The sequence below is a fragment of the Treponema vincentii genome, assembly GCF_010365865.1.
In the GTDB taxonomy this organism is placed as follows: Bacteria; Spirochaetota; Spirochaetia; order Treponematales; family Treponemataceae; genus Treponema.
Window position 1 is genome coordinate 461372 of record NZ_CP048020.1, and the last position, 57671, is coordinate 519042.

54 protein-coding genes, 5 tRNA genes and 1 pseudogene (2 of these 60 running past the window's edge) are annotated in these 57671 nt (G+C 44.6%); 41 read left to right on the top strand and 19 right to left on the bottom strand.

Features of this window, described 5'->3' with window-relative positions:
- From GWP43_RS02110 to secF, 13 genes and pseudogenes are all read left to right on the top strand, one after another.
- Positions 1 to 895: the end of a SpoIIE family protein phosphatase gene (locus GWP43_RS02110; RefSeq protein ID WP_162662331.1), read on the top strand. It extends 1331 nt beyond the left edge of the window; only the last 895 of its 2226 coding nucleotides appear in the window; its start codon lies off the left edge, out of view; the stop codon is at positions 893 to 895.
- A 95-nt stretch (positions 896 to 990) separates the two neighbouring features.
- Positions 991 to 1063: transfer RNA gene (locus GWP43_RS02115), tRNA-Met, on the top strand.
- Positions 1064 to 1125: 62 nt separating this feature from the next.
- The gene (locus GWP43_RS02120; RefSeq protein WP_230977924.1) at positions 1126 to 1560 is read left to right on the top strand and encodes a Dps family protein; all 435 of its coding nucleotides are present in this window, start codon (positions 1126 to 1128) and stop codon (positions 1558 to 1560) included.
- A 488-nt stretch (positions 1561 to 2048) separates the two neighbouring features.
- Positions 2049 to 2204 carry a 50S ribosomal protein L34 gene (gene rpmH / locus GWP43_RS02125; protein ID WP_006188846.1) on the top strand — a complete coding sequence of 52 codons (156 nt, stop codon included), beginning with the start codon at positions 2049 to 2051 and terminating at the stop codon, positions 2202 to 2204.
- A gap of 11 nt (positions 2205 to 2215) precedes the next feature.
- Entirely contained in the window at positions 2216 to 2602 is a 387-nt protein-coding gene (rnpA, locus tag GWP43_RS02130) for a ribonuclease P protein component (RefSeq protein WP_162662333.1), read from the top strand.
- Complete coding sequence (yidD, locus tag GWP43_RS02135) at positions 2574 to 2819, top strand: membrane protein insertion efficiency factor YidD (protein WP_162662335.1); 246 nt, start codon at positions 2574 to 2576, stop codon at positions 2817 to 2819. The genes rnpA and yidD overlap by 29 nt, the downstream gene beginning before the upstream one ends.
- An 11-nt stretch (positions 2820 to 2830) precedes the next feature.
- Complete coding sequence (gene yidC, locus GWP43_RS02140) at positions 2831 to 4591, top strand: membrane protein insertase YidC (RefSeq protein ID WP_162662337.1); 1761 nt, start codon at positions 2831 to 2833, stop codon at positions 4589 to 4591.
- Positions 4588 to 5268 carry an RNA-binding cell elongation regulator Jag/EloR gene (jag, locus tag GWP43_RS02145; protein ID WP_162662338.1) on the top strand — a complete coding sequence of 227 codons (681 nt, stop codon included), beginning with the start codon at positions 4588 to 4590 and terminating at the stop codon, positions 5266 to 5268. Before yidC ends, jag begins: the two co-directional genes overlap by 4 nt.
- 3 nt (positions 5269 to 5271) lie before the next feature.
- Positions 5272 to 6075: a DUF6675 family protein gene (locus GWP43_RS02150; protein WP_162662340.1), complete on the top strand. Its 804-nt coding sequence runs from the start codon at positions 5272 to 5274 to the stop codon at positions 6073 to 6075.
- Between the two features lie 10 nt (positions 6076 to 6085).
- Positions 6086 to 7158: pseudogene (locus tag GWP43_RS15345) on the top strand (peptidylprolyl isomerase).
- Positions 7159 to 7243: 85 nt separating this feature from the next.
- On the top strand, positions 7244 to 7681 hold the full coding sequence (gene yajC / locus GWP43_RS02160; RefSeq protein ID WP_162662342.1) for a preprotein translocase subunit YajC: 438 nt from the start codon (positions 7244 to 7246) through the stop codon (positions 7679 to 7681).
- Between the two features lie 99 nt (positions 7682 to 7780).
- Positions 7781 to 9526, top strand: coding sequence for a protein translocase subunit SecD (gene secD / locus GWP43_RS02165; protein WP_162662344.1), 1746 nt, complete (start codon positions 7781 to 7783; stop codon positions 9524 to 9526).
- Positions 9523 to 10761 (top strand): protein translocase subunit SecF, encoded by a 1239-nt coding sequence (secF, locus tag GWP43_RS02170; RefSeq protein WP_162662345.1) that lies wholly within the window; start codon positions 9523 to 9525, stop codon positions 10759 to 10761. Before secD ends, secF begins: the two co-directional genes overlap by 4 nt.
- A 70-nt stretch (positions 10762 to 10831) precedes the next feature.
- On the opposite strand, the gene GWP43_RS02175 is transcribed toward secF, so the two are convergent.
- The 6 genes from GWP43_RS02175 to glgX all read right to left on the bottom strand — a co-directional run bounded on the left by GWP43_RS02175 (position 10832) and on the right by glgX (position 19114).
- A complete protein-coding gene (locus GWP43_RS02175) occupies positions 10832 to 11611 on the bottom strand; it encodes a ComFC family protein (RefSeq protein ID WP_162662347.1) in 780 nt (259 codons plus the stop codon).
- A gap of 78 nt (positions 11612 to 11689) precedes the next feature.
- A complete protein-coding gene (locus GWP43_RS02180) occupies positions 11690 to 12451 on the bottom strand; it encodes a hypothetical protein (protein WP_162662349.1) in 762 nt (253 codons plus the stop codon).
- Positions 12452 to 12563: 112 nt separating this feature from the next.
- Positions 12564 to 13889: a signal recognition particle protein gene (ffh, locus tag GWP43_RS02185; protein ID WP_162662351.1), complete on the bottom strand. Its 1326-nt coding sequence runs from the start codon at positions 13887 to 13889 to the stop codon at positions 12564 to 12566.
- 111 nt (positions 13890 to 14000) lie between these two features.
- On the bottom strand, positions 14001 to 14447 hold the full coding sequence (gene ndk, locus GWP43_RS02190) for a nucleoside-diphosphate kinase (RefSeq protein ID WP_162662353.1): 447 nt from the start codon (positions 14445 to 14447) through the stop codon (positions 14001 to 14003).
- A gap of 60 nt (positions 14448 to 14507) precedes the next feature.
- The gene (locus GWP43_RS02195; RefSeq protein ID WP_162662355.1) at positions 14508 to 16958 is read right to left on the bottom strand and encodes a glycogen/starch/alpha-glucan phosphorylase; all 2451 of its coding nucleotides are present in this window, start codon (positions 16956 to 16958) and stop codon (positions 14508 to 14510) included.
- A gap of 11 nt (positions 16959 to 16969) precedes the next feature.
- Positions 16970 to 19114 carry a glycogen debranching protein GlgX gene (gene glgX, locus GWP43_RS02200; protein ID WP_162662357.1) on the bottom strand — a complete coding sequence of 715 codons (2145 nt, stop codon included), beginning with the start codon at positions 19112 to 19114 and terminating at the stop codon, positions 16970 to 16972.
- Between the two features lie 261 nt (positions 19115 to 19375).
- Here glgX and GWP43_RS02205 point away from each other — a divergent pair, with 261 nt between their 5' ends.
- The 12 genes from GWP43_RS02205 to GWP43_RS02260 all read left to right on the top strand — a co-directional run bounded on the left by GWP43_RS02205 (position 19376) and on the right by GWP43_RS02260 (position 30782).
- Entirely contained in the window at positions 19376 to 20674 is a 1299-nt protein-coding gene (locus GWP43_RS02205; protein WP_162662359.1) for a cyclic nucleotide-binding domain-containing protein, read from the top strand.
- Positions 20675 to 20726: 52 nt separating this feature from the next.
- Positions 20727 to 21716: an HPr(Ser) kinase/phosphatase gene (gene hprK, locus GWP43_RS02210; protein ID WP_162662361.1), complete on the top strand. Its 990-nt coding sequence runs from the start codon at positions 20727 to 20729 to the stop codon at positions 21714 to 21716.
- Positions 21717 to 21725: 9 nt separating this feature from the next.
- Positions 21726 to 21992, top strand: coding sequence for an HPr family phosphocarrier protein (locus GWP43_RS02215; protein ID WP_162662363.1), 267 nt, complete (start codon positions 21726 to 21728; stop codon positions 21990 to 21992).
- Between the two features lie 9 nt (positions 21993 to 22001).
- Entirely contained in the window at positions 22002 to 23012 is a 1011-nt protein-coding gene (gene holA / locus GWP43_RS02220) for a DNA polymerase III subunit delta (RefSeq protein ID WP_162662365.1), read from the top strand.
- A 138-nt stretch (positions 23013 to 23150) separates the two neighbouring features.
- Positions 23151 to 24752, top strand: coding sequence for a lysine--tRNA ligase (lysS, locus tag GWP43_RS02225; protein ID WP_162662367.1), 1602 nt, complete (start codon positions 23151 to 23153; stop codon positions 24750 to 24752).
- 363 nt (positions 24753 to 25115) lie between these two features.
- On the top strand, positions 25116 to 26198 hold the full coding sequence (locus tag GWP43_RS02230) for a uracil phosphoribosyltransferase (protein WP_414162723.1): 1083 nt from the start codon (positions 25116 to 25118) through the stop codon (positions 26196 to 26198).
- Positions 26199 to 26214: 16 nt separating this feature from the next.
- A complete protein-coding gene (locus GWP43_RS02235; protein ID WP_230977932.1) occupies positions 26215 to 27036 on the top strand; it encodes a tetratricopeptide repeat protein in 822 nt (273 codons plus the stop codon).
- Entirely contained in the window at positions 27037 to 28389 is a 1353-nt protein-coding gene (locus GWP43_RS02240; protein WP_230977934.1) for a sodium-dependent transporter, read from the top strand.
- 140 nt (positions 28390 to 28529) lie between these two features.
- Positions 28530 to 29213: a hypothetical protein gene (locus GWP43_RS02245; RefSeq protein WP_162662372.1), complete on the top strand. Its 684-nt coding sequence runs from the start codon at positions 28530 to 28532 to the stop codon at positions 29211 to 29213.
- 110 nt (positions 29214 to 29323) lie between these two features.
- The gene (locus GWP43_RS02250; protein ID WP_230977935.1) at positions 29324 to 29686 is read left to right on the top strand and encodes a hypothetical protein; all 363 of its coding nucleotides are present in this window, start codon (positions 29324 to 29326) and stop codon (positions 29684 to 29686) included.
- Positions 29687 to 29767: 81 nt separating this feature from the next.
- The gene (locus GWP43_RS02255) at positions 29768 to 30127 is read left to right on the top strand and encodes a hypothetical protein (RefSeq protein ID WP_162662374.1); all 360 of its coding nucleotides are present in this window, start codon (positions 29768 to 29770) and stop codon (positions 30125 to 30127) included.
- A complete protein-coding gene (locus GWP43_RS02260) occupies positions 30102 to 30782 on the top strand; it encodes a hypothetical protein (protein WP_162662376.1) in 681 nt (226 codons plus the stop codon). The genes GWP43_RS02255 and GWP43_RS02260 overlap by 26 nt, the downstream gene beginning before the upstream one ends.
- Positions 30783 to 30806: 24 nt before the next feature.
- Here GWP43_RS02260 and GWP43_RS02265 read toward each other — a convergent pair whose 3' ends face one another.
- The 4 genes from GWP43_RS02265 to murC form a co-directional block, all read right to left on the bottom strand.
- Positions 30807 to 31640, bottom strand: coding sequence for an HhH-GPD family protein (locus GWP43_RS02265; RefSeq protein ID WP_162662378.1), 834 nt, complete (start codon positions 31638 to 31640; stop codon positions 30807 to 30809).
- A gap of 98 nt (positions 31641 to 31738) precedes the next feature.
- Positions 31739 to 32314, bottom strand: a complete 576-nt coding sequence (gene cmk / locus GWP43_RS02270; RefSeq protein ID WP_162664716.1) for a (d)CMP kinase — start codon at positions 32312 to 32314, stop codon at positions 31739 to 31741.
- A gap of 11 nt (positions 32315 to 32325) precedes the next feature.
- Positions 32326 to 33192, bottom strand: a complete 867-nt coding sequence (locus tag GWP43_RS02275) for a YicC/YloC family endoribonuclease (protein WP_162662380.1) — start codon at positions 33190 to 33192, stop codon at positions 32326 to 32328.
- Positions 33189 to 34640 carry a UDP-N-acetylmuramate--L-alanine ligase gene (murC, locus tag GWP43_RS02280; protein WP_162662382.1) on the bottom strand — a complete coding sequence of 484 codons (1452 nt, stop codon included), beginning with the start codon at positions 34638 to 34640 and terminating at the stop codon, positions 33189 to 33191. Before murC ends, GWP43_RS02275 begins: the two co-directional genes overlap by 4 nt.
- A 111-nt stretch (positions 34641 to 34751) precedes the next feature.
- On the opposite strand from murC, the gene GWP43_RS02285 reads away from it, so the two are divergent.
- The 3 genes from GWP43_RS02285 (at position 34752) to GWP43_RS02295 (ending at position 37856) form a co-directional block, all read left to right on the top strand.
- Positions 34752 to 34825, top strand: a tRNA-Arg gene (locus GWP43_RS02285).
- A gap of 107 nt (positions 34826 to 34932) precedes the next feature.
- Positions 34933 to 36276 carry an MATE family efflux transporter gene (locus tag GWP43_RS02290; RefSeq protein WP_162662384.1) on the top strand — a complete coding sequence of 448 codons (1344 nt, stop codon included), beginning with the start codon at positions 34933 to 34935 and terminating at the stop codon, positions 36274 to 36276.
- The gene (locus GWP43_RS02295; RefSeq protein WP_162662386.1) at positions 36273 to 37856 is read left to right on the top strand and encodes an NAD-dependent epimerase/dehydratase family protein; all 1584 of its coding nucleotides are present in this window, start codon (positions 36273 to 36275) and stop codon (positions 37854 to 37856) included. The genes GWP43_RS02290 and GWP43_RS02295 overlap by 4 nt, the downstream gene beginning before the upstream one ends.
- Here GWP43_RS02295 and GWP43_RS02300 read toward each other — a convergent pair.
- Positions 37837 to 38604 (bottom strand): DUF1295 domain-containing protein, encoded by a 768-nt coding sequence (locus tag GWP43_RS02300; RefSeq protein WP_162662387.1) that lies wholly within the window; start codon positions 38602 to 38604, stop codon positions 37837 to 37839. The two genes, GWP43_RS02295 and GWP43_RS02300, sit on opposite strands and share 20 nt — an antisense overlap.
- Positions 38605 to 38757: 153 nt before the next feature.
- On the opposite strand from GWP43_RS02300, the gene nth reads away from it, so the two are divergent.
- Complete coding sequence (nth, locus tag GWP43_RS02305; RefSeq protein ID WP_162662389.1) at positions 38758 to 39411, top strand: endonuclease III; 654 nt, start codon at positions 38758 to 38760, stop codon at positions 39409 to 39411.
- A 57-nt stretch (positions 39412 to 39468) separates the two neighbouring features.
- On the opposite strand, the gene GWP43_RS15350 is transcribed toward nth, so the two are convergent.
- Positions 39469 to 39870, bottom strand: a complete 402-nt coding sequence (locus GWP43_RS15350) for a hypothetical protein (RefSeq protein ID WP_330997090.1) — start codon at positions 39868 to 39870, stop codon at positions 39469 to 39471.
- 39 nt (positions 39871 to 39909) lie between these two features.
- On the bottom strand, positions 39910 to 40239 hold the full coding sequence (locus GWP43_RS15355; protein WP_330997091.1) for a metallophosphoesterase family protein: 330 nt from the start codon (positions 40237 to 40239) through the stop codon (positions 39910 to 39912).
- Positions 40240 to 40263: 24 nt separating this feature from the next.
- On the opposite strand from GWP43_RS15355, the gene GWP43_RS02315 reads away from it, so the two are divergent.
- The 9 genes from GWP43_RS02315 (at position 40264) to clpX (ending at position 47248) form a co-directional block, all read left to right on the top strand.
- Positions 40264 to 40842 carry a hypothetical protein gene (locus tag GWP43_RS02315; RefSeq protein ID WP_162662391.1) on the top strand — a complete coding sequence of 193 codons (579 nt, stop codon included), beginning with the start codon at positions 40264 to 40266 and terminating at the stop codon, positions 40840 to 40842.
- 97 nt (positions 40843 to 40939) lie between these two features.
- The gene (locus tag GWP43_RS02320; RefSeq protein WP_162662393.1) at positions 40940 to 41347 is read left to right on the top strand and encodes a hemerythrin domain-containing protein; all 408 of its coding nucleotides are present in this window, start codon (positions 40940 to 40942) and stop codon (positions 41345 to 41347) included.
- Between the two features lie 661 nt (positions 41348 to 42008).
- Positions 42009 to 42998, top strand: a complete 990-nt coding sequence (locus GWP43_RS02325; RefSeq protein WP_162662395.1) for a formylglycine-generating enzyme family protein — start codon at positions 42009 to 42011, stop codon at positions 42996 to 42998.
- Positions 42999 to 43578: 580 nt separating this feature from the next.
- Positions 43579 to 43651: transfer RNA gene (locus tag GWP43_RS02330), tRNA-Lys, on the top strand.
- An 84-nt stretch (positions 43652 to 43735) separates the two neighbouring features.
- Positions 43736 to 43815, top strand: a tRNA-Leu gene (locus tag GWP43_RS02335).
- Between the two features lie 35 nt (positions 43816 to 43850).
- Positions 43851 to 43922: transfer RNA gene (locus GWP43_RS02340), tRNA-Gly, on the top strand.
- A gap of 111 nt (positions 43923 to 44033) precedes the next feature.
- Positions 44034 to 45425 carry a trigger factor gene (gene tig, locus GWP43_RS02345; RefSeq protein WP_162662397.1) on the top strand — a complete coding sequence of 464 codons (1392 nt, stop codon included), beginning with the start codon at positions 44034 to 44036 and terminating at the stop codon, positions 45423 to 45425.
- A complete protein-coding gene (gene clpP / locus GWP43_RS02350) occupies positions 45406 to 46011 on the top strand; it encodes an ATP-dependent Clp endopeptidase proteolytic subunit ClpP (protein WP_016523077.1) in 606 nt (201 codons plus the stop codon). The genes tig and clpP overlap by 20 nt, the downstream gene beginning before the upstream one ends.
- Positions 46004 to 47248 (top strand): ATP-dependent Clp protease ATP-binding subunit ClpX, encoded by a 1245-nt coding sequence (gene clpX / locus GWP43_RS02355; RefSeq protein ID WP_162662399.1) that lies wholly within the window; start codon positions 46004 to 46006, stop codon positions 47246 to 47248. The genes clpP and clpX overlap by 8 nt, the downstream gene beginning before the upstream one ends.
- A gap of 155 nt (positions 47249 to 47403) precedes the next feature.
- On the opposite strand, the gene GWP43_RS02360 is transcribed toward clpX, so the two are convergent.
- A complete protein-coding gene (locus GWP43_RS02360) occupies positions 47404 to 47823 on the bottom strand; it encodes a hypothetical protein (RefSeq protein WP_162662401.1) in 420 nt (139 codons plus the stop codon).
- A 255-nt stretch (positions 47824 to 48078) separates the two neighbouring features.
- Here GWP43_RS02360 and GWP43_RS02365 point away from each other — a divergent pair, with 255 nt between their 5' ends.
- On the top strand, positions 48079 to 49677 hold the full coding sequence (locus GWP43_RS02365) for a UDP-N-acetylmuramoyl-L-alanyl-D-glutamate--2,6-diaminopimelate ligase (RefSeq protein WP_162662403.1): 1599 nt from the start codon (positions 48079 to 48081) through the stop codon (positions 49675 to 49677).
- Here GWP43_RS02365 and GWP43_RS02370 read toward each other — a convergent pair.
- Complete coding sequence (locus GWP43_RS02370; protein WP_162662404.1) at positions 49674 to 51029, bottom strand: helix-turn-helix domain-containing protein; 1356 nt, start codon at positions 51027 to 51029, stop codon at positions 49674 to 49676. The two genes, GWP43_RS02365 and GWP43_RS02370, sit on opposite strands and share 4 nt — an antisense overlap.
- Positions 51030 to 51503: 474 nt before the next feature.
- On the bottom strand, positions 51504 to 52172 hold the full coding sequence (locus GWP43_RS02375; RefSeq protein WP_162662406.1) for a class I SAM-dependent methyltransferase: 669 nt from the start codon (positions 52170 to 52172) through the stop codon (positions 51504 to 51506).
- Between the two features lie 327 nt (positions 52173 to 52499).
- On the opposite strand from GWP43_RS02375, the gene GWP43_RS15180 reads away from it, so the two are divergent.
- Entirely contained in the window at positions 52500 to 52622 is a 123-nt protein-coding gene (locus GWP43_RS15180; RefSeq protein WP_269138867.1) for a hypothetical protein, read from the top strand.
- Between the two features lie 59 nt (positions 52623 to 52681).
- Here GWP43_RS15180 and GWP43_RS02380 read toward each other — a convergent pair whose 3' ends face one another.
- The 3 genes from GWP43_RS02380 to GWP43_RS02390 all read right to left on the bottom strand — a co-directional run bounded on the left by GWP43_RS02380 (position 52682) and on the right by GWP43_RS02390 (position 56273).
- A complete protein-coding gene (locus GWP43_RS02380; protein WP_162662408.1) occupies positions 52682 to 54364 on the bottom strand; it encodes an ABC transporter substrate-binding protein in 1683 nt (560 codons plus the stop codon).
- Between the two features lie 71 nt (positions 54365 to 54435).
- Positions 54436 to 55365: a carbohydrate ABC transporter permease gene (locus tag GWP43_RS02385; RefSeq protein ID WP_162662410.1), complete on the bottom strand. Its 930-nt coding sequence runs from the start codon at positions 55363 to 55365 to the stop codon at positions 54436 to 54438.
- Positions 55359 to 56273: an ABC transporter permease gene (locus GWP43_RS02390; protein WP_162662412.1), complete on the bottom strand. Its 915-nt coding sequence runs from the start codon at positions 56271 to 56273 to the stop codon at positions 55359 to 55361. The genes GWP43_RS02385 and GWP43_RS02390 overlap by 7 nt, the downstream gene beginning before the upstream one ends.
- A gap of 220 nt (positions 56274 to 56493) precedes the next feature.
- Between GWP43_RS02390 and GWP43_RS02395 the strand changes: the two genes are divergently transcribed.
- Positions 56494 to 57671: the 5' portion of an alpha-L-fucosidase gene (locus GWP43_RS02395; protein WP_162662414.1), read on the top strand. The gene runs 244 nt beyond the window's last position; 1178 of the gene's 1422 nt are visible here — the first part of the coding sequence; it begins with the start codon at positions 56494 to 56496; the stop codon falls past the right edge of the window.

Sequence of the window (57671 nt, forward strand, 5' to 3'; positions counted from 1 at the left end):
TGCCCTTATTATGGTAGAAGTAGCGACTTTATTCCAAAATTATTTTCAAAATTGGAGCTATAAACGAGACGGCTATAATCTCAGCGATATTGTTATGCGGATTAATGACGTTATCGAATCGCATGGGTTTGTGGGGCGTTTCGCTGCATTTAGTCTTTGTATTATCAATATGCGTGTTGGCGATGCTTATTTCTGTAATGCAGGTGATAATATCGTTCATATCTACGACAAACAGGCACGGCGCTTGAAAAGCTATACGTTGCGTTCAGGGTCGGCTGCCGGAGCATTCTCTTCGGAAATGATAAATCTTAACGGTGGGTATCCCGTAGAGAAAATACACCTGAATTGTGGGGATATACTGTTTCTTTATACTGACGGTATTGAAGAGTCCAAACGCAAGCTTCGTATCCCGCTTTCGAAGCCGAAAGACGGTGCCGATGCTATATTATCGGAGGATAATGGTGACAACAATCATCTGATAGGTACCGACAGTGAAACATTAGGAAAAGATAGGGTCGAAGCGATTATTGAAGCGGTTTTTGCTCGAAAAAAGTTTACGCTCAAAAAACGGCAGAGCGATCATATTTATGAGCAGATGGACTTTGATTTCTCTTCGTGTAACGGGACGATTGAGGATGCTGTTCTGGCGCTTATTTCAGTTGAGAAAGTCTTTAGAATGTATAAAGACAGTTCCGCGCAATCTTTTGATTGCGTCCAAGTAGATAAAAAAATCGATGCGTTCTTGAGTAAGTGCTTTCTGCAGTATGATATTTACTGTTACGATAAGGAGCCTCATCCTATTTACGATGAATATTTTTACTACAAACAAATAAAAGAAGATATTCAATACGATGATTTGACCATTCTTGGTATTGCACGCAGGGTACCCGTTTAAACGCCTGTTACAGGGCTGTGTATAAGTTTTATATGAATATTGTCAGCTCTTACTTGACATTTTTCCAATTGTGTTTTATTTTATACCAAGTACATCGCAGGGTAGAGCAGTTGGCAGCTCGTCGGGCTCATAACCCGGAAGTCGTAGGTTCAAGTCCTACCCCTGCTAAGTTTAAAAAAAAGGCATCCTTCTTTTGGGGATGTCTTTTTTTTTAATCAGGAGGTAAGATTATGGCTATTGTTGAACGTTTGGCAAAGCATGTTGCTGATTTTGGTGTTTTGTATACGAAAATACACAATTATCACTGGCATGTCGGTGGACTTAACTTTTTGGTTATTCATCAAATGACTGATGGTTATTATGAAGATGTTGCAGATAGCTACGACTCTCTTGCTGAACGTATCTTGCAGTTGGGCGGCACCGCTCCTGCTTCGTTGAAGGAATATTTGGCTCTGACCAGTATAAAAGAGGAGACAAAAAAATCTTTTACAGCAAAAGAAGTTATTACCGGCATCAAAACCGATTTTGAATACTTAGTGGCTGAATTGCACGAAACCCGTAAGGCAGCTGCCGATTCGAATGATGCTGCTACCGATTCTCTTTTAACTGACATAATTGCCGGTCTCGAAAAGAAAATCTGGATGCTAAACGCCGCCCTTAAATAACGTTTTTGATATTTTTTTCAATGCGCGAGATTTTGTGTAAAATTTCGCGCATTTTTTTTATCTCAGAGGAAGGACAAAATGCATCAGGCTAAGTAGATAAAATGGCGGAAAAATTGATGCTATCCTTGACAGTTCTGGCCAAATAGCATCAATTTTTCCGCGGGGTTCTTAAAAACCGGCCTGATGCGTTTTGCCCCAAAGCGATAGATTGACTTTTTTATAGTGCTATAGTATAGTCCTCTGTCTAGTATATTGAGGAAGGTTTATTTTCAGCCGCTAAAGATAGCGTGGCTGAAAAACACGGCGAGTTCGCTTTCGCGAACGTCGCTTATTGACGTATGCGCGTTCCGCGCATCAATGCAACAATCTCCAAAATTGATATTTTGTTCGGTCGTTGCATTTTAAGGAAATTTTGCTTTCCTCGCTATCCCAAGATCTTTTAGGCGGGTAATGCGCCTGATAATTATATATAGAAGGAGTCTAGTTTTATGAAACGGACATTTCAACCGAGCAGAACAAAACGCTTGCGCCGTCATGGATTTCGTGCGCGTATGGCAACACGCGGAGGACGTGCAGTTTTAAAGAGTCGCCGTGCAAAGGGGCGTTATAAGCTTTCCGTATCCGACGAAAAAAAGAGTTACTAAGAGTTTAACACATGGAACGCTCTTGTTTGCCTAAAGAAGAGCGTCTTTGCGGCGCCGCGCGGATACGGACTTTGTTTAAAATAGGTCTCCGCTATAGCTGCGACGGCGCAAAGTTGTTCGTTTTACCGAATAAATTACCATACAATCGTTTTGTTTGTACATTTAAACGACATTACGGTTCCGCCGTACAAAGAAATAAGGCTCGTCGTTTATCTAGGGAAGTATACCGTCAAATGAAATCCCAGCTTGTAATAGGAAAGGATATTATTTTGCTTATATTCCCCGGTGGCGATACTTTTTCTATACGGACAACGCAACTACAGTGTTTGTTTAAAAAAGCGGATATGTTTTCTATTCGATCTCAACAATATGAAACACAATTATCTGAAAAAGATTGAGCGTTTTTTTACGTTTTTGTTATGCGCGGGGGTAAAGGTGTACCAAAAGTGTATTTCTCCCTTATTCCCGCCTTGTTGCAGGTATTATCCCACCTGTTCTCATTACGCCCTTGAAAGCCTGACAAAATATGGGCCGGTTAAGGGAGGGTATTTAGCGGTAAGACGAATTCTGAGATGTCATCCTTTTCACAAGGGAGGGTATGACCCCGTTCCCTAGGAGATTCGTTTATGAATAAAAATACAGTTATTGCAATGGTGCTTTCCGGTCTTGTCATTGCAGCTGCGATGTTTGTGCAATACAAATTTTTTCCCCCTGCCCCCGTACAGCAACAGCCGTCTACCACCGCCTCTGTAACGGAGCAACAGGCAGCAGTCCCGCAAAATACTTTCGTAGCGGAAAATATGCCTGCCGATTCAGCTGTGCTGGAAGTCCCTGATGAAACTGTTATCGGTGAACAAATCGTTACGATTAAAACCAATGTTGCAGAAATTACGTTTACAAATCGGGGCGGCGATATCATTTCGTATAAGTTGTTGGAACACAATAATTCCAAGGGTGATTCCCATGTAGAAATGGTAAAAAACCTAACCGATCGGAATAGAGCGTTTTCGATTGCGCTTGGCGGTGCTCAAGCTCCCGCTTTAAATCAATTCTTTAATGTCAAAGAAGAAACGGTAAACGGAAAGCAGACTGTCGGCTTTTTTAAGACAATTTCGATAAAAAACCAAGACGGTTCCATATCTTCGTTTACACTTGCAAAAAGATATACCTTTCTGCCTGATGATTATATGTTCGAACTTGCCGTTACGGTCAGCGGCGATGCCGATATGAAGGGGTTGAATTTTGATAATGCGGGGTATACATTGCGGACAATGCCGCAAATCGGTCCTGATTGGGATGTAAAGGCGGATCGCTACGAGTATCGTAACTTTTTTGCGTATATAGACGGGAAGAAAAAAGATGCTACATTAAAAGCCAATCAGACTAAGTTGATTACGGATTCCGTTCCATGGGCAGGCATTTCGGGAAAATACTTTAGCCTTATCGTTATTCCCTCAACCCCTGCGCAGCAGATCCTGTATTCTGCCGCGCAGCCTAACGCAGATAGGGTACAAGACGGGCAATTGTTTTTTTTGCGCCCTGTTATTACCGGTAATAAGGTAACCGATGTGTACCGTATCTACCTCGGCCCGTGTTCTGAAAATATTTTAAGCACTTATAATATTCCGTCAAAAAACAATTACAATTATGACAATCTGCGTATTGATACGGTTGCTGTTTCAAGCGGTATTTGGCGTCCGCTTGAAGTGTTGCTTAAATGGTTATTACAATTCTTCTATAAACTTATCCCGAACTGGGGTGTTTCGATTATTCTTGTAACGATTTTGATCAAGGTTATCTTTTTCCCGCTTACTAAGAAGAGCTCGGAATCAACGCAGCAGATGCAGAAAATGCAGCCAAAGATTAAAGAGTTGCAGGAAAAATATAAAGGCAAGCCTCAAAAGCTGAATGAGGAAATGGCAAAGCTTTATAAAGAAGCCGGTTACAATCCGCTCTCGGGTTGTCTACCGCTATTGATCCAATTGCCGATATTATTTGCGATGTACCGTCTGTTTAATAACTATTTTGAATTCCGCGGCGCTATGTTTATTCCCCATTGGATACCGGACTTATCTATCGGTGACAGTGTCTTGCAGTTCCCCAGTCCTATTCCCTTCCTCGGATGGACGGATCTGCGTATCTTGCCGATTGTCTATGTGATTTCGCAGATGGTCTTCGGAAAAATAACGCAGACACCGACAAACGATCAGCAACAAAACAGCACAATGAAAATTATGATGTATGGTATGCCGTTGTTCTTCTTCTTTATGTTCTATAATGCGCCGTCAGGGTTGCTACTCTACTGGACATGCACGAACTTCTTAATGCTTGTTCAGCAGATGATCATTAAGGCAATGATGAAGCAGAAAAAGGAGGTTCGGAAATGATTTATGAATTTGAAGGAAAAACCGAACGTGATGCTATAGATAAGGCAATTGCCGAGCTCGGTGTAGAGTCTGATCAATTTGATGTGGAAATTGTTGAAATTCAGAAAAATTCACTTTTCAAGAAGGGGTATGCTAAAATCCGTGTACATATTGACGATAAAGCGACCGTAGAGAGACCAACTAGCGACACTCCCCTTCAATCTGGACCCGGTCGAGAGGCTGCTACGGATAAAGAGGCTGATTTGGTGAAATTTATCGGTGAACTCATTCATGCGATGGGGTATACCGCAAATATCGAAATCCTTTCACATGAAGAACACAAATTGCTTGTGCGGCTTTCTTCTGAGGATTCTGCGATTTTAATCGGTAAGAAAGGGAAGAATTTGGATGCGCTCCAGCTGATCGCTAATGTGTATGCCGGTAAAATCGGAATTTCGGAACGGATTATGCTCGATTGCGAAAACTATCGGCTCCGTCGTGAAGAATCGCTGGTTCGACTTGCTTATACCACTGCCGATCAGGTTGTAACAACGAAGACTTCGGTCTTGCTTGAGCCAATGAACCCCTATGAACGTAGACTTATCCACAGCACACTTGCCGACATTCGGGATGTCGATACGAAGAGCGAAGGTGAGGGCTTATACAAACAAGTGCGTGTGCTGTATAAAGGGCTATAGCGGATGAGGCGTTGTCTTATTCTTCTTACCCTTTTAACAGCCGGTTCTCTTTTTGCACAGGATATCGGCAATGTACCCGATTCGGTGATTTCTGTGCTGGATTCGTTTTTATCCGCTGAGCAGCGGATAGAATTACTTAAGCAAGGACATCTTTTCCGGTCGGTGTATAATAAAGAGAACGCTGTACCGCGGCTTGCGCCGCTTTTCGCCGTGCCGCAAACATTTTCGGAAAACTGGAACAAGGGTAATCCTACTTTTTTGATAGAAGCGTTGTATGTGCATAAAAAGACGCAAGGCAATACAAAAGACATAGAGAAAATCTCCCGCATTCTCCGCTCTGTTTCAAAGCTGGAAGGATTGCAATATTATTCGAGCAGCCGCAAGGAAATGCGGACACTCTACGAGGCGTCGTATGTTATTGACGACCCTAAAACACAAGGACGGATTGCTGATCCTGTTGACAATCCTGCAGCGGATTTTTCGGTCTATGTACTGCAAAAGGATTTAACCTTCGATAAAAATATTTATCGTTACCGTTTCTGTTCTGATGCCGATTCTGCCGGTTTTATGTCTACAAATATCGATGTCTTAAAGTATTCGATATTTAAAGCAATGAAACCTGAAAATTTAGAAGTATCGATTGCAGTAACCGACCTTGGCGAATATCTACTGGTACATATGCTGACGCGTGCCGATTTTACTGCGCCTTCCATTTTTAGGGAGCGGGTACAGAATTCGTTTAGAACACGGGGAGAAGCGATTTATAATTGGTTTATTGCGCAATATGAAGACGGGGTAGCACTTTGATGGAGGAACTATGCGGTTGAATAAGATTCTAGTGCTGGTTTTACCGGTTACTTTTTTGATTATCGCGACAGCAGCAGCTGCTGCGATTATTTTAACGGGAGATTCTGAAAAAGGAAAAAAAATGAATGCGATAAGCGCTGAATTACAAAGGGACGGTATCTATGCCGTTATTGATACGAACAAAGGAGATATTGTTTTGGAGCTGTTTTATAAAGAGACGCCTCTGACGGTATGTAACTTTGTCGGATTGGCCGAAGGAACATTGGATGCGGCAAAGGGAAAACCTTTTTTATGACGGTTTAACCTTCCACCGTGTTATTTCGAATTTCATGATTCAAGGTGGCGACCCTGACGGCAAGGGCACCGGCGGGCCGGGATACCGATTCCCTGATGAGTTTGTCGACAACCTCAAACACAATACTGCCGGCATTCTTTCGATGGCAAATGCGGGGCCGGGAACAAACGGGTCTCAGTTTTTTATTACCCATGTGCCGACGCCTTGGCTTGATGGAAAACATACGGTATTCGGCCGTGTCGTAAAAAGGGCAGGATGTCGTCAATAAAATTGTGCAGGGTGATCGGATGAATTCCGTGTCGATTATCCGTAAGGGAGCTGAAGCACAGAAGTTTACTGCAACGCAAAAAGATTTTGATACTTATCTTGCAGGCGCTACAGAGCGGGCAAAACAACGTGCTACCCAAAAGCGGGAAAAATATGAAGCTTTGATAAAGCAAAAATTCCCCAATGTCGTTAAGACCGAAAACGGTATTTTCTATACAATTACGAAGGAAGGGAAGGGGGCAAAGGCTCAAACAGGCAAGACCCTGACGATGAAATATAAAGGTTCGTTGCTGGACGGCACCGTATTTGATGATTCCGATATGCATGAACCGCTCAAGTTTGTTGCCGGTGCAGGACAGCTCATTGCAGGGTTTGACCAACAAGCGGTACAGATGGCAACCGGCGAGAAACGGATAATTGTTATTCCGCCGGAACTGGGTTACGGTTCACGCGGAGCTGGTGGGGTTATCCCTCCCGATAGCTATCTGATATTTGAGCTTGAACTACTGTCGGTAAAGTAATCTCCGGCAAAACCCTGTGAATTGACTACGCATTTTTTTTGTGCTAGTATTTTAAGGATATTTATCATAAATAAGGATGTAAATAATGAATGCAATTCCATTGTTGCAGCAAGCCGCCTCAGGGGGTAGTTTTATTCCGTTGCTTGCTCTCGGTCTTATCTTTGTAATTTTCTACGTTTTTATTATCGGCCCTCAAAAGAAAGAGCAAAAGAAAACGCAGGAAATGATTGCCTCCGTTCAGAAGGGTGATAAAATCATCACAATCGGCGGTATCCACGGTGTTGTTTCTTCCGTAAAAGAAACAACGATTATTCTTAAAGTTGACGATAATTGTAAGCTCGAAATGAATCGTTCCGCAATCGGCAGCGTTATATTGGACGAAAAAACGAAAGCGAGCCGCCTGGCAAATGTGCCGGAAAAGGCATCTCTGCTTTCTGCTCTCTTTAAAAAGAAAGAAAAGAAAGCTGAAGATTCCAGCTCCGAAAAACCGCAGCCACCCGATTTTTCCGGCGGAGCGGAATAAACGTTTCCATTATCATAGGAGCGTATCAGCTTATAAATCGTTCGTGCTGTGCCTAACCCCCAGTATGAACGTTTGTTTCCGTTAGATGAGGAGATAGACATGAAAAAGCGAACTCGATTCGTGATTGTTCTGGCTGTGTTAGGCCTCTGTTTTGTGTTTTTGTATCCCACCCTTAAATGGTATTTTTGGACAGATAAAGACGATAAGGCACTGGCGCTCGGTTCCAGAGAAAAAATTAAAGATTATGTCATAAATATGACAAAAACGGATATTGATGCATTAATCGCATCTGCAAAAAAAGGTGATTCCGAGCCGGTTTCAGCAAAATATGATCCGCTTATTAAGGCTGCAAAGAAGAATTTAAAGGATCTCGGTAAGGAACGTCCATCGGTCTGGACAGCGAGTGCATTGCTCGCAGCCTTCCCTGGGAGTTCTGAAGAGAGGGCTCGTTCGGCAATGAGTTCTATCCTAGAGGATTCATACCGTAGCAAAATACTCGGTATTAAAAACGCGCAAGCAAATGCCGTAAAACTCGGGCTCGACCTCTCTGGTGGTATGAGTATTATCATTAAAGCAGATTTAAGTGCAGTAACCGGCGATAGTGGGGATAGCAGTACTTCGGCAAAAAAAGAAGCGATGAATTTAGCTATTGATACCATTTCGAGCCGTATCGATAAGTTCGGTTTGACGGAACCTGTTATCAGGCAGCAGGGTGAAGATCGTATTTACGTTGAGATTCCGGGTGCTGCCGATGCCGACAAGATCAATTCTATTATCATGGGGCGCGGCTTGCTTGCATTCCATATTGTAGACGATGATGCGACTCAAGCTTTTTATTCCTACTATAATGCCAATCCAACGCGTACTTTTGATGCGGACTATAACCTTATTGATCCTTCGATTATTCCTGCAGACACCAAGGTACTCGGTGTATATAGCAAGGATGTGTACGGTTTGGATGAACGGCAAGGTTTTCTTGTTATAAAGAAAGAAGCAGCGCTTGAAGGTAAACACTTGCAGCGTGTAAGCACAACCACGAGTCAAACCAATGAACCGCTGGTTGTATTTGAACTCGATAAGGAAGGTTCGGAAATCTTTGCAACCGTCACTACCGCAAATCAAGGTAAACGGTTGGCTATTGTATCCGACGATAAGATTAAATCGGCGCCGAATATCAAGGAGCCGATTACCGGCGGTACGGGAACTATCAGCGGTTTCAGCGCGGACGAGGCGGAAAACCTTAAAACAATTTTGCGCACTGCATGGCTCAATGTACCGCTCGAATTGGAAAACCAGCAGGTAATAGGCGCCAGCATGGGAGAGCAAGCCATCAATCAGGGATTAATGGCGTTGCAATGGGGATTAATTGCAGTTTTGGCGTTCATGCTGATTTGGTATCGCGCAGCCGGTATTAATGCTTGTATCGCGCAGATATTGAATCTTTATATCGTATTCAGTGTGCTTTCAGCCTTTAATCTTACGCTTACACTTCCGAGTATTGCCGGTATGATTTTGACGATTGGTATGGCGGTTGACGCAAACGTTGTTATTTTTGAAAGAATTAAAGAAGAACTTGCCCTGCACAAAAGTAGAGAAGCAGCTATTCAAACCGGTTTTGATCATGCCTTCTGGGCAATTATGGATTCCAATATCACTACCTTTATTGCAGCCTTGTTCTTATCAATATTGGGAACCGGCCCGATTAAGGGATTTGCTTACAGCTTGACAATAGGTGTTGTTTCTTCCGTATTTACAGCTCTTTTTGTTTCACGGCTTATCTTTGATTTTGGCACGGAAACATTACACCAAGAAAAGCTGCACATTACGTGGAGGTCGCTCGCATGAAAAAAACGATAAAATTCAGCAAGCTTTTTGCCGTTATGGTTGTTTTGAGCTCTGCTCTTATTATTTCCGGAATTGTAGGTTTCTTTACTAAAGGTATTAACTTCGGGATCGATTTCCAGGCAGGGTTTATCGAGAAAGTACGATTTGCTCCTACCGCATTTATTTTAACGTATGATGGCGAAAAAAATATACAGGTAGCACAAAGTTCCCAAGGAATTGATATTACCGTTATTTCGGTGGATACTGAAAACAAGGTTGTATCTTTTAAGTATACTGAATACCCCACAGTTGGGCAGTTTATTGAGGCCATACAACAGCAAATTGATGGTGTAAAGGTTAAAGCACTTGCAAAGACCGATACCGCATTGCAAAGCGTGTTTATTACCTCAGAAACATCTCGCCTTACGACGGAGCCATTCCGTGCGCATTATATTCCCGAGCAAATACAACCGATCGATGCCGATGAGGTGCGTCATGCACTTGCTTCCATCCCTTCGGTTTCAGTACAGCAAGTTGGTGAATCACGTGACCGCGTGTTCCAAATTCGGTTACCTGATAACGGCACATACACCAATGCAAACGCTGAACTGCGGGCTTTAATTAATACTGCGCTGGTAGCTGCTTATGAAGCGGATAATTTTGCCGTATTGAGTACCGATTTTGTCGGCTCTCGCTTCTCCGGTTCGCTTGCTCGCCAAGCGGTACTTCTGGTAATTGGAGCATTGTTCTTAATCTTCATTTATGCTTTAGTCCGTTTCCGTTGGACATTTGCATTAGGCGCCGTGCTTGCTTTGGTTCACGATGTTCTGATTATGATCACCTTTATTGTGTGGACGCAGATGGAGTTTAATTCCACCACCATTGCGGCAATTCTGACAATTGTCGGATACTCAATAAACGACACGGTTGTCGTATTTGACCGTATCCGCGAAAATATTCGGCTTAATCCAAAGCTTGCATTGGTTGATGTTTTGGATCTTGCACAAACCGAAGTGTTGAGCAGAACAATTATCACAACCGTTACGACAATGCTTGCCGCTGTTTCGCTTTATATCTTTACATCCGGTAGCATGAAAGACTTTGCGCTTGCCTTATTGGTAGGTATGATAAGCGGTGTATATTCGACAATCTACATTGCCGGCGCTTGTATCACCTTCTTTTCCGGTAAAAAGCACGCAGGTGAGTTAGCACTCGGTGGTACTAAAAAAAGACCGGTTGCCGAGGTAACCATATAATCACTGATATACCTCTAAAGATTGTAAACCTCTAAAAACGTGAGTTTTTAGAGGTTCTTCCTTTTCTTATTTAGTCAAAAAACAGACAGAGCCCATAGACTTCTCTACATCCGGCATTTTTTAACACATGGGCACAGGCTTCAAGCGTTGCGCCGGTCGTCATCACATCATCGAGCAGCATGACTTTGTCGGGAACGGTCTTCGCCGAAAATGTAATTTTCCCCTGTAAGTTCACTGCGCGATCGGCCTTGGACAGCTTTTTTTGCGGAATGCCGTCCTGTCGCTTTAAACACCGGTATATCGTCAGTTCCGGATAAACCGCTAAATCCTTCGCAAGATCTTCAATTTGATCCCAGCCTTTTTCCCGCAGTTTTTTAGGACGCGGCGGCACCGGTACGAGCGGTAGACTTGCAAACTCCGGATGTTGTGTGAGAAAGTTGTGGATAAGCGGTGCAAATACGGTGGAAAAGGTGCGAATACTATTGTTCTTCCAAACAGGCAGCAATTTTTGGCCAAGACCGATATAGGGAAAAAGTGTAAAGATACGATCGCAAGCAGGCCGCGGTTTTTCTGCGGTTTCGTCGTCAGTCGGCCTGCAACGGGTACAATACTCGTGCTCGGAAATGAGGATTTTCCCGCAGTGCTTGCAGCGAGGCTCGGCTCGGCATAAATGCTCCAAATCATCGGAACCGATATACGGCTCAAATTCCGTTTGAATACAATGGCTGCACAGCGGCAGCCCTGCCTCGCTTGCGTTCCCACAGAGGATACAAGTCTGCGGGCACAAAAGCCCGCTGTAACATTTACGTAATACATTCTTCACATGATACAAAGGCACGATGCGTTTCATATAATCTCCTATAACAGGGTCGACCTTTTGCAGCCTTATTATGGTCTTATATAGCACGCGAAGGAAAATGGCTTGTATTTATTGATTTTCTGCAGAAGATTTTTCAGAATTTGAAATTATACCAGCCTCTTGAGTGTCAACTGCCGCTGAGTTATCTTTTTCAGCTTGTGTTGCTGCCGTCTGACTGTCTTTTTCAGCCTGTTTTGCAGCGATGGCTATTTGTAGCTGCTTTTGCCGGTTTTCTTCAAGCTGATTCGTATCGTTAAAAAAGCTATATGCCTTTTTTATATCGTCGTAATGAAACGGGATACTGTCGATATAGTCGTCTACGGTCAATTTCCCATCGAGGGTCTCTACTTGGAAGCCTTCAAGCAACAGGTATTTTTTTCCGTCCTTCAGCAAAAAGTTGAACCGTACATGGTTTGCAATTTTTCCTTTGGCAATGAGCCTACTTATCGTCTCTTTAGATGATGCATAGACATAGAGGGTCGTTTCACCAAGGTAACGCTGTCCGTTTTGCCTATGCTGGGAATCGGCTATATTGCTTATGGTAAAAAAGCGGTCGAGTATGGTCTTCATTCCGTTGTTTACGGAAAAATCAAACCGATAGGTATACAGCATTGTATCGACTTTAAAACTGATAAAATCGTCTTTTGCTTTGGGCATTACGCAACAATCAATAGCGTAGACAACGTCAAACTGATGATTTGTCGTATTGACTGTAACACCTGCAGCGACCGGTTCCGTATACAATGCCTTAGAGGGTAGCGTTGTGCAGGCTGTAAGGCAGAATGCGCAAACAGCCGCTGGAATCCAAACTGTTTTTAAAAAGTTATTCATAATATCCTCCTTTGGTCGATAAGTGCTGTTAATCAGAATTCATCATAATCAGTACATTCTCAATTTTTCCAATTATATTATATAAGTAGAAAATTTTTGTGGAAGCAGATTGCTACCCCATCAGCCCCATTAGCCGCGCTTGCAGTCCCTTGCTCTTTGCGACCTTCCGCATTGTTTGGCGGGTCTTTTCAAACTGCTTTAACAGCTTGTTTACTTCGGCGACGGATGTACCGGATCCCTTTGCAATGCGTTTGCGGCGGGGCGGCCCAATGATGTAGTGATTTTCCCGTTCTTTGAGCGTCATCGACTGGATAATCGCCTTTTGCCGCTTAAAGCCTGCTTTGTCGATATCCTCGGCGGAAATTTGACCGGCAAGCCCGGGCATCATATCAAGCATGGATTCAATCGAGCCCATCTTTTCGACATTTTCAAGCTGGTCGAGCATATCGGAAAGGGTGAACGTTTCCGTCGCCATCTTTTTCTGCAAGCGGGCGGCTTCTTCCGCATCGATATTTTCCTGCGCTTTTTCGACGAGCGAAACAATATCGCCCATACCGAGGATTCTGCCGGCAATACGATCGGGATAGAACGGTTCAAAATCTTCGATTTTTTCGCCGACACCGACATACAGGATAGGCTTGCCGGTTACGGTTTTTAACGATAACGCCGCACCGCCGCGAGCATCGGAGTCGAACTTGGTTAAAATAACGCCGGTCAGCCCCGCCTGTTCATCAAAGGCTTTGGCGACCTCGGCAGCATTTTGTCCTGTCATCGCATCGGCGACGAGGAGGGTTTCTACCGGATTGACCGCCTTTTTTACCGCGGCGATCTCCTGCATCATCGCTTCGTCGATTTGCAGCCGTCCCGCCGTATCGACGATAACGGTATCAAAGCCGTTTTTCCGTGCATAGGTAACCGCGTTTTGTGCAACCCGTACCGCATCCTTGGTGTCTTCTTTATATACGGGGACGTCGATACGTTCTCCTAATGAGGAGAGCTGTTCCACAGCTGCGGGACGGACGAGGTCGCAGGCAACGAGCAGCGGTTTACGGCCTTCTTTCTTTAAACGGGCTGCCAGCTTCGCAGCGGATGTCGTTTTACCGGAACCCTGCAAGCCGAGGAAAAGGATAACCGACTGGGTGTCGGGGCCTTTCAGTTGCAAGCTTTTCTTTTCATCGCCTAAAAACGACAGGATTTTATCGTGGACAATCTTGATAAACTGCTGACCGGGATTAACCGATTTTAATACGGTTTCTCCCTTTGCTTCTTCGATTGTTGCATTGATAAAACGGCGTACTACGCGGAGGTTGACATCCGCTTCGAGCAGCGCAATTTTTATTTCCTCTACCGCTTCTTCAATATTTTTTTCGGTAATGGTTGCCTTGCCGCTTATCTTGCGGACAATGCCGCTAAACGTATTGGTAATTTTCTCAAGCATTTTTCATCCTTATTCGTACGGGGTGTTGATTCATGCGGGGGACGCTGATTGAGTGTTAAAAGGTGTCCAATATTTATCAGCTAAAGTAAATGGACTGAACCCCCGCTCTTGTTAAAACCAATCTTTATTGCCGTCTTCCCAGCTGAAAAATTCTTCCGGCTGAAAAAACAGGCTAAGTTCCCGCGCAGCGCTTTCGGCAGAGTCCGACGAATGGACAACGTTGATATTGGTATGCAAGGCATAATCGCCCCGGATGGTTCCCGGCTCCGCATTCAAAACCTTTGTTGCTCCGCAGAGTTTCCGCACAATCGCAACGGCATCATCTCCCTCAAAGGCCATCGCAACTACGGGGCCGGAGGTGATATACTGTACCAATTCACCGAAAAACGGCTTATCGGCGTGTTCGGCATAATGTTTTTTCGCAAGCTCCGGACTGATACGCATCAGCTTTAAGGCAACCAGTTTGAGCCCTTTTTTTTTTTCAAAGCGGCTTAGCACTTCTCCTGCAATCCGCCGCTGCACCACACCCGGCTTCATCATTACAAATGTTCTTTCCATAATCTCTTTTCTCCCATTTTTGGTGATGTCTTAAAAGTGTTTTCCTTTTCGACATTCCCCTTAATTGACACTCACTTTTTCCAGCTTCCAGATATCCCGCACATAGTCTTCGATGGTACGGTCTGAACTGAACTTACCCGATCGGGCGATGTTCAGAAGGCACATTTTAGCCCATTTCATCTGGTTGCGATAGTATTCGACAATTCGCTCCTGCGCTGCTGTGTATGCATCGAAGTCCGCCAGTACGTAATAGACGTCCGGCCGCTGACCTTCCACGCCGTATACCAGCGAATCATACAATTCTCTAAAGCTGTTGTCAAAGGGCGGCGTATACGTCCCGTCGATAAGCTGGGTCAGCGCTCTCGCCAATGCAGGATTGCGGTTCAGGTATTCTTGCGGATTATAGCTGTGCTCGTGCTCGATTTTTTGAATCTCATCGGCGGTGATACCAAAAATAACGGCGTTTTCAGCACCTACTTCTTCCACAATTTCGATATTGGCGCCGTCCAGTGTTCCGAGCGTGATTGCACCGTTCAGCATAAACTTCATGTTGCCGGTTCCCGATGCTTCCTTACCCGCAGTGGAAATCTGTTCGGAAATATCCGAGGCGGGGAAAATCTTTTCGGCAGTCGAGACGCAATAGTTTGCCGCAAACACAACCTTTAATTTTCCCCGTACACGGTGATCATTGTTAATGCGGTCGGCGACAGTATTAATCAACTTAATGATGAGCTTTGCCCGCCGATAGCCCGACGCCGCTTTTGCGCCGAAGATAAAGGTGTGCGGGATAGGATCATACGTCGGGTCTTCGATAATTCTGTTATAGAGCGTCATCACATGCAGGATGTTTAAGAGCTGTCGCTTGTATTCGTGGAGCCGTTTTATCTGCACGTCAAAAATCGAGTTCGGATCGATCACAACACCCTGTGTCTGCTTGAGGAATTCCGCAAGCCGCTCTTTATTGTGTTTTTTTATCGCGATTAATTCCTGTAGTGCTTCCTGATTATCAGCCAGTTTTTCAAGCTGCCGCAGCTGGGTAAGGTCTTTAATCCAGCCGTCGCCGATATGTTTCGTGATAAAGGCCGAAAGCGCGGGGTTCGCAGTTAAAAGCCAGCGGCGCTGCGTAACGCCGTTTGTCTTATTGTTAAATTTCTGCGGATACAGATTATACCAATCGGACAGCTCTTTGGTTTTAAGGATTTCGGTGTGCAGCGCCGCAACACCGTTGACCGAAAAGGAACCGGCAATTGCGAGCCATGCCATACGGATTTTCCCTTCGCCGATAATGGACATCTTGTTGTGTTTTTTCCAATCATTCGGGTATTTTTCCCGCAGTTCCAGCAGGAAGCGGCGGTTTATCTCTTCTACAATTTGATACACGCGCGGCAGTAAGCCTTGGAATATCTCGATCGGCCATTTTTCCAAAGCTTCCGCTAAAATCGTATGGTTTGTGTATGCAAAGGTTTGCGTAACAATCGCCCATGCCGCATCCCAGCCGAGGTGGTGTTCGTCCATCAAAAGGCGCATCAGTTCGGGGATTGCCACGACGGGGTGCGTATCGTTTAGCTGGATAACATTATAACGCGGGAAGTCGGAAAAATTTGTACCGTGTTTATGGATAAATGAACGCACTAAATCCTGTAAACTTGCAGAAGTGAAAAAATACTGCTGCTTTAAGCGGAGCGCTTTTCCCGACGGGCCGCTGTCGTTGGGGTATAATACGCGCGAAATATTTTCTGCGGAGTTCTGCTTTGCAACCGCAGCGGTGTATTCCATATTGTTAAAGAGCTGTAAATCGAATCCATTGGGAGAGGAGGCTTCCCACAGGCGCAGGCGGTTGACGGTTTTGGTGCCGTATCCGATGATCGCCATATCGTAGGGGGTTGCGATAACCTCCTCGGCATTTTCCAACCGATAGCACAGGGTGCTGTCTTCTTGCTGCGTGCATATCGGGGTGCCGCCGAAGCGCACCGTTACCGCCAAATCGTCGCGGCGTATTTCCCACGGATCACGATAACGCCGCCAATTGTCGGGGTATTCCATCTGATAGCCGTTTTCAATCCGCTGTTCAAACATACCGTACTGGTAGCGGATACCGTAGCCGTGTCCGGGGTAATCGAGCGTTGCAAGCGAGTCCAAAAAACAGGCGGCGAGCCTACCGAGACCGCCGTTTCCAAGCCCTGCATCGGGTTCTTCATCTTCAATATCCCGATACGAGGCGGAAAGCTCCGTTAAAAGTTCTTCCATTACGGCGCGCATACCGGTGTTATTCAGATTATTCGAAAGCGCCCGCCCCATCAGAAATTCGGCGGAGAAATAATACATCTGCCGTACATCAGGTTGCTCCTGCGCGGCTCTGGTTGCGGATATGTTCGGCTGGATGCTATCCATAACGCTGCTTGCTGCGGCATCATAGAGCTCACGCTTTGTTGCCTCGGATATGTCCTTGCTGAAATTCCGTTTCAACTTGCCAAGAATACTTGCCCGTAAGGTTTCTTTTAATTGAGACATAATCTACCTCGCTATTTCAGAATTAACACGACGGCTGTCGCGGCTAATACAACATATTTTTGCTGATTTTCCGACAGCGGCGCCTGTTCGGGATCGGTAAAATCTTCCCCTGCCGGATAGGATGTATCGATCAGCCGATACCAATGCTTTCCTTGTGGAGGAGGGCATATCGTTGCAGTAACGTCTAAACTACCGCCGTTTAATATGATGTAAAAGCTGTTATCATCGCATTCGGCTCTCGTTTCCGCCGCGGAACCGTCAAGAAAATACGCTAAAAACGATGAAGGTTGGTTCCAATCGGGGGTATTGCCCTGTGCATCATACCAGCTGATATCTTGCTTACGCCGGTCTCCGGATTGCGTTCCCGTTAAAAATTCCGAACGCAGGAACGCCGGATGCTGTTTGCGCAGGCGGATCAATTTTTTTACAAAGGTCAGTATGTCGGCATTGCTTTGTGTCAGCGACCAATCGAACCAGCTTATCTCGTTGTCTTGGCAGTAGGGGTTGTTGTTTCCCCGTTGTGTCCGCAGTACCTCATCTCCGGCAGTCAACATCGGGGTTCCCAGCGATAAAATGAGCGTTAGCAGGATGTTTTTTGCTTTTTGCTTCCGTAGGGTTTCGATGCGGGTGTTTTCGGTTTTCCCTTCAAAGCCGTTGTTATAGCTGCAATTAAAATCGGTACCGTCCCGATTGTCCTCTCCGTTCTCTTCGTTGTGTTTTCTATCATAGCTTAATAAATCGTAGAGGGTAAATCCATCGTGGCTGGTAACAAAGTTGATGGAATGGAAAGGCTTGCGTCCGTTGCCGGAGTACAAATCGGCGGAACCGGTTACACGTGTTGCAAGCTCCCTAGCATGGGAGGAATCGCCGCGCCAAAAGAGGCGCACATCGTCGCGGAAGCGGTCATTCCATTCCGCCCACCTGCCGCCGGGAAAATTCCCAACCTGATAGGCGCCACCCGCATCCCATGCCTCTGCGATGATCTTTGTTTTTCTCAATATGGGATCTTCGGCAATATGCTCAAGGGTAGGCGGATTATCCATCAGTTTCCCTTTTTGATCCCTGCCCAAAATGGAGCCGAGGTCGAACCGGAAGCCGTCAACATGCATTTCGATAACCCAGTAGCGCAGGCAGTCCAAGATAAAGGTCTGCACAATCGGATGATTGCAGTTGAAGGTGTTGCCGCAGCCGGAGTAATTCCGGTAATAGCGGGCGTTATCTTCTAATATATAATAGATGGTATTGTCCAAGCCGCGGAACGAAAGGGTCGGCTCGAATTCGCTGCCCTCCGCCGTGTGATTAAATACGATGTCAAGAATCACTTCGATGCCGTTTTTATGCAGCTCGCGCACCATTCGTTTGAACTCGAATACCGCACCTATGCCTTCACGGTCGGAAGCGTACGACGACTTAGGCGCAAAGAAGGCGATGGTACTGTATCCCCAGTAGTTTTTTAACACCATGCCGGTTCGAGGATTTATTCTAGTCAATTCATGCGCGTTAAATTCCTGAATGGGCAGCAGTTCAAGGCTGGTAATACCCAGCTCTTTTAAATACGGGATAGTATCGATAATACCCTGATAGGTTCCCTTGTGCTGTTGCGGTGCATTGGGATGGCACGAAAGCCCTTTTACATGCGCTTCGTAGATGATGCAGTCCTTCAACGGATAATTGAGGGGATGGTCGCCCTGCCAGTCAAAATCATCGTGAGCTACTGCGATGCACTTGGGAAAATGAGCAGGCGATTGTTTGGTTAAAAAAGCAAGGTCGCCGTCTATATGAGGGGGAGGCGTTTGCGTAGAAAAATTTCCGCTAAAAGATTCTGTGTTGGCAAGTCCTTGTGAGTATGGGTCGAGCAGATAATTGCCGGCATTAAAGCGCATTCCTTCATAAGGAGCAAACGGTCCATCAACACGGTAAAGATATAAGGCATTTTTCGGCAGTCCTTTTACAAAGACATGCCAGATATCTCCTGTTTTATTCGTTTGAGGATCAAAAGTGTATGAACAACAAGGCGCGGAATCTTCGGATTTTGCAAAGATATCCAACGTTACCGAAAAAGCATGTCGGGAAAAGACACTGAAATTTACGCCGTCGCAATAGACAGCAGCACCGGCTGGAAGCGGGCTACCCGGCAAAAATGATAGGTTTTCCATGAACGAAACGAAATGTAGCACGAAAAGTAAAATTATGCTATACTCCCGGTAAGTATCGGATAATTGCATCAGGCTATTTTTTTATATCCCGCGGAATAAAGAGGTTGTTCGACCAGAGTTGAACCTCTTCGCGGTTCAAATGGTCTCACAACCTTTTTATTCCGCGCTTTTTTCTATCTGCCTGATGTAATTATCCGTCTTTCCTAAAAGTAGTGTGAAATTTTGTATATCTACAAAATTTCACACAGAAGGATAAAAGTTATGAAGAAGATTCCGATTGTCAGTACGGTTGTAACCACAGTAGACGCGATGCAGCAGGCGTGTAAGCAGTCAAACTTCAGTATTATCTCGCAACAATTACATGATTACAGCGAAGCGCTTGCCGCTTTTCGATACGAGATGCCGGAAATTAAGATTATCGATTTCGGTGATCCGGCAGTTCATGCGGAAAAATGCCTTAAAGTGGTAAAGGATGATCCGTGGCTGCTGTTCGGGGGCGTTATTGCAATTACCGATTCACAGGATCAAAAGGCAACGTTGACGCAGCGGAAAGAGCCTAACTTTTTATTCGTTTTAACGCGCAAGGAATTTGAACAGTATGTTGCACAAATTATTAAAATTTTAAATTCACATGAACATTTTTTAGTCAATCGCGGTATGAACCATCCTGCGAATGAACTTGAGCATGGCAGCTTTATGAGTGAGACCGACCCGTTCGAAATTATGTTCTATGCAAATCTCATTTCTACCTACCTCTATAATACCGATCGTGTGAATGAGGCTGAACGGAGTGCCTTCCAAGGCGCGATGATGGAGCTGCTGTTGAATGCCGTAGAGCATGGAAATTGCAATATCAGTTATAATGAAAAATCAGAATGGCTCAAACAGGGAAAGGATGTACTTGAGCTCATCAGGATAAAACGGAAGGATCCTGCCGTTGGAACAAAAAAAGTCTTGATTACGTATGATATTTCTCCTGAACGCACGCGAATTACCATCAAAGACGATGGAAAGGGATTTGACTGGCGTTCCGCGCTTGATGCTCCTTTTGAGGCAGGGCTGCATGGCATGGGTATTAAGATGAGTCAGAGCTTCGTAAAGGAGTTGTATTATAATGATGCGGGAAATGAGGTTTCATTCGAGGTGCCGAACCAGAAAGACAGCACCAATCTGACACCGGCAATTCTGCGGGAACAAGAAACCTTTCATTTTAATCACTTGCAGGTCGTATGTCGCCAAAACGACGAAACAAATAATCTCTTTTATATTCGATCCGGCCGCTATGCGGTCTATGTGAATAATACACTGCTGACAGTGTTGACACCGGCGGATATCTTTATCGGGGAGATGGCTTTCCTCACCAATGATACGCGATCGGCAACGATTGTCGCGATCGGAAACGGTACGTTGGTTAAGGTGCCTAAGATGAAATTTATGAAGCTGATCGAAGCGTATCCCCATTACGGTATCTTTTTGTCACGACTCCTTGCAGACCGCCTCGCACGTCAATCACGCGAGAGCGCAGCACTTAAAACAGAACTAAAAGCTTTGAAGGATTGATGTTCGAATAAACACATTTACAAAAAATTGTTGCTGCGCTATACTTGCACACATGCTTTCTAAAAGTTTAACGGTGCTTGAATTACTCGATCTCGACTTAACAGAACACGATGCGCTTCACCTGCATTGCGTGTGCGGGCAAAAGGGTTTGACGCGCAGTATTACCGTTGCGGATTTAAACCGTCCCGGGCTTGCGCTGTCAGGATTTTTTGATTCCTTTGCATATCAACGTGTCCAGTTATTCGGCAGAGGAGAATGCGCCTATTTGCAAACACTTATCGAAAGCAATACTCTCGAAAATATCAAAAAAATGCTTACCTACGATATTCCTTGCTGTATCTTTTCTCATAATATCCCTCCTCCTGCCGTATTTTTAGAGCTGGTGCAGGGAACGGGATGTCCTGTGCTGCAAACCGACCTTTCCTCCAGTGCGCTTTCCGTACGGCTGATGCGCGTTCTCTCCAATGTATTTGCTCCGACAGTCGCGATACACGGTGTTCTGGTAGAAGTGTACGGGCTCGGTATTCTTATTTTAGGCGATTCGGGAGTTGGTAAGAGCGAAACGGCGCTGGAGCTTGTAGAGCGCGGGCATCGCTTGATCGTTGACGATGTAGTAGAAATCACCTGTATTAATGGTAATAGTTTGATTGGACGGGGCGCCAATAAGATGATCGGGCATCACATGGAAATACGCGGACTCGGCATTATCAATATCATGCAGCTTTACGGGGTTCGTTCCGTGCGTGAGCAAAAGCAGATACAGCTGGTTGCAAAGCTGGAAGAATGGGATTCGCATAAAGTGTATGACCGTATCGGTACCGAGGAACTTACCACCGAGATATTGGATGTAAAACTGCCGCTTTTGGAAATACCGGTAAAATCAGGGCGGAATATTCCGATTATTTTAGAAACAGCCGCGATGAACGAGCGGCTCAAAAGTATGGGCGTTTATTCTGCGAAGGAATTTAATCAAAACATTCTGCGCTGGATGGAAAGCGATACGAGCCGGGTACCGTATTATTCGGCGGATGATACCTATTAAGGAAAAACTATGGTAACAAAAAAGATTATTGTGCAAAATCGTGCCGGAATCCATGCGCGCCCCTCATCGTTGATTGTACAAACGGCAAATAAATTCCAGTCGAATATTATGTTTGAAAGAGAGAATATTACCGTCAATGCAAAATCCATTATGGGCGTGATGACGATGGCTGCAGGATATCAAACCGAGCTGACCGTTTCCGCCGACGGCGTCGACGAAGCTGAAGCGATCGCTGCACTTGAGCAGCTTTTTGCAGCAAAATTTGAAGAGGAATGACGTAACCGGATGAGTACTCCTTTATGGCTTTTTACCGGCCCCGAATTGGGGGAACGGAGCGATGCGCTTGAAGCGCTGCGGAAGAGTGCAGGAAAAAAATATGGACAACTCGACAATCATCTCTTTTATGCGGCGGATACCTCAATATCGGTGGTGTTGGATGCCGTACAGAACGGTTCCCTATTTGCGGATGCTCGGTTCGCCGTTGTAAGAAATGCGGAAGCAATCAAGAAAAAGGAAGACATACAAGCGCTTACGCAGTGGGTTGAACAGACGCCCAATGAAGATGGCGCCTTTTTAGTGTTGATTTCCGATGAAATCGGCATCGATAAAAAAATTGAAGCACTAGTACCTAAAGATCATAAAAAAATATTTTGGGAACTGTTCGAAAATAAGAAACAGGATTGGATCCGCCGTTTTTTTGCACAGTCGAGGATCAATATTGAACATGATGCTATCGATGTTTTGTTGGAGCTGGTGGAGAATAATACCGAAGCGCTTAAAACTACATGCACACATATCAGCCTCTTTTTTGAGCCGGGAACAACGCTAACGGCGGAGACTGTTGAACGTCTGCTTGCCCATAATAAAGAAGAAACGCCGTTTACGCTTTTTGATGCATTGAGCAATGCCAATTTGGAATATGCGTTGAATATCCGCCAAAAGCTGACCCTTTCCAAAGAATCTTCGCCGGTACAGCTGATTGCGGGACTTACTTACTGCTTTCGACGGCTGTGCGACTGGCATGCTCTTGTGCAAACCGGCGGGATTGACGATTTCAGTTTAAAAAAAGCAGGCTTTACGTCGAAAAAAGCGATTGACCAATACCGCCGCGCAAGCAGACAATGGAACGAACAAACCGTGTACCGTATTATATCGCTCTTAAATAAGACCGATATGCAAATCCGTACGATGGGGCAAGAACTTTCGGGAGTGCTGCTCGATACTTGCCTCTACAGCATTATTTACAATCAAGGGCGTGAATTAGCCGCATATAGTAACGCTGCACAGCTGTGCTAACTATGCGACGGTAGGGTATCTTTAATTGACACAATCGCCCGCGCAGTATACAATTCCGCAATATTTTTCGAACAATCACTAAAACACAACCTTTCGAGCCTAATTGACAGGGGCGTTTGAGTTCAAAACAGGGATGATATGAGTAAAGAACAAAACAATCAGAAATTAGTACATTGGGCGGATCAAACCGCGGAGAAGATTATACGCGAGCGCGGCGATTTGGAATCTTATACGTGCGCCTCGGGAATTACGCCGTCGGGAACCGTTCACATCGGCAACTTCCGGGAAATTATCTCGGTTGATTTAGTTGTACGTGCGTTACGCGACCGCGGCAAAAAGGTACGCTTTATTTATTCGTGGGATGATTACGATGTGTTCCGCAAAGTGCCTGAAAATATGCCGGGAAAAGAAACGCTGCAAAACTATCTGCGGTATCCCATCACAATGGTACCCGACACAACCGGCCGCGACACGTCTTACGCGCGTCATCACGAAGTAGATGTAGAGCAGGTGCTGCCGAGAGTCGGTATTCATCCCGAATTTTTATATCAGGCTGAACGGTATCGCAGCGGCATGTATGCCGAAGGGATGAAAAAAGCGCTGCAGAACCGCGACAAAATAAAAGACTGTTTAAACCGCTACCGCGATGATGAGCATAAAATTCCTGCAACGGAAGAATATTGGCCTGTCGCGGCTTTTTGCTGCAACTGCAATAAAGACACTACCGAGATCGTTTCTTACGACGGCGAATACGGATTGGAATACCGCTGCACAAGCTGCGGTCATCAGGAAAAGGCCGACTTACGCACCTCAAAGGAATTAAAACTCGGCTGGAGGGTTGACTGGCCGATGCGCTGGCAGTTTGAAAAAACGGTTTTTGAACCTGCCGGAAAAGACCATCACAGCCAAGGCGGTTCTTTCGACACGGCGCGGCTTGTCGCGGATGAAGTATATGATTGGCCTGCTCCGGTCAGCTTTCGCTACGATTTTATCGGCATTAAAGGCTTGCCGGGTAAAATGTCCTCGTCAAAGGGAAAGGTCATCAGTCTGTCCGATGTCTTGAACGTGTATCAGCCTGAAATTGCGCGGTACTTGTTTGCCGGAACGAGGCCGAACACGGAGTTTTCCATCAGCTTCGACTTGGACGTTATCAAAACCTATGAGGACTACGATAAAACCGAGCGTATCGTATGGGGTGTCGATAAGGCTAAAAACGATGAGGTGTATGCGAAAGAACGCCGCATCTATGAACTTTCGCAGGTTGAAGGGATGCCGCCGTGCATAGCCTATCAAATTCCGTTCAGACACCTCTGTAATCTTTTACAAATTAACGCCGGAGACATCGCGGCGGTCATGAAGCTTTTGCCGGATATGAAGGAAGAACAGCGGGAGCGTTTTGAAGCACGGGCGAAGTGCGCATGGTATTGGATTACCGAATGTGCGCCGGAAGACTTCCGGTTTGCACTACGTACCGACGGCGGCAAGGCGGAACTTTCTACATCCAAAACCGCTGCACTCTGCAAAATTCGCGATGAGCTGTTACCGCAGATGGACGCGCTTGATGAAAAAGCTTTTTCAACTGCGCTGTATGATGTAGCTCATGCATGCGAAATCGAACCGAAAGCGCTGTTTACCGCCGTCTATCAGGTGTTGATTGGGAAAGACCAAGGACCGCGCCTTGCAGGTTTTATGAAGATAATCGGAAAGGAACGGCTTGCACAATTGCTTTCATTTTATTAGAATACTGCGCAAATGATGGCACAAGGTTGTAATGCGGTTTTGAATGTACATTCTACTTTAAAAGACAGGCAAGAGGTATCCCATTTTTTGCCGCTTCATCCTTTGCAGCCGGTTGTTATGTTATTATTGAATTTTTTAAACGCTCTTTTTTAAGGGCGTTTTTTTTTGTGAACACGGATGGGCATCTCTAAAAACTCGGTTAGATTTTTAGAGATGCCCGACGAGTATTTTTATAAATTGTTATACTGTAATAATTTATAAAAATACATCGCAAAAAGTTTAAGGAAAACCTCTAAAAAACTGAAGTTTTTTAGAGGTTCTCGGATGCTTTAAAAAGCCGACCGCGTTTATGTATTTAATTTAATAGAGGAGTTTGATATGAAACAAGTTATTATGGAAGCGGAATCGCTTCAAGGCTATTTGACGTCGAAGGATAATGCATATCTCAAAAAATTAGATGAATTGTATAATCTGACAATGCAACAATTTACACGGCTCGATACTGCCGCGGATATAAAAGAAAAAGATGCGGCTGAAACTGAGATTATCGCATTATATGATAAAATGGGAAAGATTTTGCAGGAAATCTGTAAAGAAGTGCCTCAGCTCAAGGTGTATTCATTCATTACTGATTTTGCAAGCCATGCGGAAGCCTCTCGCGTTATGGCGAAACTGCGCAGCAGCGAAACCGGTCATAACGAATTCATCTATTATACTCAGCGCGCCTTTGAAATGCTGTTCAAACTTGCGTATAGCGGAAGCCACGAAGACAGCAAAAACTACCTTATTTCCAAAACGCCGGTTACCGTTCCCGTACAGAACTATGCCGTACATAAAATCTGCGACATCGATCATAAGATAGAAAATACCGTCATGTGTGTTATGCTGCGCGGTGCACTCCTTCCGTCGATGATTATGTCCAAGGAGATTGAAGAATATTCCTCACACGGCTATGTAACCCCGTTCGCACTGTTTAAGATTAAACGGGATGATACAAAAAAAGTTGACGATATGCAGTACGTACTCAATTTGGATATGTCGTATTTCAATTTAGAAGACTTGAACGGGAAAGACCTGATCTTTGCAGATCCGATGAATGCAACCGGCGGCAGTTTGATTACTGTTGTCAAATACCTTGAACGGCAGGGAGTGAAACCGAAATCGATCAGCTGCTTCCATGTTATCTCATCGCTCAAGGGAGCTTTGTGTGCCGCCCGCGCTTTAAAGAACTGTACGGTGTATACACTGTGGATGGATCCTGCACTGAACTCCGCCGCGTATATTCTTCCCGGGCTGGGAGATGCGGGCGATAGGATCAACGGGATTGATGAAGCTGAACATCCGCGGAATATGATTCAGCTTATTGCGGATTACGGCGCGACTATTGCAGGTTTGTATCGTCATCAGTTGAGAGCGATTGAGAATGTGGTGCTTCAAAATAAATAAGCGTATCGATGAGAGAGTGGTTCAATTGACGACGGGAGCGGTGGTTCAACGGATTACAGCTGTTAACTCCGCTGAGGACGTCTACAATATTGTCGATCGGGTACCGAAAAACAGCATACTGTTTGTTCTCCTTTTTTTTATAACCGCTGCCGGTCTGTTTGCAAAGGGTAGTGTTGATTCCGAGACGGCAAAAGCCTATTTTGAAATTGCTCAAGCCTATACCGAGATATCCAAGTACGACAAAGCGGCGGAATTTTACCTAAAGGCGGCAAAAGATCCTGCGCATAAAAATGCGGCGGAGTATAATTTGGCACGAGTGTATGGGCTGCAAGGCGATTGGGAAAAGGCAAAGAATATTTTTGAACGGCAATACAAAGAAGCGCCCGGTAATGTGTTGATTGCAAAGGCGTATGCCTACAGCCTTGCAGCAACCGGCGACGAAGCGCGCGCCTGTGAAATGTATAAAAAATTGTACGATGAGGATTCGGAAAACCCCGAAGCGGTGCTCAATTATGCCCGTATACTGATTCTTTCCAAACGGTACGACCAAGCGCTTTCTTTTATTGAGGAGATGAAAACTCGATTTACCGAAAGTAGCGAAAATAAAGCCTTTGCCGAACTGGAAGAAAATATCAAGAAAGCGCAGGAAGAGCCGGAAAAACAGAAAAAAGAACCGCAGCATCAGGAAGAGCTGAATAAAGACGGTAAAACGCAAGAAAAGCAGGATAAAGAAGAGCGGAATAAGGGCGGTACCGAAAACCGATTGGGAAAAGCCGCCTCCAATTCCAAGGCTGAACCGAGTACTAATTTTGAAAAGGCGAAGGTAGATGAAAGGTAGATGATAAGAAAAAAGCATAACAGGTTTGTCAGCAATATAGGGTTTATTCTCGCCTGCGTCGGTTCGGCTGTCGGTATGGCAAATGTGTGGGGCTTCCCCTACAAACTTGGAAGCAACGGCGGCGGCGCCTTTTTGCTCATCTATATTTTATTTGTTATTCTTTTCGGATATGTCGGGCTTTCCGCAGAATACGCAATCGGCCGCCGCAGCGGTACGGGGACGCTCGGCTCCTATGCCTATGCATGGAAGCACGGCCGCAAAGACCTTGAGGGCATCGGTAAGATAGTCGGATGGCTGCCTTTGGCGGGTTCAATTACAATCGCCATCGGGTATGCCGTTATCATCGCGTATGTACTCAAGGCTTTTACGCAGTCCGTATTGGGCAGTATTATGACGGTAGAACCCGGACAGTGGTTTGAATCCTTTGCCTTTCAGCAGTTCAGCGTTGTGCCCTATCACGCGGTTATTATTATTGTAACGCTGCTGACCATTGTGCTCGGTGCACATACAATCGAAAAAACAAATAAAATAATGATGCCGCTTTTTTTCATATTGTTTGCGGCATTGGCAGTTCGTATGGCATTTTTGCCCGGCGCTTTTGCAGGGTATACGTTTTTATTTACCCCCGATTGGAATCATTTAAAAAATCCGTCCGTGTGGATAACCGCGATGGGGCAGGCCTTTTTCTCATTATCTATTACCGGCTCGGGAATGATTGTCTACGGCGCTTATTTAAGTAAAGATCATGACTGTGTAGCGGGAGCAAAAAATACCGCACTGTTTGATACCATCGCGGCGGTTGTTGCAGCCCTTGTGATGATCCCCGCGTGCTTTGCTTATCGGATGGATCCCGCAGGCGGTCCCGGTTTGCTATTCGTTGTCCTTCCTTCCATTCTTCAAAAAATGCCCGGCGGCAGAATATTCGGTATCATCCTGTACCTTGTCGTCGTGTTCGGAGGAATTTCATCCTTGCAAAATATGCTTGAAGTGGTCGCCGAATCGCTGATGCACACGTTTAAAGGCTTAAAACGCACCGCGGTGATTACCGTTCTTGGCGTCATCACCTTCGGCATCGGTGTATTTATGGAACCCATCGCAGAAACCAAGGGCGCAATTCTCGGCGGCTGGGGCGCATGGATGGATTTGGTCTCCACATATATTATACCGATCGGTGCAGTGCTCGGCGCCGTTTCGTGGTTCTGGGTAATGAAAAAAGATGAGCTTTTGGATGAAATCAACACCGGAGCAAAGAAATGCTACGGCAACGGCTGGTACTACCTTGGTAAATACGTGTACACACTCTTCGCGCTGTTTTTGTGCGTTGTTGCATTGGTGCGCGGCGAAGGATTCTAGAGCATAGGCATAATCCGGCTGTTGATGATGTGTTCCGGCGAATGCTATGATAGAAAGATGAGGCTGTTTGGCGAGGTATAGTTTAGATTGAAAGCGTGTAGTTTCTATGATATTATGAGGAAAGGTCTAAGGGGTGTTATGTGGTTGACAAAATTATAGGTGACAATAATGAAAAAAAAGGAAAAAAATGGGTAGTGAAAAAAAACAAATTTGACAGAATATCACAATGGATGGGGTTTATTGGTTGTATATTAAGTATAATTATTGCAGCTTTTAATCTTTATTCTAAAATTAAACCATTACAGCATAATGTGAGCATTGCTGTTCCAAAAGTAGATATTAACGAGGATAATATTCAATTTGCTTTAGTTTGCGATAACAAGGGTGATTATGATGAAATAGTAACAGATGTAAGTTTATATTTTGTTGAGAATTACCAAAGTAATAATATGAATAATGCACACATTGCTCAATCGAATGAATTAATTTTATTACCCAAAAAAGGTACTGTTAAAAATATACTTGTAGGCAAACTCGATCTAAACCGCATACCTTTTAATATTTTACTGGTCAATGATAAAACATATACTATTGTGCTGAATATTAGTTTAGTAAAAAATGATAATGAAATAGTGACAAATGAGTTGCCTATTGGAATGATTAAAATATTGAAAAATAGTAATAATGATTTTGTCTCGGGAGATATTCAATTTATTACACAATATAAAAAAGTTGATTTTAGTAAATCAAAACCAGTTCTAACAATTACTAGTTTCCCTAGAACTATAGAATATGATACTTTTGAATTAAGCATAGTTAAGTAATCGACGAGCGATCTAACACCTGCTTCAACGCTGGCAAGCGGGATAAGTCCGTTTGCCAGCTTAACTGCCTGTTACCCGGATACCCCTCTGGAATGCTTGGAGAATAAAAAATGGTTTTTAATGGTTTTTTACTAATATCATTTTACTTTTTCGTATTCATTCTTCCTGGAATCGGAATAATTTTTGGTATTATAGAACTTAAAAATAAAATCTCAAATAAGAACGCTGTTTCTAAAAAGAAAAATAATAGATTTGGTATTTATGGTATTGTTTCAATTTTTTTTATAATTTTTCTTCTTTTTTTTCCTATCCATACAGTTCTTTCTTTAAAATATTCAAAACCGGAATCTTTATTAAACTATTTTGAAAAGAACTTTGATTATTTTGAAAAGTACAGTTTTGGTTATAGAAAGCAAGTCAAACTTACTAAGGGAGTAGTAATACGTGACTTTATGCTACTTGAGGTATTCTAATAATAGAAACGTAGCTTTGAAAAAATGGAAAGAATATGACTTTACTTATTTCAAATCAGATTATAGAACTGGAACAGACAAATGAATAAATTAACACAAAATAAAGTTAGTATTATTAGCATTTATTTCTTTATTTTCTTATTCTTATTTGTATTATCATTATGTATTTACAAAATATCTGATGGATCAATTACATACATCGAAATGTTACAAGAGGACTATTTAATAATTTTACTTGGTGTTCCATTATTTATTCTTTCAAAGCATAGTTTACTTGATAATTTTATGAGTATTATTATCATTTTAGGTACAATAATTCCAATCGGGTTTTCAGTTAAGAAAAAGAAGTTACTGCCATTTATTATCATTAATATATTATCAGTAGCGTTATGGTTCTTTATCGGAATGATTGCGTTTGGCATTAGAAAAGGAGAAGGATAAAACTTCTAACACTTACTTCAATACTGATATTTCAGACAAGCCGCAAATGCAGATTAAACGAATGTTGAACGGCACCTTTAATGCAGGAGAAAAAATGAAATCAACTGAAGTATATAAAATTATAAATCTAATAATTAAGGAAGATTTTAAAGCATTAGGATATAAAAAAACTAAAGGTGGAATGCTTGGGTTTTATAAGCAAATAAATAAATTCTATGTAATATTTTGGTTTCAATGTTCTCAAAGTGCTTTTAATTTTTATACAGGATCAAAATTTACCATCGAATTTCAGCTAAGTGAGACAGATGGAATAGGCTCTGAGGCTATTGAGAGGCATAGAATAAGTCATTATTTAACACAAGAAGAATTAAAATACATTACAAAAAAAGAAAATGAAATAAGAAAAAATATGAAAAAGCCCCCTTCAAATTATTCATTGCTAAATATGTCTGATGATATTAAAAAATGGTTTATGAAAAATTACGAACCCATAAGAGATGTATATAATAATGATACAGATATTTGGCTTAGATATATTGAAGAAAAGAATATAAAAGAATGGGCTGAATATTTTAAAAATATAATCAAAAGAATAGTAGGTGTCTTGGAGCAAAAAGCAATGAGTCAGGAACGCCCATTAATAGTAATTGGTTGATAGTAACATAAAAAAACAATCCCCTTACTGCTTAATGGAATAGAACCCGTCCTCTTCTGCAACAAAACCTTCGCGGATGAGACCTTCGAGCGCTTTATCGAAGAGGAGCTTTTCCGTCTGAGTATTGCCGTACAGCTCTGCATATTCTTGGTTATTGTGCGCCGTAAGAGTTCTGATTACTGCGCCGCGCGCTTGCCGTACCGAACCTTCAAACTTGGACTGTTTGGTATAATGCCTACTTTTTCTGTTCGGATTAACGGTCTTCTTTTTTAATTCCGCCCCGTAATCCATCAGCGCGTAATACCAAAGCCGCGGGTTTTCTTTATACAATGAAGCTTCGATATGTGGAAATAGTTCTTTATCGCTGATATCGGTTCTGTCTTTAAAAAAGAAAAAGATAAACACCGCGCGGATATTTGTTTCGATAAATGCGTTGGCTTTATTGTAGGCGAATGTAGAAATCGCGGCAGCCGTGTAGGGGCCGATACCTGAAAGTGTTTGAAGCGTTTCAGGAGCATCGGGAACAACTCCGCCGTATTCGCTTACAATGGTTTGAGCGCACTGATGTAAAAAACGCGCGCGGCGGTTATATCCCAAGCCTACCCACTGCTCAAGCACCTGCACGAGGGAGGCTGCCGCAAGGTCTTGCACCGTGGGGAACACTTCCAACCAGCGGTTGTATTTTTCCACCACTCGCTCGGTCTGCGTTTGCTGCAGCATAAATTCGGACACAAGGATGGAGTACGGATCGTTCGTTGTGCGCCACGGAAAAGACCGCCCGTGTACAGCATAGTAATCTAAAATCGCTTTTTGAAAATCGGTGTAATCGGGGGTGTGTACGGATTCAAAAGTATTCATAGGTTTTCTATTGTATGGATAATGTGCATAAACTTACGGCTATAGAATTGATATCCATTCATCTTGCACACTAATGTTCAGTTTATGATATGCTTTTGTTATGCATCTGCTTTCGGAACAATGAGCGAACGCCGTAAAAGTTCGTCTATGATAAGCCCTACAATGAGATCGGGAGTGTACCGTTCCGTATCGATCAGCATATCGGCAAAGGCATAATCGGTATTGTCGATATTATACAGCTCTTTGTACCGGCGGGTGTCGTCGCTGTCCCGCATCGCGGTAAACTCTTTGATATGCTCAAGGCTCCCCCCCTCCCGTTGAAAGATACGTTCCGCGCGTACTTCTTCAGAGGCATAAAGGTACACTTTTAAATCCGCCTCTTTCAGCATCCAAATCGCAAGGCGGGAACCGAGTACACACGATGATTTCAGCGCCTGTTCAACTTGGCGGTTATCGACAATACGGTCAAAACTGAAATCGGTCTTTGCTTGTTCAATGACTTGCTTTAACGGCATATCCAATTCTTTTGCGAGACTTCTAAAGGTGTAATTGATGCACGGAATACCCAACGTATCGGCCAGCAAGGTAGAGACCGTTGTGTTGCCGCAGCCGGAAGCGCCTGAGATCGCAATGCGCAGCTCTTTTTTTGCAGGAATAGCATAGTCGTTTTTCATCAGTGTATCCCTCATTCGATATTATGAGCCTGCTCGCGGATATTTTCCAGAGCATCCTTAGCGGAGATTACCGCTTGTCCGATTTCCGTCAGCTGATTTTTGGAGCCGATGGTGTTAATCTCCCGATTGATTTCCTGACATAAAAAATCAATTCTTCGACCGGGAGCTTCGTTTTCCGTAATTTCTTTTTCTAAAGCGGCAATATGCGCTTTTGCCCGTATAATTTCTTCATTGATTGTATACTTAACAAGCAACGCCGCGACTTCCTGCATAACACGCTGCGGATCCGGTTCACGCTCCATCAATTCGGAAAATTTCTTTTTCAACATCGTAGAAAAAAGTTCTTCCATCCTTGCAGCGTGCCGCTCAATCTCCGCAACCGAGTTGGAAAGTACGGCAAGCATTTTCCGTATGTCTGCGGATAATGCCTTACCTTCTTCAATCCTGCACGTGTTGAATTTTTCAGTCAACTCATCGAGGAGAGGAATAAGAGCGTGTTGCCAAAGCTCCTTATCAAAATTTTTATCGATTTGCAGCACTCCCTCTTGCCGTAAAATCAGGTCGAGCGTGATTTGATTTTCCATTCCGAGCGCATGAGCGATATCGGCGATGGATTTATAGTACGCTTGTGCAAGGGTAATATTGGGTAGAATGGGCTGCTCATTGTGTAATTTTTTTAAGCGGAGATAAAAATCGACTTTACCTCGTATAATACGCTTGGAAAAATACTTACGCAAAAACGGTTCGAGCTGAGTCATCGTAGACGGAATATTGATGTTGAGATCCAAAAATCGAGAGTTATAGCTTTTCAGTTCGCAGGAAATGTCGGTACCGTTCACAATGCCGTCAAGGTAGGCATAGCTTGTCATGCTCTTCATACGCGCGCCTTTTCGAGTAAGTCGTTATAAACGGCGCGGCCGAGTTTCCAATTATCGCCTGCTCCAACGGTGATAAATAAGTCGCCTGAACGCAGTTCATGTTCTACAAAGTCCTTTGCGTCCATAATCTCTTCAAAGTAATAAACCCGTTTGCGCCGCTTTTTCATTTGGTCGAACAAAGTTTTGCCGTTTATCGATCCGTTGTATTTTTCCCGTGCCGAAGCATATATCTTATGCAGGATAACCGTATCGGCGTAGGAAAAGGCGTCGGCAAATTCGGGAAGCAGCGCTGCGGTACGCGAATAGGTATGCGACATAAAATCCGCGATAATCCGACGTTTAGGATAAAAGTCATGTATACCTTTGAGCGTTTTATAAATTGCGGTCGGATGGTGTCCGTAATCGTCCATGAAGAGGATGCCGTTGACTTCGCCCAAAATTTCACTGCGCCGTTTTGCCCCCTTAAACGAAGCGAGGCTGTTTCTGATCGTGGTGAGATCGGCGGCGGTAACCTCTTTTCGCTCCTGCTTGATAAGTCCGATTACCAGCGCGATAGCGGCGGCGGCATTGAGGACGCTGTGCTCTCCCGGAATACCAATGCGGAATTCTCCGCCGAAGCCGCGCAGAGAAAAAACCGACTGCCCGTTTTGGATGCCGAGGGTTTTAATCCCGTAATCGCCGTGTGCCGTTTTTCCATAAGGCGTTAAGACAAGATCGGGACGGGAAGAAAATGTCAATTTTGCCGCCTCCCGCGCTCCCGCATCATCGGAGCAATAGATCAGTTCGTTGAACTGGGGCAGGCGGTCGATATACTGTAAAAAGGCGGTTAATATGTCTTCGTATTTAGGATAGTAGTCCTGATGATCGCTTTCGATGCTGGTAAGCACGATTTTTTGAGGATGAAAAATTAAAAAGTTGCGTTTATATTCGCACGTTTCAGCCACAAAATACTTTGAACCGTTGATAACCGTACACCCGCCGCCGAAGTTGGACACGGCGCTTCCCGCCAATACGGAGGCGCTTAAATGTAAGTCCTTTAAAAGAGTACCTGCGATACCGGTAGTCGTTGTTTTGCCGTGTACGCCTGCAATACCTGCCGAATAGCTGTGCTCGGAAAAAGCGCCGAGTGCTTCGGGATAGCTCATGCGCGGGAGATTTTGCTCCGCAGCGGCATGCAGCTCCGGATTTTTGTCGGGCGTATACGCCGTTGAATATATGATAAGCTGAGTTGAAGCGGGAATATTTGAAGGGTCAAACGGACTGCTGACCGGTATGTGCAGCTTGCGCAGCAGCGCATCGGTATAAAATTCATCGCTGACATCGCTGCCGGTCAGCTTTGCCCCCCGCGAAACGAGCAGTTCCGCCAAGGCTGCCATACCGGTTCCTTTAATACCGATCATGTGTATATGATAGCCGGAAAGGTTTTCAGGTAAACGTGTTACAATCATAGATGGACACATAATAATGAAAAAGCCTGTTTTAAACAAGGAGAAATTTTAGCAAGGCTTTAACAAGGGCTTGACATCGAATACCGTCTTGTGTACTATAAAAAAGCCTTTGGGACTATAGCTCAGCTGGATAGAGCGTCAGATTCCGGATCTGAAGGCCGGCGGTTCGAATCCGCCTAGTCTCATTCTTTTAATAATATTAAACTTCTTGTTGTTTCCCGTATTTCATGCCTGCCTTGTTAGGTCTATTTTAACCGGTCTGTTGACCATTATATTTTTTGAAGGAAATAAAATGATAGCCGGACAAAGAAATAGTGACCTGACGGAAGGAATTATCTGGAAATTACTGATTATATTTACCGTACCGATTTTGGTGGGGAATTTTTTTCAGCATTTATATACAACAGCCGATGCGGTGATTATCGGACGTTTTACCGGTAAAGAAGGTCTTGCAGCAATCGATTCCGTTTTCAGCTTGTTAAAATTACCGGTTAATCTGTTCAGCGGATTATCGGCAGGCTCCTCAATTTTAATTTCACAGCTATACGGGGCAAAAAAATACGGCGAGCTGTCAAAAACAATACACACGGCGCTGATGCTTACGCTCATTACCGGAGCGCTTTTATCGGTTACCGGAGTGTTATTATCTCCCGCGCTGCTGGTAATGATGGACGTTCCCGCCGATATTTTTGATGCAACATTGCTCTATGTCCGGATATACTTCGGCGATATGCTGATCTCGCTTTTTTATAATATTGCTGCAGGAATTTTACGGGCAATGGGAAATGCACAAACGCCGTTTTATGCGTTGGTGGTTTCAAGCGGAATAAATGTTATACTCGACATTGTATTTATCGGTGTGTTCAAGTGGGGGATCGGCGGGGCAGCTTTCGCAACCGTGCTTGCACAATTATGCAGCGCAGTAATTCTTTTCGTTACTCTTTCAAAAAAAAGCAGCTTATGCCCGCTGCATATTTCACAGCTGAAATTGTATGGCTCTGCGGCTGCGGCTATTGCAAAACTGGGTATCCCGATAGGATTGCAATCAATACTTTTCCCGATAGCTAATATGATCATTCAAGCGCGGATAAACGGTACCGGTACGGAACATATTGCTGCATGGGCGTTATGCGGGAAATTGGATTTTCTGATTTGGATTTCGATTGAAGCAATGACAACCGCTGTTTCTACGTTTGTCGCACAAAACTACGGGGCGAAAAAATACGATAGGGTAAATACCGGGATCCGTACCGGGTTATTGATAGGGGTAACGGTCATCGGGATATTAAGTGCAATCCTGTATTTTTGGTGTGTGCCGTTGGGAAAGCTCTTTATCGGCGCCGAAGATTACGGTGTTCTTACCACTATGGAGCGGCTGATGCACTTGATTGCGCCCTTTTATACGGTATTCGTATTTTCGGAGACTTTGTCTGCAGCAATGTACGGAATCGGCGAAACATTTAAACCGATGATTATTACGCTACTTGGAATCTGTGTTTTTCGAATACTGTGGATATGGTGTGTCGTACCGCTGTATCCTTCGATTGAAGTAATCGTGTGGGCGTTTCCTGCATCTTGGAGTTTAACTACTGTCGCATTTATTGTTGCATATCTGCGATTGCGGAGAAATATATGAAAATTATTTTTATTACCGGTGTGTCCGGAACGATGGGATCCGAAGCATTAAAACAGATTGCTCAAACGGGAGCATTCCGTTGTCGTGTTCTATTACGACCTAAAAAGGCGAATATAAAGCTGGCAAAAAAGCTTCAGAAAAACGAAAACATTGAAGTGTTGTTCGGTGATATACAAAACTGCGAAGACTGTCTTGTCGGCGTAAAAGATGCAGACTATGTGCTTCACTGCGCAGCGATTATTCCTCCGGCAGCCGACCACAATCATGATGCTGCATTCCGTACGAATTGGCTTGGAACTCAAAACCTGCTGAATGCTGTGGTAGAAAGCAGGCAAATCGAAAAGACAAAATTCGTTTACATAGGCACCGTTGCGGAATACGGCAACAGAACATTCAAACATCCGTGGGGACGAGTCGGCGATCCGCTTTTGCCGAGTGCATTTGATATGTATGCGGCAAGCAAAGTAAAGGCCGAGCGTGCGGTTATTGAATCGCCTTTATGCTGGGTATCGCTTCGGCAAAGCGGTATCTTATATGATGAAGTGCTATTCCATAATATGAATGATGGGTTGATGTTTCATACGTGCTGGAATACGCCGATAGAATGGGCAACTGCGCGTACCTCCGGGCTGCTTTTGAAAAATCTGGTCGAAAAAGATACCAACGGAACACTCAAGCCGGATTTTTGGAGAAAGGTATACAATATTGGCAATGGAAAAGATGCCCGTGTTACCGGTTTTGAAACACTTGACCGCGGTTTTAAAATGATGGGGCGGAGTGCCGAGGAAATTTTCCGCCCCGAATGGAATGCAAGCCGCAATTTCCATTGTATGTGGTTTGCTGATTCTCATATATTAAACAGCTATCTTGATTTTCAACATGAAGGGTTTGAAGCGTTTTTTTCAAAGCTTGAAAAAAAATTGTGGTATTTTAAATTGGGAAAACCGTTCCCGCGTCTTGTTCAGCGTTTTTCGATTATGCCGCTGCTGAAAACAAATAATGCTCCGGTCTTTTGGGTTACGCACAATCTGAAAAAAAGAGTTGATGCCTTTTTCGGATCGCTGGATGCATATAATGCAATCCCTCGCAGCTGGGAAAAATTTCCGTTATTGTGCAAAAATCAAAACCCTGAAACCGGTGCTGAGTTAGATTACGCGGCATTAAAAGACGAAGCATTGCTTGCGGCAAACAATATGCTTTTAAATCACGGCTATGATGAAACAAAGAAGCCGGATGAACTTGATATTGAAGATATGCAGCAGGCAGCAGCTTTCAGGGGCGGCAAGTGCAACAGTACAACGATGACCCGCGGCGATATGTACCGTCCGCTGCAATGGCAGTGCCATAATGGTCATCATTTTTCGGCGACTCCGTATTTGGTGCTTAAAACAGGCCATTGGTGTCCCGAATGCTGCAGTGTGCCGCCGTGGAATTTCGGAGAGCTTGCAAAACACATTCCGTTTTATGCGCAAGTATGGTACGACGACCACACGAGTGATGAAACGGAATCGTATTCGGCAGAGGATGCCCGCGATATATTCGCCTACGAAGCAGGTTCCTCTAATATACAAAGGGGATGATACGCTTCGGTTTATAGCGGGCAAATTCGTCGGGAAAGTCTTGCGCATATTTTTTATACAAGGCATGAGACCGCGGTACTAAGTTACAAGCCGTCCAAAATAAAAACAGGAAACCGGCGGATGACCATGTTAAAACGGCGAAGCCGAGCCATTCCACCAATTCACCGAAGTAGTTTGCGCTGGTAACGTAGCGGTACATTCCCTTACACGGATAGTAGTGCTTGCTGTCTCCATTTAATCTCAGCGAACGAATATAGGAATCGGATTGTATATTGATAAACATACCGGCACAAAATAAAATTGCGCCGAGGATAAAACGGGGATCGGCAAACCAGCGCACGCTATACATCTCCGCAGGAGAAAAATAAAAAATCCATAAACCGATTAAAAACGCATTGACCATATTAAAGAGCATCCCCATTGATACTATGCTAAGCGGCATTTTACTGTTTCCCTTGAGTAGCATCGGGAAAATCAGCGTGCGCTGAATGTAGTGTGCAAGGAAAAAAGACACAAGTACTATCCGCACCGGTTTATGTGCATAGTCGAGTATTGATAGTAAAGAAATCATAACGATAAGGGTGGGACACTCCATCAGCATCCATGCAGCTTTATTGTTAAAACTGAAGCCCCATTTTTTATTGATCAGCTTCCCGTACCCTGCCGGGATAAAATACAAGGCAATAAAACACATCAACCCTAACGCAAGCATTGTAATTTCAACAGTACAATATACAGAATATAACATTGCCACAGTATCATCGCTTTTCTTCTTTTAATCAACTATCTTTTGATGCGGAGTGTTGGGGGATGCAACTTTCCGCACGAATCAAGCGCCGGTATGAAGGGTTGACAGGCTGCATAAATACTCGTAGCTTACTTAAAAAGGCTGAATGAGATTATGGATCCTACGATACGATTGCTTCCCGCCGATGCGGTGTACACTGTGTATGAGCGGCTGCGGCAAGAGAACCCTGATCCGCGGAGCGAGCTGCATTGGAAAAATGTCTATACGCTGCTTGTTGCCGTGGTGCTTTCGGCACAGGCAACCGATGTCGGGGTAAATAAAGCGACTGCGCCTCTTTTGGAAAAAGTCGACACGCCGGAACAAATGGTTGCGCTCGGTGAAGAAGGACTGAAGGGTTATATCAATTCCATCAACTTATACCCGACAAAGGCAAAGCGGATTATCGCGCTTAGTAAAATTTTGATAGACCAATATCATTCTGAGGTACCGCATGATCGAGCCGCATTGGAAAGTCTTCCGGGTGTCGGCCGGAAAACAGCGAATGTTGTGTTGAACGTAGGGTTCGGTGAACCCGCAATAGCGGTCGACACACACATCCTACGAACGGCGCCCCGTATCGGACTGTCTAACGGGACAACTCCGCTGGAAGTAGAACAAGATTTGATGCGCATAACACCCGAAGAATTTTTGCTGGACGCTCATCATTGGATACTGTTGCACGGCAGATATGTCTGTAAAGCGCGAAATCCTGATTGTGCCGGATGTAATCTTAATGATATATGCTTAAAAAACGGGGTAGGGGAGTAGAACCGTAACAAAAGGCGGCAGGAAGATTGGCTATCTGCTTCGCATTTCCGGCCTTGCTTACAATAGAGCCGTCCCCAGCCGCTGTTTTATTTTTTCATTGGTAGGGCGGACATCGTAATACGCCGCTTTAAAGGTGATTGTGCGGGCTGTAGTATCCCACAGTGCGAAATATGCAGGGAAATGCGTTTTATCGGCAAGCTCCGCCGCTCTATTTTCCGCTGCATCGAATACACGCGGAAAGCCTACGCTGCCAGGATTGACGATGCAGCAATCCTTATCGAGCGTAATCGTTTGTTCCGGTTCAGGATATAATGCGCCGTAGTCTTCTCGATCGGTGTAGTAGAAGGCAGCTTGATGGGTATGTCCGCAAAAGCAGAGTTTAAAGTTTTCGGCATATAAGTATTGAAGCGATATTGCCGTTTCTTGCCCTCCCTGCAGGTATTCGGTAAGAGGCTCCAACGGAGACCCATGTACAAGCAGCGTCTTTTCGGATAAAAATTAGAGAGGGTGCAGCCCTGCCAAAAAGAATCGGCTTTTCCACGAGATAAGCTGTGCAGTCTTTTTTAGCGATCGGTGTGCGTTTTCACCGAACCAGCTGCTCGGGAGTCGCTTTAATAATCCCGCTTCGTGATTACCCGCCAGAAGAATACATGGACGGATGTGTCTTTTCAATTCTTTTATTTGCTGTATGCACGCTTCGGGATCGGGACCGTAGCCGACCATATCGCCAAGCGAGATAAAGCCGCCATACTGCCCTTCGACGGAATCCAGCACAGCGTTGAGTGCTTCCATGTTTGCATGGATATCGGCCGTTACCAGTATCTTCATAATGAGAGGAATATATCATACCGTATGCCGGAAAAACTTACAACAAGACTTTTCAACAACCTCCGGGATAGCTTTCAATCGGATTGGAAACTGCTCTCCGAGACCGAACATTTTCTTGCTTCTACCCCCTTGCAGCGAAATTATGAACAGCAGTTTGCCCTATGGCGTAAACAGCTGCAAATAGAAAAAAATGATGCGGTACGTGCATCGATACGGGGAGAAATCATTGCATTGAGAAAAGCGCTGCGTCTGGAAGGATATGATTTATCGCTCGGTTCAATTCAACTTATTGTAGAAGATTTTGTCAACGATGATGCGGCTGCCCGCGGTTTCCAACGGGTTGTGATCTGCTTTTGCGATGCGGGGGTGTTTTGGTTATCGGGAGAAGCCAATCATCTTGAACTTGCCGGTGATCTACAGACCGAGTTGGAACGTAAACGGCTGTATGTTCATCCTGAGATGCATTATCTTTGGTTTCTATGGAAACGAAATGCTTTATTACTCAGCGGTTCCGCAACTGAAACAAAAGAAGCTTTCGAGCGGCTGCAAAAACGAGCTCAAGCAAACCCACAAAAGATATTGCGCTATCTTAAAGCGTTATAGCCGCCTGCTAGCTCCATGACGTCCGCCTCAGAAATCTTTCAAGCGGTTGCTTTCCTTTTAATAAATAGTTATTTTATAAACCATTAGGAGATATGATATGGACATGGATTTATACATAACAAAGCATCGGGTCATGCAAGATTACCTTCGCCAGCTAACCAACCTTGTAAACGGTACTATAGACAAGGCAAATGCTCCATTAATTGCAGAGCTTATTAATAAAACAACGGGTGTATTGAATATGCACCTTGCCTCCGAGGATCATTTTGTTTATCCAAAATTATTGGAGAGCAGCGATGAGAAAATTCGATCAATTACCCGATCATATATGAATGAAATGACCGGCATAGCGGATTCGTATCTCGCCTTTCATAAAAAATTCAACACGCCGTCAAAAATACTTGCGGATATCGATGAATTTAAGCGGACTTTCAAAAAAGTTCGGGATGCATTATTGATGCGTATGGATCGCGAAGAAAAAGAACTGTATACGTTTACTGTTTAAAAGTTTCCCGAAAAGGCAATGCGCGGACTTGCAATTTCCTTTTTTTGCTCCTATATTATTTCTATGCTGAGTTTCAGAACCGTATTACCGCAGTATAAAAACTCTCCCCCAAAAGCGCAAACCACAGCTTTTAAAAATAGCCTTTTGAAAATAGGCGGAGTAGATGCTAGGAGCCTAGTCGAAATAAAGCGGAGACGTATCGGGTATACGTTGAGCATTTATTTCGGCGTAGCGACAACGCAGATACCCGCATATTTTCAAAAGGTAGTTGACTTTACACACATAGCTTCGTCGGCATAATCACTCAGCAACTCAGGCGTAAAGTCTGTCTGCGCTCTGATAAACGGGCAGCCTTTTCATTCAGACAACAACATCATTATTTCTCATCAATTTTTGCAGACGGCACAAGCGGTGTTAGTGTTTTTAAATTTACACACAGACGCTACTTTGCTGCCTTGGGCATATTTTGTGCGTTAGATATGCAAAAACGTCTTCATTATAAACATATTATCAACACAGTTTTTTATTGTCGAAGCCGTCCTGCAGTATGGTTTGATTCAGGGTAAACGGAGCCGTAATTGGTAATTTGTAATGGATGAAAGCCATAAGCGAAGCCTTTGGTGCTTTGAGGCAAAATAATGATAATAGAGGAGAAATACGTATGAATACTAAAAAGGAAAAGAGCGGAAAGCTCTTAGGTTTAGCAGCGGCAGTGCTGCTTACAGCAGTGTTAGTGTTTACCGGCTGTCCCAATGCCGCGGGTGGTAACAGCGGAGGCAGTATCACACCGCCTGCATCTGCCGGTAGTTATAATGCAGCGACCGGTAAGGGTGTAGTAGGCGGCGTAGAGTTTACGATGAAAGGGATTGCAGCGGTAACAAACGGAAACCTTGGGCACATCGATGAGAGTGATAACGGAGTGCATACGGTAAGCCTTACTGCCTACCGGATAGGCGAAACGGAAGTAACGCAGGAGCTGTGGCAGGCTGTGATGAGCAATAATCCGAGTTATTATGACGGCACTTCCGGTAAAGAACCTGTATCCGGCGAAACGCAAGAAAAGCGACCGGTGGAAAGCGTGGACTGGTATGAGTGTATAGCGTTCTGCAATGAGCTTACCAAGAAGGTAGCGGGGTTAGGAGAGAGTGAATGTCTGTACTATAGTGATGCAGGTTATACGAACGTGTATACAAAAGAAGATGCAGGTGCAAAAAAAGAGGTGTATTTGTATACAGACATGAATAAAAAAGGGTTCCGGTTACCGACGGAAGCGGAATGGGAATGGGCAGCTATGGGCGGAAAAGACTATAAATGGTCTGGAACAAATGTCGAAAGCGAACTTAAAGACTATGCGTGGTACAGGGCTAATAGTAATAATCAAACGCATGAAGTAAGGAAGCAGACTGCGAACGGATACGGCTTATACGACATGAGCGGGAACGTATGGGAATGGTGCTGGGACTGGTATAGCAACACTACGCCTGCGGGCGGGCATGACCCGACTGGCCCTGCTGCTCCCGGTGCTGACCGCGTCGATCGCGGCGGCAGCTGGGACGGCTATGCAGGCGACGCCGCTCGTGCGTATCGGGGCATCAGCAATCCCGGCAGCCGCCGCAGCATTCGTGGCTTGCGGCTGGTCTCGCGTCCCTAGAGCTCACACATTTTGCCGGAGAGGTAGAGCAGCTGCGGGCTGTTGAGCAGTGTACGTCCGTGTACACTGCTCAACGATAAGTTTTTCTATCGAAAAACTTACTACTGTTTGGAACCGCCGCCGTCCGTGGCGGTATGTGGCGAATCCGAACAGGCAAAATGTGTAGAGGTGCACGTGTTTTGCTGTAGAGCGTGTGCATATCCGCCAAGGAGGGGGGGGGATATTAAACAGGATTTGATGAAGAAAAACGAACGATAAGAGACTGGAAGGTAGAGAAGTTTTAGTTCAATATAAATCTCGCACCATCCGCCACGGACGGCGGTACTGAAACGAGTTAGTGTGAAAGTCACCACTGTTTAGCTTTTATTTTCAGAACTATGCTTTGGAACCAAGGTGGGTTCTTAGGGCTGGATTGCAACGCTAGCTAGCAATCCAACTAAGTCGCCGTTTTTCTTTAGATGGGGTCATAGGGGAAGACTTTTCTTTTTATCGAAAAAAAAGAAAAGTCTTCCCCTAACTCCTTGACTTTCTTTTGAAATTATGGAATACTCGTTCAGTCTTGCTAAGACGGTTATGTAACGGGCCATTAGCTCAGCTGGTAGAGCAACAGACTCTTAATCTGTGGGTCGCAGGTTCGAAGCCTGCATGGCTCAGATGAATAGGAAGGTAAGTAGCCTAAAGGCTAGGACTTGACATTCCTAAGAATCATCGGTATATTGTTTCGACTCACTTTGTGAGCGAGAGTGGTGGAATTGGCAGACACGCCAGACTTAGGATCTGGTGCCTCGGCGTGAGGGTTCAAGTCCCTCCTCTCGCAGGATTCCACACTGTACATACCGAGCGATATATTTTGCGGGAATAGCTCAGTGGTAGAGCGCCACCTTGCCAAGGTGGATGTCGCGGGTTCAATCCCCGTTTCCCGCTCTTGCAGAAGCGATTCGGTACATCCGAATCGCTTTTTTTTTAACCGGATAGTGCCGGTGAAGAATAAAGTTCTCTTGCGAGAAACCCTTTTAGAATCATAAGGACATGCCAATGAATTTTACGAAAGAATTTACCCCTATCGAAAAGTCTCGGATGAAACTTTCGATTACCGTTAAACAGGATGAGGTGCAAAACCGATATGCGCTTTTAACGAAAAAATATGCGAAACAGCTCCAGATACCGGGCTTTCGTAAAGGCAAAGTACCGGTAAAAATCCTTGAACAGAAATTCGGTGATACGCTACGTGCCGAAACGTATGACGAAGTAATTCAGAATGTATTGGAAGAAGTGTTTGAAGCTGCGGATAAATATTCACGGCCGTTGCCGTATTCGCAGCCTGAACTTGATGGCACACCCGATTTCAAACTCGACTCCGACTTGGTGTTTACCGTTCTGTATGATGTACTTCCTAAAGTAGAAATCTCCAAGGTAGAAGGTTTTACAGTGTCCGTGCCTGAGGTAGCCGTTACCGATGCCGATATCGAAAAAGAATTGGAGCTGATACGGGAACGTAATGCACTTGTTATCGATTGTGGCGATAACGACACCGTGCAAAAAGATAATATCGTAACCATTAATTACGTGCAGCTTGATGATGCCGATGCGGAAATCGAAAGTTCAAAACGCAACGATTTTGTATTTACCGTCGGCAAGGGGCAGTTCCATTACGGCGTAGACGATGAGCTTATCGGTATGAAGAAAGGCGAAGAAAAGGTTATCACCAAGACATACCCTACCGGATATGCCGACAAAGAGCTTGCAGGGAAGACAATCAAGTTAAAGGTTACCGTTACCGCGTTGAAGCGCAAAGACTTGCCTGCTATCGACGATGATCTTGCGCAGGATGTAAGCGAAAAATACAAGACGCTTGCCGACTTAAAAGCCGACATATCGAAAAACCTTACACGTCAGGTAGAAGATGTTTTGGAGCGGAAAAAGACCGACAACCTGCTTAAACAGATGGCGGAAGCTAATCCCATTGAACTGCCTGAATCTATGATTAAGGCGGAACTTGAAGGCCGATGGGCTATGCTGGCACAGCGGTTAGGTATGTCGCCCGACAACTTGGAAAAACTGACGGGCGGTGTAAACGGTAAGTTTTCTAAGGAATCTGCGATGGCTGAATGGCGAGCAGAGGCGGAGCTGCGGCTTAAGACCCGCGTCATTGTCGAAAAATTGATGGAAGAACGGGAAATCGCTGCCTCACCGGAAGATGTTGAAGCGGAATATGCTTCGATAGCCGAACGTACAGGAGCTTCAACGGCGGATGTTAAAAAGCATTATGAGGGTAGTCCCCGCGAAAAAGAATATTTAATCGATGATATTAAAGAGAAAAAACTCTACGCACAGCTTTTTGAGAAATCAACGGTAAAACCGGGCGAAAAGCTGACGGTGGAACAATTACTTGGAGAGGGAGCTGCCGATGTCGGAACAGATGCATAGCCTTGTTCCCTATGTTATTGAGCAGACAGGAAACGGGGAACGCAGCTACGATATTTTTTCGCGCCTGTTAAAAGACCGTATTATCTTTGTCGACGGTGAGATAACCGATGCAACCGCCGATTTGGTTGTTGCACAATTGCTTTTTCTGGAGTCCCAGAATCCCGACAAAGATATCAGTCTTTATATCAACAGCCCCGGAGGTTCGGTAACGGCGGGACTTGCCGTTTACGATACGATGCAGCATATTCATCCTCATGTGCAGACCATCTGTCTCGGACAGGCTGCAAGTATGGCTGCCGTACTTTTGGCAGGTGGAAGCAAAGGGAAACGCTTTGCACTACCTTCCTCTCGCGTGATGATCCACCAACCGTGGGGCGGCGCACAGGGGCAAGCCAGTGATATTACCATACAGGCACGGGAAATACTCCGGTTAAAAAAACTGATTATTCAATACTGTGCCCATCATACCGGGAAAACGGAAAAGACAGTTGCCGAGGATATGGAGCGGGATTTTTTTATGTCTGCGCAGGAGGCTTGCGAATACGGCATTGTCGATATGGTCATGGATAGGAGAAAAAATGCCTAAATTAAGAAGTGATCCTTCTTTGGTTTGCTCTTTCTGCGGAAAGCGTGAGGATGCAGGCCGTAAAATTGTCCCCGTTCCGGGAGTTGCCATCTGCGATCATTGTATCCAGCTTTGCAAAGAATATTTGGCCGCCTATAAGATGGCAATGCCTTTACAGCTTTCGGGGGATATTCCGACGCCGATGGAATTAAAGGCCTATCTTGATGAATATGTCATCGGGCAAGAGAAAGCCAAGCGAGTTTTATCTGTTGCCGTTTATAATCATTATAAGCGAATTATGCATCCTCCTATAGATCGGAATGCTGTTGTTATTGAAAAATCCAATGTTTTACTGATAGGCTCGACCGGTTCGGGAAAAACGCTGCTGGCGCGGACGCTTGCACAAAAGATGAAGGTGCCCTTCGCTATCGCAGACGCGACTACTTTAACCGAGGCCGGTTATGTCGGAGAAGATGTCGAAAATATCCTTTTAAAGCTTATCCAGAATGCTGATGGCGATATTGCCCGTGCAGAACGAGGTATTATCTTTATTGATGAAATTGATAAGATTGCGCGGAAAAGTGAAAACGTGTCGATTACCCGTGATGTTTCAGGCGAAGGCGTCCAGCAGGCTCTGCTAAAAATTGTCGAGGGAACCGTTGCTTCGGTGCCTCCGCAAGGTGGCCGTAAGCACCCTAATCAGGATATGCTGAAGATTGATACATCCAATATTCTGTTTATCTGCGGTGGCGCTTTTGTCGGGCTTGATGCAATTATTCAGACGCGAGTTGCAGAGAATCCTATGGGCTTTGGTGCGGATGTACGGTCTGCAAAAGAAAAAAATTTGCAGGAATTATATGACAAGCTCATTCCCGACGATTTGGTAAAGTTCGGTATTATTCCCGAATTGATCGGACGGCTTCCCATCAGTGTCTCGCTTAACGATTTAAAACTTGCAGATTTGCGCCGTATTCTTGTTGAACCTAAGAACGCGATTATCAAACAGTTCCAAGAATCGTTTAAGCTTGATAATGTTAAACTGACTTTTGATGATGCCGCACTTGACGCTATTTCGCAACAAGCGCTGGATCAAAATACCGGTGCACGAGGTCTCCGTTCTATCGTAGAAAAACTGATGCTTGATGCAATGTTTGAAGCGCCTTCAATGAAAGGCCAAAAATCCTTGCATATCACAAAGAAGGTTATTGAAGAAACGGAAAAGCCTGAGTTAAAGCTGATCTCGGAAAAAACGGCATAGTTTGCCGAATTGTATTTTGTTTGGTTTATTTTTTAAATAACATCAAATGCCATAAAAAGAGCCGGTGCATTAAACGGACAGAAGCTAAAACTTCAACCGTTAGCGTCGGCTCTTTTTATATTCGCGTCGCTTTAATTAAAAAAATGAGTTGCGGTTTAGTTGCGATATTGTACACAGATGAGTGCGCCCAGTACCATCAGGTGAGCAGAGAGCTGCTGCAGGTAGGTTAGTAAACCGTGCACACCATGTATGCCGCTGTTAAATGTTCCGATAAAATCAATCAAAATAATATTGATGATCCATAAAACGATAAAAATAATTAAGATTACATTTAAAATTTGAGGGGAGAGTGTAAATAGCCCCATCAGCAGGAAAAAACCGGCGATAAGTTCACATACGGCAATCGCGATGATGATGATTGTGCTTATTGTTGAACTTTTTACCAGCTGTGTAAGAAAGGTAACTACCGGATTTAAATTACCGGCAGTGGATTGCATAAGTCCTGTTACGCCGCTAACCAGTAAGAAAAAAACAAGTGCAATTTGTAAGATGGTGATCCCCATACTTCGTCTCATAAAAACCTCCGAGTATCTTTTGTAAGAGACATCCTAAAACTTCTATTTTTAAAGATGTCCTGTATAATATCGGCGGATAGCCGCTATATTTTTACGGTATTGGTGATTGAAAATGCTGGAAATTGTTTGCTCAATTCGGATTCTAAATAATTTATGAATTATTTCTCCCCCTTGTCTGAATACTGCTTGCCGTTTATACTTCCCGCAATCAAATCTAAGAAAAACCTCTAAAGTCTGAGGTTTTTAGAGGTTCACATGTGTAATAACCGCTATGCAAAATCAATTCTTCAATGTCTTTTTTCTATAGAGCCGATAGAAGTGCACGGGGCAGATGTTACGGTGCATTCGCTTTCGTATGATTCGCGTGAAGTACAAACGGGAGCTGCTTTTTTTGCCTTGCCCGGGGTGCATACCGATGGTTCAAAGTTTATCGATGCGGCTATTGCGAAGGGTGCCGTTGCGGTTATTCATGAAAAAACGCTTCCATTATATCAAGAGCATATTTGTTACGTTCAAGTGCCGGATGTTCGCGCTGCAATGGCCGCTGCGGCTGCCGTTTTTTTTGACGAACCTTCCAAAGACTTGGTAACGATCGGAGTAACCGGTACGGAAGGAAAAACGAGTACCGTCGATTTTATCTGGCAGCTGCTGCGGCTTGCCGGAAAAAAGGCAGGGTTTTCTTCGACCGTATCTTTTTCGTTTGGAGATGAGTCGGTCGCCAATCCGGCGCATCAGACTACCCCCGAATCGATTACGGTGCAGGAACGGCTTGCCCGTATGCGGGATAACGGCTGCGAATACGCCGTTGTGGAAGCATCTTCTCACGGGCTTTCTCCCCGAACGGCGCGGCTATTGCATGTGCATTTCGATGCAGGCATATTTATGAATGTGACGCAAGAACATTTGGAATTTCACGGTACCTTTGAACAATACCGCTACGATAAAGCGAATTTATTTCGGTCATTAGATACCCATGACCATAAGAAAAAAAACGGAATGGTTGCGGCCTTCGGTATCGTCAATCTTGAAGATCCGTCTGCCGCCTATTTTGCACAGGCAACAAATCAGCCCGTATTCGGATTTTCCGTGCGAAAAAATATCGATGGCGCTGCTGCGGCTGTTCCGTTCTCAAACTTTGCAGGCGGCTTATCGGCTGATAACATTCATGAAGGGGAGAACAGTTTAACCTTTACCATTCACGCATCGTTGAACGGTGTGCAAAAAACGTATGAGGCCGCCGCTTCGGTAACCGGCTTTTTTAATGTGTACAATATTCTTGCTTCTCTTATTGCCATTCATAATTTAACGGGACTGTCGTTTGATATGCTTGTGCCGTTGCTGAATCGGCTTGTACCGGTAAGGGGGAGAATGTGCCGTGTTGAAGCGGGACAGCGCTTTGAGGTGCTTATCGATTATGCGCATACGCCGTCATCATTCCAAGCGATTATGCCGTCTGTTCGTGACCGTATTAAAGCGAAAGGCGGCCGCGTGATTGCCGTATTCGGTTCGGGCGGAGAGCGCGATACCGTTAAGCGGCCGGAGCAGGGAAGAATTGCCGGAGAATACTGCGATACGATCATCCTCACCGATGAAGACCCCCGCGGCGAAGACCCTGTCGAGCTTTTGGAGATGATTGCCGCCGGCTGTCCTAACAAGAAGCGCGGCGAAGAACTGTTTATCATTCCCGACCGGTCGGCTGCCGTCCGTAAAGCATTTTCCCTTGCGCAACCGAATGATGCGGTATTGTTGCTTGGAAAGGGGCACGAAAATTCGATTATCGGGAAAAACGGCACCGTACCCTATGACGAGTATACCGAAGCGCACAATGCCCTGCGGGAATTGCAGGATTTTTAATGTGTAGGATTTACTGCAAATACTTGGCGTTTAAATTCCGAAGGTGTAAGTCCGTACCGCTTTTTAAAAGCACGGCGGAACGTTTGTGTATTTGCATAGCCGCAGTGTTCGGCCAAAGCACTAAGAGATTCTTTCGTGTTCTCCGCAATCAGCGCTTGAGCTTTTTCGAGCCGTTTATCTTCCAAATATTGAGCAAAACTTTTTTGCATTCTGGTACGAAAGAAATAGTATAGAAAATTCTCCGTCATACCGAAATCTTGAGCCATTTGAGAAAGATTTAAAAGCGGATTTGCATAAGATTGTTCTATATATTCGGCAATATGATTCATGAGGGTTATATCTTTTCCTTGACATACATCTGCCGGCACCGCATGTTTGTTGTCGTTTATTCGTGCGGAGGGTTGAGATTCCGAAAATGAGCAGGGAGAGGTCTGCAAAGAACTTTTTCGCGGTACGCGGAGCAATAATACGGCTGTATATCCGATATAAGATAAGAGACAAATCATAAACACGGCGGATACGGCAAAACGTCCGGTTACTATGTGCTGAACAAATGTAAATTGCGGAATGCTTACGAAAAGGACAGTATCGGTGCCCCGTATCGGTTGTGCAAAGAGAAAATAAGATTTGCCGCGTATACGCTGTTGTGTAATGATTATCGGCTCGTTTCTTTCGTCTGCGTTTTGTATCGATTTTGGCAAGGTCGATAGTATTGTTTGTATTTCAGATTGTACGGGTTCAGTTCCTTTTGTTGCCTCGTCCGGACGAATAAGCAATGGCCTACCTTTGCTGTCGATAAGCCAAAAGACGGCTTTGGTAAAAGCTGGAAGAGCGGAAAAAAGCCCTTCAAAATAGCTTGTTTTTAAAAGTATTATGAGCTTTCCTGCATTTGCTGCCGTGTTTTGCAAAGGAAAGGTCTGTTCAAATACAAGAAGCTTCCTCTGCATTCCTTTAGAAACCACCGAGGATTCGGGCAGCCATGCATTGACATACACAGGTCGTAGATAGTATTCCCGCCATTGTCTGCTGTTTAAATCTTGGAATGTAAAAAGAGTTGTATACATGGTATCTATATCAAAAAAAGCATTGTCCGCTTCCACTAAATAGTCGCTTTTTTTAGAATAAAGATACAGCGAATCGATTGCCGGATGCACCGATTTGACATAGGATAGCTGACGTTGTGCATTGATAAGTATTTGTATATCGGCAGAACCTTGTGCAATCGTATTCTGCATTACAAAGGCTTGTACATCGGTATTGATCATCAGCATATAAGAGAACCGCTGTATTTCACTCATTGTTAAATGAAGGGCATCGGCCGTTTTAATCAAAGTGTTTTTACAGGTATCCATTTGTTTTTTTATTGCACGGCGGAAAAACCGGTATTCAGTGACAGCTATCACGACACAGGCAACACAGCATAGTGCAAATAAAGAACGGGAAGCGGAAATTTTCTGTATGTTTCGGCGTAGCGATCGAATCGGCACAATAAAAAAAAAGTATACCATGTTTAGAGTAAAAATGCAAAAATTTAGATTAGTTTAGGCAAGGTAAACGCATCAGGCCGTTTTTTTAACAACCCAGCGGAAAAGTTGAGACTATTCGACCAGAGTTGAACCTCTTCGCGGTTCAAATGGTCTCACAGTCTCAACTTTTCCGCGATTTTTATCTACTCTACCTGATGCATTTACCTGTCTGTTGGAAAAAATGTACGAAATTTTAAGTAAAATTTCGTACAGAAGGAGGATAACCTCTGAAAATATTTTATAATGCGGTTGCCCTGTTAGGTTAGGATGCTCCTAAAAAACTGAAGCTATAGGGCATCGCTAAAAACGAGGTTTCCGGTTTTCACCCAATATAAAGAAATGCCAAGAACCGTAGGGCTTCCCATTAACGATAACATCTTGCGTATGCTGCATACTGATAATATGTATGTCCTGCAAAAGCGCCGGAATGGTTTCCGCATCGGTAAAAAAGTGGGGAATACCGTTTTCCGGCCCATCTTCAACTTTAATGACGGTATTTTCATCAACGACGGGAAATCCTGCCTCCTTATAGCTCCACGCATTTTTTGAGCAGAGCGTAAGATACACTTCGCCGCCGTTTTTTACGACCCGTCTTATTTCAGAAAGTATTTTTTTAATACCGGCAGTATCCGTATGAGAAATCACATGGTACGCAAGGAGACAATCGAACGCATCATCCTGATACGGCAGCGCGCTCATATCGCCGCATTGAGCGGTAATCGGTAAATTTTGTTCCACAGCGGTTGCACGCAGCCCCTCAACAGCACTCTCCGATAAATCGATTGAATGAACGGTAAAACCTTTTCTTGCAAAAAACAGCGAATGCCGCCCCAATCCGCAACCGAGATCAAGAAAATGCGAATACCCCTTTTGCTTCCATCGCTCCGCCAAATAATACGCAATTTCCGCTGGCCGGTACCATATATCCGTTTCTATTTTCTCCCAATCCCATGCTTTATGTTCTACCATATATATACCACCTTGCAGCTTTTGCCTTTCCAGCGCTTTTTCAAATAGCCTGTTGAACAGCGTACATCCCTGTACGCTGTTCAACGACGAGATTTGTGCATAACACAAATCTCGCTACTGGTTATCACCCCGGACATCCCCGCCCACGAATGTACATCCGTGTACATTCGTGGGCTACGAGTTCGCATTGCGAACTCGTTTCTGCGTTACACCCCGTCCATCCTTGGACGTTCTGAAGATACAAGGCGCGAGCAAAAAACACCCGCAGGCACGCCCAAAAATAAACATCCTTGTTCATTTTTGGGCTACAAGTTTGCAGGAGCAAACTTGCTTCTGCTTGGAACCAGCGGCATCCGTGCCGCTTCTGCCTTTCCAGCGCTTTTGCAAATAGGCGGAGCAGATACGAGGCGTGAACAAAAATTAACCGCAGGCGTGCTTTTTGCACGTTGAGGATTAATTTTTGTGTAACAACGAAGTAGATGCCCGCATATTTGCAAAAGATAAAAGGCTTATTTGTACTGTCGGTTATAAGCCCCCTGCATATTCTCAAGAACTGCAGACAGCTGGAGCTTATCCAAATTCTTTAGATAGTTATCCCATTCCGTATCGCTGTTGATATCCATGGTACCGACCATGAATTTAACGGCGCTCTGGCGGATATAGTTGGCAAGCTCTTGCTTCACTGTAGAGAATTTTTCAATTTCTTCTGCAGTGTACTTTAACGGCGGCACTTCTTTGTTGACATCTGCATAGGGCTTATATAGATTATGAGTTTCATCGTAGAGAACTTTCTCAAGGTTTTTCGGTGCATAGTAGTCGCCGCTGAGGTCAACAGCCTGTCCGAGTCGGAAGGATGAGATTTCGGCAATGGTCTGTCCTTGAATAAAGGTTACGTTCTGCGGGTCTTTGTCGTTCCACGGTTTCAGCTGTTTCCAGATTGCTTTTTGACCGTCTAAGCCGACATCTCCTTCGGCTGCCCATGCCCATGCATCACCTTCATTACCGTATTTCTGCTTAAGCGTACCTTCGGTGCTGTACATGTAATCAAAGTAGCGGAGGATTGCCTCGGCATGGGGTGTTTTTGACGAAAGAACGAGGGCGCCGGTTCCCGGTACGGACAAGAAGTTTACGGCTTCGCGTACTCCGTGCAGTCCCTGTAACGGTGCAATAGCTTGGAAGTGCAGGAAACGCTCTCCGCTTAATGATGAGAATTGGCCTCTCCAGCCGCCGGCGACAAAGCCGACTACCGGCTGTGCGGAACTTTCAACTAACTGTGTCAGCTGACTTGAATCCTGTGTAAAGGAACCGTTATAAATCAGGCCTTCTTTATAGAGCTTATTGATAAATTGTAAGGCTTCACGATATGCGGGTTTATTTACCGCAGTATCGATTTTTTTATCGTTTAACAAATACCCGACATTACCTTCCGCCCCCGCAGAAATATTGGTATCAAGATCACAGTAGATAAACGAGTTGATGATAAATCGTTCAACCTGATCATTCCAGCCGATAATGGAACCGGCAAGCGGTATTTCATCTTTTTTACCGTTACCGTTGGGATCGTTATCGCGGATGGCAACGAGCGTGTCATAGAACTCATCGATGGTTTCCGGTACTTTCAAACCGAGTTTATCGAGGAATGGCTTGTACACAAACATCTTCGCGGCATTCGTACAATGATAGCAGACTTCCAGACGAGGCAGCGAGTAGATATTGCCGTCGGTCATGGTCATAAAGCCCATTGCTCCCGGAAAATCTTCTAAAGCCTTAGTTAAATTGGGCAACGTACCGTCAGAATAGTATTTATTAAGCGGCATAAATAATTTTTCTTCGGTACCGTAGGTTGTTTCTTCTTTAAAACCGATCCCCATACCTAAGAAAGCGTCAGGCAAATCGCCGCCTGCAAGGGTGAGCGGTAATTTCTCCGCCGCTGCTTGCTCCGGCACCATAATCCAATTTACTTTAACGCCGGTTTTCTCTTCCATAAATTTAGAAAATTCATTTGTGTTAAAATCTTCAACACAAGGCGGCTGAGCTACCATGATATTCACGGTAATAGGCTCGGTAACGATGGGGTACGTTCCTTTAGGCGTGTACTTCCCTTTTTCCGCAGTTTCCGATGCTTTGCATCCGCTGATGATAACGCATGCAATAAGCGCCGTAGCGCACACAATACCGGTGATCCTTTTCATATTCCCTCCTATCTAGTTAGATATCTAATATCGATATCTAAAATCGGCTTATAGCCTGATTTTCACTATTTTTAGCCCTTTACGGAGCCAATCATCACGCCTTTTACAAAATATTTTTGTACAAACGGATAAATAACCAAGAGCGGCAGGCTGGCTACCACGATGAGTGCATACTTAACGGTTTCCGCAAGTCCCTGGACACGGACGGCAGCGCTTACATCCGACAGCATGGTCGGGTTCGTTTTATTCACGATTAAAATATTGCGCAGCACAATCTGCAGCGGATAGAGCTTTTTATCCTGCAAGAACACTAAGGCGTCAAAATAGCTATTCCAAAGCACCACCGCATAGAAGAGCGACAGCACCGCGATAATAGCTCCCGACAACGGAAGCACTACCGTAAAGAAGAAGCGCAGATCGGAACATCCGTCTATTTGCGCAGCGTCATACAGCTCATTGGTGATGGTTTCCTGTAAAAATGTGCGCGCGATGATAACGTTCCACACATTGACCGCATTGGGGAGCACAAGCGCCCAGCGGGTATTGTAAAGTCCGATCCCTTTTACGACAAAATACAGCGGTATCAGTCCGCCGGAAAAAAGCATCGTCGCCATAATAAACTTGGTCACGAATTTTCTTCCGTAAAACTCTTTGCGCGAAAGCGGATACGCCAGCAGCATCGAAAGAGACACGCTGATAAAAGTTCCGAGCGCCACATAGATGATGGAGTTGAGGTATCCCAGTCCGATATCCTTGTTTGCAAAAACCGCCTTGTATGCCGTTAAATCGAAATTGACCGGAAAGAGTGTAACCCGATGCTCAATCACCGCCTTAGGATCGCTCAAAGAACAGGCAATAATATACAATAGCGGATACAAAACGATGATAAAACACAATCCCAAAAAGACATTGTTTATCCCGTTAAAGAGATTGTCAAAAGGCGTTTCCCGAATTTTCGATGATTGTTGTTTCTTCCATATAGAATACTGAGTTTTTACCATAGCCCGCCGTCCTTTTGCCGCAGCTTTGCCAGATAGTTAAAGAGCAGAATAAGCGCTACGTTGATAAGAGAATTGATAACGCCGATAGCGGTTGAATAGCTGAAATCGTTATTGACCAACCCCATCTTATACACATACGTCGACATGATTTCGGCAGTTTCCAGATTGAGCGGATTTTGCATCAAAAAGGCCTTTTCAAAACCTAAGCTCATAACAAAACCCATGTTCAAAATAAACATGATAACAATCGTGTTTCTGATACACGGCAAATCGATATACCAAATTTTCTGAAATTTATTTACGCCGTCTACACGCGCGGCTTCATACAATCCGGGGTCGACGGAGGTAAGTGCCGCAAGATAAATAATGGCATTATAACCGGTATTCTGCCATAAGGCCGACCACACATAGATATGCCGGAAAAGTTTCGGCTCCCCCATAAAATTTAAGGGCTCAAGCCCGAATTCCGCCCGTATTACATTGAACAGTCCCAACGCAGGATCCATAAACTGCATCAAAATTGAGACCATAACCACCGTCGAAATAAAATACGGCGCATACGTCACCATTTGAACGGATTTACGCCAGAGCCTGTTTTGCGTTTCGTTCAATGCAAGTGCCATAATAACCGCAATCGGAATTGAGGCAAACAGCGCATACATACTCAGGATGAACGTGTTCCACATAATTTGCAGCGCAGAAGGATTACTGAAGAATTTGACAAACTGCGCCAAACCTACCCACGGACTTCCCCAAATACCTTTCGAAATACGGTATTTTTTGAAGGCAAGCAGGATACCGTACATCGGCACGTACTTAAATACGATAAAATACAGCATCGGTAAGGCGATAATGACATAAAATTGCCAATGCGCACGTAATTGGCGTTTTGTGTTTTTACTTAACATATATATAGTATTACACCGGTTCTTCCAATTTGAAAGTGTTGATATTTAAAAATCAGGTATGCTGATATAAAAAAAAGAGGTATTTTATGTAAAAAAGGTCATTTTTTGAACACCATCAAAATACCCCTTTATTTTGCCGGCATATCAAGTACAATAGTTGCACAGGCGTGCCGTTATTCGTGCGGAGGGTTTGAATACCTCGACGCTGTTCGGAGGATATATGAAAACAAGTTTATATACGGAACATCAATTACAGACAATACAGAGGTGGCAAAGCCTACAATTCGGTATGTTTATCCACTTCGGCCTCTACTCGCTTGCGGGCGGCTGTTGGAAGGGGCTCCCCGTCAAAAGGGGGTATTGTGAACAAATACTTTCTCACGGGGAGCTTCCGCAAGCCGACTATGAAGCTTTACTGCATGAATTTCTCATACCCGATTTCAATGCGGAATCGATTGTCCGCCTTGCCAAGGCTGCCGGAATGCGTTATGTAGTGGTTACCTCGAAGCATCATGATGGCTTTTGTCTTTTTAATACAAAGACTACATCGTATAATAGTATGAATGCGGCTTGTAAGCGGGATATCGTTGCCGAACTCAGCGCAGCTTGTAAAAAAGAAGGGCTTGCGTTCGGAGTATATTTTTCACTCATCGACTGGCACTGCCCTGATGCTCTTCCGATAAGCGCTCACAATTCCGACCGTATTCCGCCGAAACACCATGAATATAACTGCGCTCAGTTAACCGAGCTGCTGACAAACTACGGCGAGATTTGCGAATTATGGCTCGATATGGGATACCCGACCGCCGAACAATCGAAGGATATGTATGCGCTTGTACATTCGCTCCAAAAACACATTATGATTAACGGGCGTATATGGAACGATATGGGCGACTTTGCTACACTTCCGGATAATGCAATACCCGAATTGCCGGCGAATGAATACGAATTAAACATTCCATGGCAAACGCCGGCTTCTATCTATAAAGAAACATGGGGATATAAAAGCTGGCAGGAACGCGGCAGCATTGATGAAAAAATTGCCGAATTAACCGGAAGTTTACGCCGTGTCGTATCCGGCGGTGGTAACTACCTTCTGAATATCGGGCCGGATAATACCGGTAAGGTTATTCCCTTTGAAAAAGAAGTCTTAGAGGGGATCGGCTGCAGTTTACGCGAAACCCCTCTTCCGCCCGTGCGCAGTTTCGGCAGGGATGAAGGTCAAACAGCAGCGTTTCATGTTCCCCCTATTCAGGCAGAAAAAGACGGTTCTTTCCGGTTGACCGTTTGTACAAACCTTTTTCGCTATACGGGCGGTGAATACTATACCCTGCGGCCGATTATAACGGGAAAACGCTGGCGGTTGGCCGTTTCGCCTGAATCTGCTCAAACGGTCCT

Excerpts from the sequence above, each read along its gene's own strand:
- GWP43_RS02120 (WP_230977924.1), top strand. The coding sequence starts at position 1,126 with ATGGCTATTGTTGAACGTTTGGCAAAGCATGTTGCTGATTTTGGTGTT.
- rpmH (WP_006188846.1), top strand. The coding sequence starts at position 2,049 with ATGAAACGGACATTTCAACCGAGCAGAACAAAACGCTTGCGCCGTCAT.
- rnpA (WP_162662333.1), top strand. The coding sequence starts at position 2,216 with ATGGAACGCTCTTGTTTGCCTAAAGAAGAGCGTCTTTGCGGCGCCGCG.
- yidD (WP_162662335.1), top strand. The coding sequence starts at position 2,574 with ATGAAACACAATTATCTGAAAAAGATTGAGCGTTTTTTTACGTTTTTG.
- yidC (WP_162662337.1), top strand. The coding sequence starts at position 2,831 with ATGAATAAAAATACAGTTATTGCAATGGTGCTTTCCGGTCTTGTCATT.
- jag (WP_162662338.1), top strand. The coding sequence starts at position 4,588 with ATGATTTATGAATTTGAAGGAAAAACCGAACGTGATGCTATAGATAAG.
- GWP43_RS02150 (WP_162662340.1), top strand. The coding sequence starts at position 5,272 with ATGAGGCGTTGTCTTATTCTTCTTACCCTTTTAACAGCCGGTTCTCTT.
- yajC (WP_162662342.1), top strand. The coding sequence starts at position 7,244 with ATGAATGCAATTCCATTGTTGCAGCAAGCCGCCTCAGGGGGTAGTTTT.
- secD (WP_162662344.1), top strand. The coding sequence starts at position 7,781 with ATGAAAAAGCGAACTCGATTCGTGATTGTTCTGGCTGTGTTAGGCCTC.
- secF (WP_162662345.1), top strand. The coding sequence starts at position 9,523 with ATGAAAAAAACGATAAAATTCAGCAAGCTTTTTGCCGTTATGGTTGTT.
- GWP43_RS02175 (WP_162662347.1), bottom strand. The coding sequence starts at position 11,611 with ATGAAACGCATCGTGCCTTTGTATCATGTGAAGAATGTATTACGTAAA.
- GWP43_RS02180 (WP_162662349.1), bottom strand. The coding sequence starts at position 12,451 with ATGAATAACTTTTTAAAAACAGTTTGGATTCCAGCGGCTGTTTGCGCA.
- ffh (WP_162662351.1), bottom strand. The coding sequence starts at position 13,889 with ATGCTTGAGAAAATTACCAATACGTTTAGCGGCATTGTCCGCAAGATA.
- ndk (WP_162662353.1), bottom strand. The coding sequence starts at position 14,447 with ATGGAAAGAACATTTGTAATGATGAAGCCGGGTGTGGTGCAGCGGCGG.
- GWP43_RS02195 (WP_162662355.1), bottom strand. The coding sequence starts at position 16,958 with ATGTCTCAATTAAAAGAAACCTTACGGGCAAGTATTCTTGGCAAGTTG.
- glgX (WP_162662357.1), bottom strand. The coding sequence starts at position 19,114 with ATGGAAAACCTATCATTTTTGCCGGGTAGCCCGCTTCCAGCCGGTGCT.
- GWP43_RS02205 (WP_162662359.1), top strand. The coding sequence starts at position 19,376 with ATGAAGAAGATTCCGATTGTCAGTACGGTTGTAACCACAGTAGACGCG.
- hprK (WP_162662361.1), top strand. The coding sequence starts at position 20,727 with ATGCTTTCTAAAAGTTTAACGGTGCTTGAATTACTCGATCTCGACTTA.
- GWP43_RS02215 (WP_162662363.1), top strand. The coding sequence starts at position 21,726 with ATGGTAACAAAAAAGATTATTGTGCAAAATCGTGCCGGAATCCATGCG.
- holA (WP_162662365.1), top strand. The coding sequence starts at position 22,002 with ATGAGTACTCCTTTATGGCTTTTTACCGGCCCCGAATTGGGGGAACGG.
- lysS (WP_162662367.1), top strand. The coding sequence starts at position 23,151 with ATGAGTAAAGAACAAAACAATCAGAAATTAGTACATTGGGCGGATCAA.
- GWP43_RS02240 (WP_230977934.1), top strand. The coding sequence starts at position 27,037 with ATGATAAGAAAAAAGCATAACAGGTTTGTCAGCAATATAGGGTTTATT.
- GWP43_RS02250 (WP_230977935.1), top strand. The coding sequence starts at position 29,324 with ATGGTTTTTAATGGTTTTTTACTAATATCATTTTACTTTTTCGTATTC.
- GWP43_RS02255 (WP_162662374.1), top strand. The coding sequence starts at position 29,768 with ATGAATAAATTAACACAAAATAAAGTTAGTATTATTAGCATTTATTTC.
- GWP43_RS02265 (WP_162662378.1), bottom strand. The coding sequence starts at position 31,640 with ATGAATACTTTTGAATCCGTACACACCCCCGATTACACCGATTTTCAA.
- cmk (WP_162664716.1), bottom strand. The coding sequence starts at position 32,314 with ATGAAAAACGACTATGCTATTCCTGCAAAAAAAGAGCTGCGCATTGCG.
- GWP43_RS02275 (WP_162662380.1), bottom strand. The coding sequence starts at position 33,192 with ATGAAGAGCATGACAAGCTATGCCTACCTTGACGGCATTGTGAACGGT.
- murC (WP_162662382.1), bottom strand. The coding sequence starts at position 34,640 with ATGATTGTAACACGTTTACCTGAAAACCTTTCCGGCTATCATATACAC.
- GWP43_RS02290 (WP_162662384.1), top strand. The coding sequence starts at position 34,933 with ATGATAGCCGGACAAAGAAATAGTGACCTGACGGAAGGAATTATCTGG.
- GWP43_RS02295 (WP_162662386.1), top strand. The coding sequence starts at position 36,273 with ATGAAAATTATTTTTATTACCGGTGTGTCCGGAACGATGGGATCCGAA.
- GWP43_RS02300 (WP_162662387.1), bottom strand. The coding sequence starts at position 38,604 with ATGTTATATTCTGTATATTGTACTGTTGAAATTACAATGCTTGCGTTA.
- nth (WP_162662389.1), top strand. The coding sequence starts at position 38,758 with ATGGATCCTACGATACGATTGCTTCCCGCCGATGCGGTGTACACTGTG.
- GWP43_RS15355 (WP_330997091.1), bottom strand. The coding sequence starts at position 40,239 with ATGAAGATACTGGTAACGGCCGATATCCATGCAAACATGGAAGCACTC.
- GWP43_RS02315 (WP_162662391.1), top strand. The coding sequence starts at position 40,264 with ATGCCGGAAAAACTTACAACAAGACTTTTCAACAACCTCCGGGATAGC.
- GWP43_RS02320 (WP_162662393.1), top strand. The coding sequence starts at position 40,940 with ATGGACATGGATTTATACATAACAAAGCATCGGGTCATGCAAGATTAC.
- GWP43_RS02325 (WP_162662395.1), top strand. The coding sequence starts at position 42,009 with ATGAATACTAAAAAGGAAAAGAGCGGAAAGCTCTTAGGTTTAGCAGCG.
- tig (WP_162662397.1), top strand. The coding sequence starts at position 44,034 with ATGAATTTTACGAAAGAATTTACCCCTATCGAAAAGTCTCGGATGAAA.
- clpP (WP_016523077.1), top strand. The coding sequence starts at position 45,406 with ATGTCGGAACAGATGCATAGCCTTGTTCCCTATGTTATTGAGCAGACA.
- clpX (WP_162662399.1), top strand. The coding sequence starts at position 46,004 with ATGCCTAAATTAAGAAGTGATCCTTCTTTGGTTTGCTCTTTCTGCGGA.
- GWP43_RS02360 (WP_162662401.1), bottom strand. The coding sequence starts at position 47,823 with ATGAGACGAAGTATGGGGATCACCATCTTACAAATTGCACTTGTTTTT.
- GWP43_RS02365 (WP_162662403.1), top strand. The coding sequence starts at position 48,079 with ATGTGTAATAACCGCTATGCAAAATCAATTCTTCAATGTCTTTTTTCT.
- GWP43_RS02370 (WP_162662404.1), bottom strand. The coding sequence starts at position 51,029 with ATGGATACCTGTAAAAACACTTTGATTAAAACGGCCGATGCCCTTCAT.
- GWP43_RS02375 (WP_162662406.1), bottom strand. The coding sequence starts at position 52,172 with ATGGTAGAACATAAAGCATGGGATTGGGAGAAAATAGAAACGGATATA.
- GWP43_RS02380 (WP_162662408.1), bottom strand. The coding sequence starts at position 54,364 with ATGAAAAGGATCACCGGTATTGTGTGCGCTACGGCGCTTATTGCATGC.
- GWP43_RS02385 (WP_162662410.1), bottom strand. The coding sequence starts at position 55,365 with ATGGTAAAAACTCAGTATTCTATATGGAAGAAACAACAATCATCGAAA.
- GWP43_RS02390 (WP_162662412.1), bottom strand. The coding sequence starts at position 56,273 with ATGTTAAGTAAAAACACAAAACGCCAATTACGTGCGCATTGGCAATTT.